Here is a 57,671-nt window from a genome sequence, read left to right as displayed (position 1 = left end):
TTTTTATGAGATTGGATAACGTACTGTAATACAAAACTCTCCTTGATTAACAGTCGTTCCTGTCGTAGTAATTCGGACAGTAGTAAAATATCGGACAGTGAAAGTACCACTACTTTGTGGTTGTACAGTAATTGTATCAACTACTGTTGCACCTACTAAAAAATCAACTGTAATCGGGTTGGCTCCTACATCATATTTCACGTAACCTGAACCATATACTTCTTGCGTGATATTATTTGTATATACAATTTGAGTACCAGCACCTGTAATAGACCAGTCTGTACATACTTGGTCTTGCACAAGTGTTTTATTAGAACAACAAGACAAACTGGAACTTCTCATTCCCATTTCGATCCTCTCCTATTCTGCTATGAAAGTAGATAACGTGTTGTAATACAAAATTCTCCCTGATACGTTCCAGCAGGTGTTGCAGGTAACACAACTTGTATACTATCAAAGCGACGATACGTAAAAGCAATACTCGTTCCTGGGTTTAATGTTTGTGTATCAATTGTACCCCCAGCAGAATCAAGCGCTTCTACAGTAATTGGGCCTGGTCCAACATCATATTTAACAAAACCAGTACCAACTACGTTTTGGTTAATATTATTTGTATAGAGAACATTATCAATTGCTGTTGCAACTACAGTAGCAGACCACGGACTACACACTTTATCTTGCACATAATTTTTATCTGGACAACAAGTTAATGCGGACCCTGAGCACTCACAAGACATAGTTGTTTCCCCTCTCTCTTTTATATTCCCTATATGTGTATGTCCCTCAGAGTCTTTTGCCTGTACTATTCATCTATTTTCAAAAAATATTCAAATGACTAGATAGATTCCGTTTTGTTTCTTTTCTTCATATATTTATAGACAAAGATACTAGCAACGATAAGAATAACGCCCCCTAATATCGGTAGCATATATTGCCCAACAACATCTGCTGCTTTTTCCCAATGCGGACCTAATTTCATTCCAAAATAAACATACAAAGTCGTTAACGGGAACATTGCTACAAATGTATATATGCTGAATTTCCATATGTTCATTTTCGCCATACCGCATGGAACAGAAATAAGCGTTCTAACTCCCGGTACAAAGCGTCCAACAAATGCTACAACCGGTCCATATTTCTCAAAGAAATCATCTGCTTTTTGAATTTGTTCTTCTTTAATGAAGAAGTATTTCCCGTATTTTATTAATAGAGGACGGCCACCGTAATAACCGAGTGCGTATAACGTTAACGGTCCTGTCGTTCCGCCAAGCGTTCCGGCTAGTACAGCAAGCCAAAAATTCATATCACCCTCGTATACCCAATACCCAACCATGGGCAAAACTACTTCTGCCGGAATAAATTCAAACGTTAATGCTAACACAACTCCAAAATAAGAAAACTGCTTTAAAAATTCGATTATATCTAAAATAATTTGCTCCATATTTTTAACTCCTATCCTACATTTACGTTATGCTTTTCTTGTAATTGAACTGGCGCCATTTTTACAATTCGGTTCAAAATAAATAACACAATTCCAATATCATCTAAAATACCGATAAACGGCAGGAAGTCTGGAATTAAATCGAGTGGCATCGCAACATAACCAACTAAAAACGCAATAGATAAAGTTTTCTTCTTTATTGAAACCTCTTTTGAAGTGAAAAAGTCAAATAGGAATGGAACAAATCGGCGAACATGAAATACAACTCTTAATCTACTAATAAGTTTTTTCATTTTTATATCTCCTCTCTTTGTATACGAAAAGGACCCTACCAAATATGGTAAGGGTCCTCAAAAAGACAGAAAGGGGCCTTTACCATTGCTGGTAAAGGTCTCACTAACAACGAAACGTTGCCAATAAAGCCGAGGGTTTCTCCCTGTAATGACGACTTTACTGTAATAAGTTACTCCCCTTTATACACAATTTTATACACTCACATTAAAATATTTCAGAGGGCTTGTCAATATATTTTATATCCCAATCCCTTCCGTAAAAAACAAAAAACGTATAGGAAATTTCTTACTATCTCATAATATACATAATCATTTTTGAACGAAAGGAGATGTTTCATTTGCATACTGTATGGAAAGGTGCACTTTCACTTGGACTATTAAATATAGGAATCAAACTATATAGTGCCGTAGAAGAAAACGACATAAAATTTTTAAGTCTTCATAAAGAATGCTTAACACCTATTAAATATAAAAAGTTCGCTCCCGATTGTACGGATGAAGAAATTGATGATAACGATATTGTAAAAGCCTATGAATACGCACCTCATAAATATATTATTATGGATGAAAAAGAATTAGCTGAATTACAACAAGCTCATGAACCACGATCCATTCGTATTATATCTTTTGTCCAAAATAACGAAATTGATTCTGTTCTCTATGATCGCTCTTATTTTATAGGACCTACCCTAGGACATGAAAAATCATATTTATTATTAAAAGAAGCTCTTGAACGTACGAATAAACTTGGTCTTATCCATATTTCCATTAGAAAAAAACAACATTTAGCTATTATCCGTAACTTTGAAGATGGGCTTATATTACAAACTATTCACTACCCTAATGAAATTCGCGATATAACAAATACACCTAACTTACCAAGTAACGAAAATTATCCGATTCAAAAACAAGAACTCACAGCAGCAATCAATTTAATCCACCATCTTACAAATCCTTTCGAACAAGAGTTATATACAGATGAATATAAAGAAGCTCTTACCGAATTAATCGAAAATAAAATTGAACAACAGGAAAAAACCGAAACCATCTCTCCTGCTCCAAACATCATCAATATTATGGAGACATTACAGGCAAGTATTGAACAAGCAAAAATAAAAAGAGACAATAAAACAGAAAAAGAGGCCAAATAAAATTGACCTCTTTTTTCTTTAAAGCGGATTACATTTTGGCATCTCAAGTCCAGAAGATTGTGCTAATTTTAATAAGTAATAACATTCTTCTCTTGCCATATGATCCGCCATTCTAGCAGATAATGCACTTAATATTTCATTCGATAACTCCATCTCTTCAACCTCATGGAGAAAATGCGAAAATAATTTTAACTCAAGTGAAACATCTTTTGTAAACTTCTTTAATGCAGGAAAATGATGAAGCTCTGTCCGTAAATAACCTGTCATCTCAACTGCCTTTAAGTAAAATTGTTCAAAGTGCTTCGTAAATTCTTCACTTTTCTCTTTCAATCTTTTTTCAACAAGATCTAATCCACCAGAAATAGAGCCTGCATGACCAGCCGCATCCGTTAACCAAACGAGATGGTAATGTAATTCATGAAAAACAGGCGGAACTTCTCCTTTCTTTAAAAATTCTAACACCGTTATATATTCTTCTACTTCATTTACCATATGATTGATGAAAGTTGGTGTAAAATGAATAGTGATTTTTCCCTCGAGTTGTTTCTGTATAATACTTAATTTAAACGTTCGTATTTCCTTTGCGGCTCGTTCTGCCTCTTTTGAAAATGCAATGAGATTCACATTATGAACTTTATTTAAAAGATTCGTAAATGTTTCAAGAAAATATGTGGCCTTCTTTATATCTTCTTTTTCCTTCGGAGCTAATGCATCAAGTAAAAATTGCGAATGATCAGTAAGCACCCTTAGCCAAAATTGATGCTCAAACAACGCACTTTCTTCATAATTCCTCTCCACTAAATCGCCTCCGTTTATTCATCCTTCTCTATCACTTGAAGTTTATATCCATCTGGGTCTTGTACTACAATACTCTTCTCACTTTTGTTTTCTGTATATGCAATTTTATAAAACACTAACCTCTTCTTTAAATTCTCTATGTTAGAAATTGAAAACATTAGAACATCAACCGCATCCGTAACACTCTTCTCACGCCCACCCAAACTACGATTCATTACAAAACTAATTCTCGTTGAATCAGTATCATACCAAACCCCTGTTACATCTAATTGGGGTCTTTCTAAACTAGGCTTGATTCCTAAAATCCCTTCATAAAAATACAGAGTTTCCTTTAAGTTCTTTACTTCTAACACGATTAAATTCTTTACATTCTCCACATTCATTCCCCCTGTACTTATTACTTTTTTATATGTGTCATAAATGCTCATTATGTCTGAATACAATACGTAGTAATGAACATGTAAGGAGGTTTATTCATGAATAAATATATGAGATCATTCGTGCCCTATCATAGTCCTCTCGATCCTTGTCCTCCTATCGGAAAAAAATATTATTCTACTCCTCCTAATTTATTTTTAGGCTTTCAACCGCCAAACTTGCCTCAATTCACACCAAAAGAAGCACTACAAAAAGGGACTTTATGGCCTGTTTTTTATGACTATTATGAAAATCCTTATAAAAAAGGGCGGTGACTACTGACGTGAATCAATCGCTACCAGAAGAATACTATCAGCTTTTACTGGAGCTTCAAGAATTAGACTTTGTACTAGTTGAACTCACTCTTTATTTAGATACACATCCAGATGACACCGCCGCGATTAATCAATTTAATGACTTTTCCTATAAGCGGAGAGTATTAAAACAAAAGATGGAAGAAAAATACGGACCACTCCAACAGTTTGGAAACAGCTATTCTAATGCCCCTTGGGAATGGAGCAAAGGTCCTTGGCCATGGCAAATATAAAGGAGAGAAACTATGTGGATTTATGAAAAGAAATTACAATACCCAGTTAAAGTGGGAACTTGTAATCCCGCACTTGCAAAATTATTAATCGAGCAATACGGTGGTGCAGATGGAGAATTAGCTGCTGCACTACGTTACTTAAATCAACGTTATACAATTCCTGATAAAGTCATTGGCCTACTTACTGATATTGGTACAGAAGAATTTGCTCACCTTGAAATGATTGCTACGATGGTTTATAAGCTGACGAAAGATGCGACCCCTGAACAAATGAAAGCTGCTGGTCTTGACCCTCATTACGCTGATCATGACAGTGCTCTTCATTACCATAACGCTGCTGGTGTTCCATTTACTGCAACCTATATACAGGCTAAAGGTGATCCAATTGCCGATCTATACGAGGATATTGCAGCTGAAGAAAAAGCACGCGCAACATATCAATGGCTCATTAACTTATCAGATGATCCAGATATAAATGACAGCCTACGCTTCTTACGTGAACGAGAAATTGTCCATTCACAACGTTTCCGAGAAGCAGTTGAAATTTTAAAAGAAGAACGCGATAAAAAAATATTTTTTTAAAACACGTATCCTAGCGATATGTGTTTTTTTATGTTAAAAGTTAAACCCTTCCTATTAAACATATAAATAGTATATTTATTCGATTTAATGCATTATTTTTTAATATTTTCAAAATTCCCTATTGCTTTCTAGTCATCAGACCTTTAAAATAATAACAGTTACTCGACAAATTATTTGAATTTTCGACAAAAACACTCATTAGGAGGATTTTCTTTATATGCATACAACTTTAAAACCAGCGCAAATACTTTCGATTAGTTTATTACTATTCGCAGTTTTCTTCGGTGCTGGTAATATGATTTTCCCGCCCCTTCTTGGTCTTTCTTCCGGAGAAAATATGTGGGTTTCCATTACAGGGTTTATTATTACAGACGTCGGTTTATCTTTACTTGCTATCGTTGCTGTTGCCCTTGCTGGTGGTAGTTTTAACACTTTAGCGAGCCGTGTTCATCCAAAATTCGCAGCAGTATTCGCTATCATTATTTATCTTTCAATCGGCCCACTATTTGTTATTCCACGAACTGGATCTGTATCTTATGAAATCGGGATTGCACCACTTTTCCCAGATCAATGGTATTCTATGTTAGTTTTTAGTGCGATTTTCTTTACAGTCGTTTACTTCTTATCATTAAATCCATCCAAGCTAGTAGATCATATCGGTAAAATATTAACGCCAATTTTACTTGTAATTATTGCAATTATGGCAACAAAAGCGATTCTTTCACCAGGGACGTTTGCAGAACCTATCGGTGACTATAAAGACATCCCGTTTTTCAAAGGATTTCTTGAAGGATTTTTAACGTTAGATGCAATTGGGGCTCTCGTACTATCAACAATTGTTGTAAATGCAATTCGTCAAAATGGTATACAAGAGAAGAAATCTATCGCAAAATATACAATCATTTGCGGAAGTATCGCTGCTCTATTCTTAACAATTGTTTACTTCTTACTCGGTTATATTGGAGCTTCAAACGGAAACTTAGGACAATTCGAAAACGGTGGGCAGCTATTAGCTACTGTTATGTATCAATTCTTTGGGACAAGCGGTAATGTTTTATTAAGTATCGCCATTATCTTCGCTTGTTTAACAACAGCAATCGGCGTTGTAAGTGCGTTCGCCAACTATTTCGCAACAGTACTAACAAACGTTTCATATAAGAAGCTCGTACTATACGTTTGTATTTTTAGCTTCGTGATTTCAAACTTAGGATTAAGCTTATTAATTAAAATCACATTACCTGTATTAATCATTTTGTATCCAATTACAATCATTTTAATTTTCGTATCATTTATTGATAAATATACGAAACGTAAACCTTCTGTCTACATCGGAGCAATGATCGCAGCATTCATTATTAGCTGTATTCATGCACTTGATAATGTGGAATTGATACCAAGTTTTATCGCTAATATCGTACACACAATTCCTTTTTATAACCTAGGAATTGGCTGGATCATTCCAGCAATAATCGGTGGTATAATCGGATACTTTATTCCGCAAACAGAAGCGGAAGGCGAAGTCTCTACAAAATAAAGAAAAGAAGCAAGCATGAAATACATGCTTGCTTCTTTTTATCTTCTATTATTAAATACAGTATTTGTGTAAGAACGAACAGTTAACATATAATAACCAAAGTAGATTATGATATACACTCCTATACTACCTAGTAAGGGAAGACTATATTCAAACATTCCTGTAAAACCCATCAAACTTAAAAATGCAAAGAACGTATGAACAATCGCAAGAAATAGTGGTACTAAGAATATTGCACCTACTTGCTTTCTTACAGATTCCCTTGCTTCCTTTTTCGTTAGTCCGATTTTCTTTAACATTCCGTACGCCGGTCGCTCTGCCATCGCTTCTGTTATTTGTTTAAAGTATAAAATACAGCCTGTTGCAAGAATAAAGACAATCCCTAAAAATATACTAGCAAATAATAACACTGCACCATCTTGCAATTCAGATTGGCTCGCCTCTTCAAATGATTGGAATTTCACTTCTTTAGGAATGATTGTCCCTAGCTCTTTCGTTAGCGCTCTATTACCGTTTCCTTCAACGATAAATCCACTAACTGTTGAAACATCCTTTCCTTGCTGCAACTTATTAAATAACGAATCTCGAACAACAAGCCCCACTGGTGCAAGTTTCGCACTCATAATTGTTTCCTCTCGATGATCAACGATTGTAATATCGTCCTTCATCCCTTCAAAGAACACATTGTTTCCTTCAAGCGAATTCTTTTCGATGTTATATGATTTATACGGATCTAATAAAACAACTTCCTTTTCAGAACCGAGAATAACTTGTGTATTGCCTAATATAGAAGCTGATTTATTATAATCTGTCACTTTTATCATTTGCACATTACCATTACCTATTAAATACCCTGTTAATATTTGTTCTCCATCTATCTTCCCTTGCATAGACAGCATAGCTACAGACGTTTCATTTTTAATTGCTAATTCATGTTTTTGAATTTCTTCTCTAACCTTCTTATCTAGTTCCTTTCCAGTTGTTACATACTCATAACTAACTGGATTCATTAAGGTCGCTGTCTTCTGCGCCCCATAATACATACTGGAACTCACCCCAATGGTGCATAATGTTACCGCACTTAATAAAGATAATAACGCAAGCATCTTTACGTTTCCTTTTATTCTGAAGAACAATGAAGAAATCGATAAAATGTTCGTTCCATTCCAATATTTCGTTTTATCTCCCTTGATTGTATGGAGTGATTTCACTGTATATTGCTCAAATAGTAAAAACGTACCTTTTACAATACAGCCAAAAATAAGTAGACCTGTAATAAAAATTGCTCCAAATCCAAAAACTTGTGTAAGTAACGCAATGATATAACCTGTAATTAATAAAACAACCGCTCGTTTTGCCTTCTTACTTGAATACGTAGGTGCCTCTTCTTTTTGATTTTCACCATATAGTAATTCAACTAAACGATGCTCATAAATTAACTTTTTACTTTTCCATGATGCAATAAAGAAAATTGCGCCTATCGTTATAAGAACTTCTACTATAGATACAAATGAAATCGTAAATGTAAAAGTAAACGCACTTCCCATTAACTTCACGAGAAGCCCCGCGCACATATTCGCTATAAATAGACCAGCAAGAATACCTAATACACTTGCCGCACCACCAACTAATAATGTTTCATAAAAAAGTAACTTCGCGATTTCTTCTTTACGGATACCTAGTAAACTATATAGCGCAATTTCTTTTTTCTTCTTTCGCAAAAAGAAGCTATTACAATAAAAAATAAATATCGTTAAAAAGATAATTAACAATATTTGTGCAAACGTAAATGTCGTTTCCACCTTATCCGATTCTTTTAAAAGAGCTACTACACTTTCATTTCGTTTAATCGATACGAATGTAAAATAAATAATAATGCTACCTACTAATGAAATAAAGTATAGAAAATAATCTTTTATATTTCGTTTTATACTACGTTTTGATACTTCTAAAAAATCCATCGTATACCTTCACCCGCTCTCGTATTTCTCTATACATAAAGTGTATACGAAATTGTATTTCTCCCCTATCGATTTTCATTACATCTCTCTTACGATATTGTAATATAATAAAATAAAAAGAACCTAGTTTCCTAGGTTCTTTACATCGTATGTTTAAACGTAAACAACTCTTCTTTTGAATGCACAACAGATTGTTCCTCTTCTACAAGATCCTTCTTTAGCTCTCCTCCTAACCTTACTTTCATCATCGCCTCTTCGATACTTTTTACAATCATATTTCCTGAAAAAATAGTAAGTCCAAAAAATGTAATCGGAACGAGAGGGATCCACGGATTCACTGTTAATGACCTAAAGTATACTCCAATTAAACCTGACCATTCATGCGTATAAGATTCCACCTCTTTTATTTGTCCACCAAACATTACAGTCCCACCAAAGAACACTTCAAGTAATCCTAAGTGCAGTAAAATAGTAAGAGTCTGCGTAAACTACTGAAGAAATACGAGTATAAACGGCATATAGAGATGCGGAAAAATATGTTTTATAACAATATGTCTTCTCGATCCACCTAATATGCGCGCGGCATCAACAAATTCTTCCGTTCGCAATTTACGAACTTCCTTCGCAACATACAGTGCAATAACTGGCATTACAAGCAGTACAAGTAATACCACTTGAAACGAAGCCCTTTCAAAAAAGGTTGTTGTCTCCTCTCCGCTTCCAAATGCATTTGCAGATTGAAGAAAAAAATACGCAATCATAACTGTCGGAATAACTGTAAAACTATCAAAGAAAGCCTCAATTTTTGAAAATCCTCTTTTTATATACGTTCCGAGTACGACACCGAAAAACACACCTATTACCATTCTAAGTGCCGCAATTAAAATAGATATACCAATCGTCCACTTCGCGCCCTCAATGACTAAATGTAACAGGTCATACCCTTTCCGATCTGTCCCGAGTAAAAATTGTAATGAAGGTGGAAACGGTGGCACTTGTGGATTTTCATCCGCATCATATTGCAATGTAACTTGTCTAATATGTCCATCATTCCATAACGTATTTCCGATGCTCAAAAGAACTAATAGGAGAAGAAACCCAATGCTTATCCAAAATCTTTTATCACGTTTTATATACGTCCACATATTATAATCTCTCCTTCATCGCAGCCGGAATAAGATAATGAAACAATTTAAATAAAATGAAAATCGGAATATATATAAGAAGCACACTAACGATGAAAACCTCAACTCTAATACCGAAATACGATTTCAAAAACATAAAAATACCACCCGTATTAAAAATCCATTCTATAATATATAAATTAGATAACATAAAAAAGATATTCGTTTTCGCAAAGAATAATGTACTAAGCAACACATTTCGTAAAATATGACGATTTAAAATATGAAAGCGCCCCAGCCCTTTCGCCTTAGCAAATAGTACATAATGTTTTTCTAGTTCATTTTCAAAACGAAGCACGACCATTTTTACAAACATAATCGTAGTCGGGATGCTCAAACACAATATTGGCAACCCCCTAATCGACTCGCCTCCAATTGAAGCAATTTGAAAAGGTAAAAAACCTGTTTGTTTAAAAAACCATACAACTAAAATTTGTGATACTAAAATAAGAAGGATATCTGGAATGGATTCTAGGAAGATAAGAAATGATTTAATTCGATGTTGTATACGCGGTGAACTACTCATAATTACATAAACAATACAAAATGCTACAAATAATGAAATAAAAAAAGCCGCTAAAAAAATAATAATCGTTTCTTTATAATGGACGAACAACTGCGGAAATAAAAATTTACCTTTCACATATTGCAAATTGGAAATATCCATTAAGTTCACAAACACTTCTTTTAAACTCTGTATGTACCTTGATGCATGCAGCTCAAATCCATAAAATAATTTCGGCAGTGCCCCTAAACAAATAATACCCAAAATCGAAATAATAAATTGAACCGTCACTTCCATCCCATTCAGAAAAACTTTTTTGACCACGTTTTCCCTTCTCTCTCTATATAATTTACCCCCTAATTTTATTCTTAATTTTCTGAATTGTAAATGTTTATATAAAAAAATCACTAGGTTATGATCCTAGTGATTCTTTATGCGCATGCCCTTCTCTTTTCACAAATGGCATATACAAAATAAAACATCCAATAAGCGCAGCTATTTCTAATGAAATAATATAGTAAGGATGCGGCCCTAACATATCAAGTAATGAAGCTGTTTCTGGCTTATGAGCTAAAAACATATAATTACCACCTGTTTTGTAATTTACAAACGAAACAATTGGAATCAATATGTTTAAAAATATCATTGTGCGTTTAATAGATTGTACTGTCGGACGATATCCTTCCACCCAAGTCATAAAGAGTGGTGCCCAAATGAGCAATATATGCGCGATAAAATATTCAATGAAACGAAAATGCGGAAAAGCATACTGCAAGTTTGGCGTTAAAATAGCTTGTGATGCACCAATAATTCCCGTGAAAAATACAATCTCATATATGCGGTAACTTTTCGTTACGATCATAATCGACGCTAATAATAAACTAATCGTACATAATTCAAACGGTAATGAAGTAGCTAGCTCAAAAATCCCCGCTTTCCACTCCCACATATGAAGCCCAATTTCACTACCTATAAATAAAAATGCAATTGCATATCGAACCGTTATATTCCATTCACTTTGACGTAATACATCTTGGTATTGATACAGAAAAAATATCCCCACCAACATAATAAATAATATAATGGCATGTTGCCTTGAGTATGGAATAAACGATTTTAATGGATGCGCACTAAAATAAGCTTCCATCTTCCTTCCTCCTCTCCTTCATACAATATTATTGTAAGAAAGAAACGACGAGTCAATTCATTTGCTTACACTTGGACAAGCTCTACCTTACATTTACATATTCATACCTTACAAAACTGTAAGGTTATTGTAAGCTAAAACGATTTGTCAGATTCTTCACCTCTTCTATACTTAATGTAGATACTAAAACGAACGAAAAGGTGATAAATAGATGAAAAAGAAAAATAAAGTGTTAATTACTAGTGTAGTAGCAATCGGAATTGCAGCTGGATCATACTTTGCATTTGCTGGGGGCGGTTCAGATGTAGCAATGGCATATAGCGGATATAAAGTAACCGAAAAACAAATCCAAAACGCGCAAAAATTTGGTGGCGAAGTTATTCCAAATGGAATTGAAACTATTTCATTCGATCCAACAAAAGGAACATATGAATTAGCTGTGAAAAAAGGCGATGAAGTGAAAAAGGGTCAGCTTCTATTTAAATACAATGATCCGACTGCGAAACAAGGTGTAACAGAAGCAGAAATGCAAAAGAAAATCGCACAAAAAGAAGTAACGTTGCTCCAAAAACAAATTGATACAGCGAAACAAAAATTACAAAAAGATAAAAATGCAGGCCTTCCTGCTGAAGCATTAAAAGCATCAGAAGCCGAAGTTGGGCAATTAGAATCACAAATTGAAATGAAAAAGTTTGAAGTTGAAAAAGCTGATGAAATGATTAAAGCTGCAAAAGAGAAAGTAAACAATCTTTCTGTAACAAGTCCTGCTGATGGCGTAATTGATGATATCGTAAAAACTGCTGACGAAAAAACAGGTATGAGCGGAATTACTCTTCGTCACGCTGGTCAATTTAAAGTAAAAGGTCAACTTTCTGAATATGAGCTTGCTAGTATGAAAGTTGGGCAAGAAGTAACTGTTTCATCAAAAACTGTCGCTGGTAAGACTTGGACAGGAAAAGTAACAGAAATCGGTTCTACACCTTTAAAGAGCATGGATGAAAATAAAACTGTTTCTAATTACCAATTCACTGTCACATTAGATAATAGTGACGAACTACAAAACGGCTTCCACGTTTACGTAACAAGTAAATCTGGCGAAGCAACTGGTACAATTATTCCGAAAAGCAGTATCGTGAAAAAAGGTGACAAAAATGTTGTCTTCGTTGTAAAAGACGGTAAAGCGAAAGAACAAGCAGTTACTGTTGAATTCGAGACTGATAGCGAAGCAAAAGTTTCTGGAGTGAAAAAAGGAGAGGAAATTATCTCTAAGCCTGAAAAAGACTTAAAAGATGGTATGGAGGTTGTCGCCCAGTGATTAACTTAAAAGGCATCACGAAATCCTTCCAAAATGGTGCAGAGTCCGTTCAAATATTACACGGAATTGATGTAACACTGAACCAAGGAGAATTCACTTCGATTATGGGACCTTCTGGTTCTGGTAAATCAACATTAATGAACATTATCGGTTGCTTAGATAAACCGACGACAGGTACGTACGAACTAGCTGGTCAAAACATTTCAAACATGTCTGAAACAGAACTTGCACACGTACGTAATAAAGAAATCGGATTCGTATTCCAAAACTTCATGTTATTACCTAGACTTACAGCACTTCAAAATGTAGAGCTACCTCTTATTTACGCTGGAGTCGATAAAAAAGAAAGACGTGAGCGCTCGTTAGCTGCTTTAACAAAAGTAGGCTTAGCTGATCGCGCTACTCACTTACCGAACGAATTGTCCGGTGGGCAAAAGCAGCGTGTCGCTGTTGCACGTGCAATCGTAAATAACCCAAAATTCATTTTAGCCGATGAACCGACGGGAGCACTTGATACGAAAACAAGCACACAAATTATGGACCTCTTTTACGAATTAAATAAACAAGGCTCAACAATTATTATGATTACCCATGATCGTGAAATCGGGGAAGCTGCAGCACGTCAAATTGTAATTCGTGACGGAAATATCGTCCAAGATTGGAGGGGTTAATTTTGAATACGAGTGAAAATATACGCATGGCCCTTTCCTCTATCTTTGCTCATAAGATGCGCTCTATCTTAACAATGTTAGGTATTATTATCGGTATTAGTGCCATTATTACTATCATCTCGATGGGTGATGGTACAAACGCAAAGTTTAAAAAAGAATTAGGCCAAGGAAAAGATAATGAAGTAACGATTTACTACAACAATCCTGATTACGGAACAGATAGTGCCAAAATCACACCTGATATGCTAAACCGTCTGCAAACTGTACCAGGCGTTAAAGATGTGTATCCAGACGTAAGTATGAAAGTAAAAGCAGCTGCTGGTTCAAAAGATGTAAATCTTGATTTAAAAGGTGGAACAGGCTCCTTTATGACAGATTCGAAAATAAAATTAGTTCACGGTCGTGAATTAAATGACAGTGAACTAAACCAAGCAATCCCTGCTGTTATATTAAATGAAGAAGCTTTCAACAAATTATTTAGTAGTGGTTGGGAATCCAATCAATACACAGATATAAAAGGAAAGCCGTATAAAATAGTTGGTGTATACGAAACGAAAAACGACTTTGGAATGCCTATGCCTGAAGGTTATACATCACTTGAAAATGCGCCTGTCATTTCAGGAGTAAATGAGTATGACTCTGTAAGATTAACAATGACCTCTCCGACAGAACGTAAAAGTGTAGAAAAACAAGCTGTTTCTGTTTTAAACGAAATGAAAGCTCCTAAATTTGAGCACAAATTCGAAGCACAAGACTTAGGTGAATTTACGAAACAACTAGACGAATCAATCGGTATGATGAAAATGGTATTCGGTGGTATTGCTGCTATCTCCTTACTTGTTGGTGGTATCGGTGTAATGAACATTATGCTTGTATCTGTAACAGAACGTACACGCGAGATTGGTATTCGTAAAGCACTTGGTGCAACACGTGGTAAAGTATTAACACAATTCTTAATCGAATCTTGTATTTTAACAGGACTTGGTGGTTTCATCGGATTCATGCTCGGTATTTTCTTCGCTTGGATCGTCTCAATCTTTGCTGGATGGCCACTCGTTGTCTCAAAAGAACTTGGACTTCTTGCAGTAGGTATTTCAATGCTAATCGGTATTGCATTCGGACTATTACCAGCTAACAAAGCTGCAAAACTTGATCCAATTGAATGTTTACGATATGAATAAACAAAAACGTAGGAGTTTACACTCCTACGTTTTTTATTTACCTATTAAATCGAGTTTCTTCTATTATATATGTTTCATGTTACAACTATCATTCTAATACTCTTCATTATTTATAGGTACTAAGGCTATTATCTAATCCTATTATTGCAAAAATACTATGTAACAGACGAAAATCAAGGCGTAATTTTTTCCATGCTTCGACTGATTTTGTAACAATTATATCGATATTTCATTAAATTTCACCTCATTTATATCTTTTCACATCTAAAAAGGTTATTATCCCATAACTATTTTTTCATTTAAACAGTAAAATAAGCTGTTTTCGTAACACTATAGATATCATCAAGAAACATTACTGTAACATTATTAATGTTACAGTAATTGAAATACTACTCATTTTGTGTTTTACATGCCCTGATACGCCAAAAAACAACAAGGAAGCGCTATCAGGATATTTATGGAATTGTTACAGAATATTAATGCCCCGTTACGAAAGCTTTGTAATTATATGTTTTTCGCAAATAAGAAAATAATGGTTGCTATAATGAGGTCAACGAAAACAAATGCAATGGAGGCTATTATGAAAAAATTTATGGGTATAGCAACAGCAGCGGTTTTTGGTCTTGGGATTTTCACAACATCTGCTAAAGCAGAAACGATCGTAACGACTGACGTACTAAACGTACGAGAAAACCCAACTACTGAATCAAAAGTTGTAGGAAAATTATTAGATGGATATAAAGTAAATGTTTTACATACAGAAAATGGTTGGTCAAAAGTTCAATTGAATAGCGGTAAAGAAGCTTTCATAAGCGCTGACTATACAAAAGACACTTACTACGTCACAGCAAACGTATTAAACGTACGTGCTGGAGCAAACACAGACTCAGAAATTCTTGGTAAGTTGAAAAAAGATGATGTAATTGAAACAACACACCAAGTACAGAATGATTGGATTCAATTTGAATATAACGGAAAAACAGCTTATGTTCATGTTCCTTACTTAACAGGTAAAGCACCAGTTAAAGTTCAACCAGTAGTTAAAGTTGAAAAAACGACTAATGTTCAAGATACAGCTAAAGTTCGTGAAGCAGTTAAAGCTCAGGAAGTAGCTGAAACTCAAGCAAAAGCTAAAGCTCAAGAAGCAACTAAAGCTCGTGAAGCGGCTGAAGCTCAAGAAGCAACTAAAGCTCGTGAAGCGGCTGAAGCTCAAGCAGAAGTTAAAGCTCAGGAAGCAGCTAAAGCTCGTGAAGCAGCTAAGGCTCAAGCAGAAGCTAAAGCTCAGGCAGACGCTGAAGCTCAAGCAGAAACTAAAGCTCAAGAAGCGGCTAAAGCTCGTGAAGCAGCTAAAGCTCAGGCAGCAGCTGAAGCTCAAGCAGCGGCTAAAGCTCAAGAAGCAGCTAAGGCTCAAGCAGAAGCTAAAGCTCAGGCAGATGCTGAAGCTCGTGAAGCAGCTAAAGCTCAAGAGGCAGCAGCTGAGGCTCGTAAAGCAGCTAAGGCTCAAGAGGCAGCTGATCGTGAAGCGGCTAATAAAGTTCAAAAACCAGCTACACAACAACCTGTTGCAAAAGAAACTGAGAAAAACACACAATCTTCTTCTCATGAATTCCAAGTTGTAGCAACAGCTTACACAGCAGATCCACTTGAAAATGGTTATAAAGCAGGCGACCAAGTAAAATCAGCTTTAGGTCATAACTTAACAGCTAATCCAAACATGAAACTTATTGCAGTTGATCCAAGTGTAATTCCATTAGGTTCAAAAGTATGGGTTGAAGGTTACGGAGTAGCAATCGCTGGTGATACTGGTGGAGCTATTAAAGGTAATAAAATCGACGTTTTAATGCCAGATAAAGGTACATCAAGTAGCTGGGGACGTAAAACAGTTACAGTTAAAGTATTAAACTAGTTAGTAAAAAAGAGTCAGTCTCATCGTTGAGGCTGGCTCTTTTTTTACTCTATTAAACTACTGAAAAATGACATAGTAAATGAAATTATATCAACGATTTTTCAAATATATCTATCGTAACCTACAATATATCAACGATTTTTCGAATATATCTATCGTAACTTATAATATATCAACGATTCGACAAGAGATATCGATTTACCGACAAATTTTGACGTTAAAAGTACTTTAATATTAAAAAGGCGGTCCAAAATTTGGAACGCCCCCTATCTTCCCTATTCCACACAAGTAAACTGCGTCCAAGCTCCTACATAATTTAGTAAGAATAGCTCCTCTTCCGCAATTGTACCGACGATATTTTTCCGTTCATCTATCGGCATTTCTTTTAAAATGATTTGCAGTTCACCTTTATACTTACCAAATGAATTATTTCCAATTACAACTTGCCCTCTTTCCTGTAGCACACTTTCACGCACTGGGAAGTCATAGTCTTTGTACTTTTTACGTACTTCTGTAGAACGTACCATATACTCTGTTATGTCGCCGCGTCTTACGTGTAATTCTTGCAGCGTAGCTCTCTTCTCTACTTCAGTCACTTCGTCTACAAAGTGCACTTTTAGCTGTAACATGTAGCGATTTAAGTTTCCTAGTTTCTCTAACTCTTCCTCACTCGCATAAGCATTTCCGATAATGACATCATCGATTAGCCCTGTTGCCCATAAATGCTTCGCTTGTACTTCAATTGGTAAATTACGATGCTCTTCTAACGTACATAATCCGTCGTTAATATCCCATGGACCAATGTTTGCGGCATGTGATGTAATAAATGCTGCACTGCGAATACCATGCTTTTTAAAGCGTTCACTACAACGAATGAAATAATCGTACGGAAGACCAGTGAATTTTTGCGGATAAAAATTATGACAACCAATTAAAGCTGATTTATTCGCTTGATGCGAAAGAATATTCTCTAAGTACGCAATATCGTTACTTACATTTAACTCAATTTTTAAACCGTACGGATTATTCGTCATTTTCGCTTCCGTTAATCCGTCAAAACCTACATCTAAACGAATACCGTCTGCGCCTAACTCTGCGAAAAATGATAGATCGCTATAACTAATACCAAGCTGATCAAACACAGCCGGAGCTACATCTAAAATAACTTCCATATTGTTATCTTTCGCATGATTAATAATTTCTTTAAATTCAGCTACAATTTCTTCTTTCGGACGATTCACAGATAACAAACAAGTAAATATTCTTGAAAAACTGTGTCGTGCCGCTGCGGAAATATAAGCCATATCTTTTTCTTTCGTTGAATGTTCTGGATAAAGTGAAATTCCTAATTTACGCTCCATGCTTTTGCATCTCCTTCACACGTTGTATTAATGCCATGCTCGTAAATCTATATTTTGCAGATAAACACGTTGCACATAAAATTGTCGGTACAATAATTACGTACGGTGAGTGTAGACCTAACATTACATATGCACCCATTGAACAACCGATAAATAAAACTGATACTAGTAGTAACACTAATAAAGATTTACTTTGTACCCATTTCGAATAATGGGCAATACACTGTCCGACCACGAATGTAATTAAGATGATAATTGCTCCGAGCATTCTGTTTTCTCCTCTCCTGCTAATTGTTGTTTCTCATACATTTTGAAGAATGGATAGTAAATAACGAATGAGATTACAAAGTTAACAAGTACAAGTACACCAGCCATAATTGTCCAGTCCGTACTAATCACCGCTGCAATTGGTGCTAACATCGTAAATGGCAATTTCGCCATCATGAGTGGAATCATACCTGAAACAACTGCGAAATATGATACTGTCGTTGTCACTAACGGTGTAATAACGAACGGAATAATTAAGATTGGGTTCATTACAATTGGTGCCCCGAAAATAATTGGCTCGTTAATATTGAATAAACCTGGTACGAATGATAATCTACCTAACTCTTTTAGGAACTTAGATTTAGAGAACATAAACATAATTACTAAAGCTAACGTTGAGCCAGATCCGCCAATCCATACGAACCATTGAATGAACTGCTCTGTAAATAAGTTTGGTAACTGATGTGCATTTCCTGTAGCCGTGAACACTTCCATATTTTCAAGAATTGCTGAATCCCACATCGGACGAATAATTGGTCCTAAAATTGCCGGTCCATGTATACCAAATGACCAGAAGAACACGATTAAGAATACTGTTAATAAACCACCGAATAAGTTATTTCCTACTAGTACTGATTTTAATGGTGCGATTAAGTATGTAATTGTTGTATTTACATCGAATTTCAAACCGTAGCGAATGCCCCAAAATAAAAGAATAACTACTAATGTTGGAATTAATGCTGCAAACGAATTTGAAACTGCTGGTGGTACACTGTCTGGTAATTTTATTGAAATATTATGCTTAATCATAAAATGATAAATTTCTACTGCAATTAATGCTGTAACAATTGCGCCGAATAAAGACGTTGCACTTAATGTTCCTACTGAAATATATCGACCTGCATCAATAACACCTGGTACAGCTTTCGTAATTTGAATTGGTTCAACTGATGCTAGTAAAAAGGCGAGTACAGATAGTAGCCCTGCACTTAATTGATTGAGCTGATAAAAGTTCGCGAGCGAAGCCCCTACTCCAAACGCTGCGTATAAGGCCATTAGTCCTACTGTAAATCGGAATGGAATATCTAAAATATGGCGAAACGGTGCAATCCATTCCATATATGCATCAATTGGTAAATTTAAAAAGATAACGAAAAATGACCCGACGATCGTTAACGGTAATGTAGAAATAACCCCATTTCGAATTGCCAATAAATGTCGTTGTCCTGCAATTTTTTGCGTTGTTGGCATAATCTTTTGTTCCATAAAACTCATAAACCCATTCATCAATAGCCCTCCTCTTTCTCTCTACTATAAAAGAATGAAATAAACTTTATAACATTATAATGTTTATATTTAAAAAGATATAATTATGCTAAAACTAATTGTTCTGCTTGCCTAAGCACTTTCAAACCATCACACATGCCATAATCTCGTTGGTCTATAATTGCAACTGGTATGTTGTATGAGTTTGCAAGAAACTCTACAGCTGGAAATAAATATTTCACTTGTGGACCGATTAAAACGACATCGGCTTCTTTTATTTCAAGTTTCACAAGTTCTGAATCAACCGCCTTAATTTTATAATTCTTCCCCTGTTTCTTTGCCTCTTCTTGCATTTTTCTTACGACCATACTCGTTGACATACCTGCTGCACAACATAATAAAATATACATCTTATACTGTCACTTTCTCTTCTACTCGTTTATGAAGAGTAATAAATTCTTCAGCTAGTTCTTTCACTGTAATTGCATTCATTAAATGGTCTTGTGCGTGCACTAACAGTAAACTGATTTCTGCATGAATTCCTCTTGCCTCTTCTTGAATTAAATCCGTTTGAATACGATGCGCTGCTGAAATTTCCTCACTAGCAAGTTTCATCTTTTCACCCGCATTCTCAAAATCTCCTTGTCTTGCAAAAGCGATTGCTTCAAGCGCTGCACTTCTCGCATTGCCACCATGTAAAATTAACGCAAATGGAGTTTGCATATCAGCCATTTTAAATTCCCCCAAGCTATATGTTTTCTATATTTTTATCTTATTATGAAAACGCATACAATTAAACATAAAAAACTTCCGTTATGTAACGGAAGTTTTTATATACTTTTTCAAAATGATAATAAAATCTCTTGAAAATCTTCAATTACCTCGGTCTGAGTAAGTTTCTCTATCGTAGTTTGACTAGACATAATATCATATAAAAAATCATAAAGCCTTTGCAAATCTTCATTATTATTGCGCTTTACACTAAATAAAATAATTACTTGTACTTTTTTATCTCCCCAATCAACAGCCTTTTCAAGTGTGCAAAACATCAAAAAAGTTTCCTCACTTAATAACTGCATCGGATGCGGGATTGCAACTGAATTCCCAACCGCTGTCGGAGACGTATTTTCTCTTTCCATAACAGAAGCATAAAAGTTTTCTTGTACATAATGTTTCTCAGCAGCTTTCTCACATAAAAACTGAATAACATCCTCTTTCGTAGAAGCACTATGATTTAAAAAGATTAAATCTTCCTTAATATAAGGCTGCACACTAGTATTCACATGCGTAAACAACCGCTGACCAATCGATTTAATCTCTTTATCATCAAATATTGAATTCACTTTTATAACTGGAACAGGCAAGCCACTCGGTATATGAATCGTACTAATAATACAATCTATTTTTTCTTTATAAAGATCTTCTACTTTCAATTGATAATAGCCTGTAATACCTACAATCTCTAATTTATCTCGGAACTGTGATAAAATTTTATATTTTAATAGTTGTGCACTTCCTTGACCAGTCGCACAAACTAATAAGCATCTTTTCTTTTGATTTTGCTCCTGCAAACGGCTCATCGCTCCGCCGAAGTGAATTGCAATATAGCCAATTTCACTTTCAGGGATCGATTCACCCGTATATTCACCAATGATATCTCCAACAAGAACCGCAATTTCAAAAGCATACGGATAATTCTTTTTCACTTCTGCCAAAAGAGGATTTCTCGTATTTAACTTATACTTCAAACGATTTAATAACGTTTTTAAATGAATACCAAATCCAAATAATAATTCTTCGTCATAATAAAAAATAAGATTCCGTTCTTCCGCTACTTTAAAAAGAATATGTTGCATAAATGCATATATATCTTTCCCTAATAGCTCTTCTACATTTTCATAGCGATCTCTCGTTGTAACAGCAGTACTTAATAAATGCATCGTCACATATAATACTTCTTCTTCTGGAAATGAAAATTTTAACTCTTTCTCTAAATCTCCTAAAATCTGCTTCGCAATTGTATATTCTTTCTTTATTATAAGTTCTGATTGCTCCGCATGCAGTCCTTTCATATAATGTTGACTTTGACAACGCTTTAATGCGATTGCAATATGAATGACCAAATTATCAATTTCTATATCAGATAAATATATTGTTCCGCCTTCAATATACTTTAATATAATTGAACGAATGAGTGATATATGAGGTAGCGATAAATACGTCTCCGTCTGCTCAAATTGCTCATGAAACGGAGTATGGTCATAACGCGGTAAACCATATTGTGATAAACAAGAACGAATATTAAATTCCTCTCCAACAATACGTATACCATAATACGGTCTCTTCTCAATTTGTAATTTATAGCGACTACATATATCTGTAACATCTTTCATAATTAAATTGACCGTTGATTTGCTCACATAAATCTCTTCTGCTAATTCTGAAAGCTTCACATATCCCTCTGTCGTTAAAACACGATGCAGAATATACGCTATTCTTTCTTCATAAGAAGTTGGGATCTTTTCCGTCTGTTTTTGAAATAGACTCACACAAAAGTCTTCAAATTTCTTCGTTTGTATAATTTCTAATTCGTACCCAGTCCCTCTTTGCGATTCGATTTTCGCTCCGTTTTCTTCCAATATATCATTTAATAATTTTATATCCTTTTGAATCGTCTTCGTCGATACATGTAAACGGCCCGCTAAAAAAGCTCGATTTAACATCGATTTCTCTTCTAAAAACTCCTCTAAAATAGAAATTAATCGCTGATGCACCTTTGTCATAGCTCTTCCTCTCGCTCTTTATATATAAATGGGGAAAAGCTGCTGAAATCAGTAGTTTTTCCCCTTTATATTCTCTCTATTTCTTTAATGTGAACCCGAATTTATCCCATGCTTGTAAATAATCTAATAAGAAAATTTCTTCTTCTATAATTCGACCAACTACATTTGTTTTTCCTGTATTCACCATATCTTTTAATGCAATTTGTAATTCGCCTTTATACTGGCCATATTGTTCATTATCAATTAATAAATCTCCACGCTTAATTTCACGCGTATTATGAGGTTTAAACTCTTCTTTTTTATATTTCACACGACTTTGTGTAGAACGAATCATATATTCAGATACATCTCCGCGATAAAAATGTGGTTCGTCTAATACGATAATTCTTTCTAATTCTGTCGTTGTATCATATAGTTCTATATCAAATGTTTGTTTCTCTTTATTTAATGCACCTAGTGCTTGTAATTCTTCTTCTGACGCATATGCGTTTGCAATAATAACATCATCAATTAATTCCGTCGCAAATAAATGCTTCGCCTGTGTTGTCATCGGTAATTCACGATGCTGCTCTAATGTACATAACCCTTCTGTTACTGGCCAAGGTCCGTATGTTGCATCAAATGATGAAATAAAAGCAGCCGTTCTCATACCGTAATCTTTAAATTGTTTCGAGCATTTAATGAAATGATCGTATGATAATCCTGAATAACGATGCGGATAAAAATTATGACAACCAATTAAATTTTCACGATTTGGTCTATGACTCATAATGTTATCTACATACTTCGTACCATTACTCATATTAATCTCAATTTTCAAACCATACGGATTATAAGTCATAATTGATTCTTCTAATCCTGAGAAACCAACATCTAAACGAATACCGTACGCACCTAATTCATGGAAGAATGATAAATCATTATACGAAATACCTAATTGTTCAAAAACAGATGGACTAATATCAACTAATACTTGGAACCCTAATGCATTCGCATGAGAGATCGTTTCTTTAAATTCTTCTATAATTTTCTCTTTTTCTCCATCCACAGATAATAAACATGTGAACACACGTGTAAATCCATATTTACTTGCTAATGTTAAATACTCCTTATCTTTCTCTACTGTTGAATGTTCTGGATAAATAGAAATACCTAATCGTCTCATATGTACACGCCTCTTTCTTCATCATATTGTAAACCTTTTCAAATATATGTAGTGAAAAAGTATATATCCCCTTCTTGTTCACTACCCTTTTGAATCCGCTTTCTTTAAAGAAAAAACAATTTCTATCATTCTTAACACCTACAAGTCTATACATCTATACTTTACATCTTTTTTTCATAGTTGTGTAGCTTTTACACAAATTTGTCAGTTTTTCATCTTAAAAATTGTTATCCGTTTTCAAGACACCTTCCTTGACTGTTTCATTGGCCAATACATATACTCGAAAGAAAAGAGAAAATTTTATATAGGGGATGAATATATGGGAGAAGCAATACTCGTAAAACGAGAACCGTTATGGACAAAAGAGTTTGTTGCTTTAATTTTTGCAAACTTATGTATGTTTTTAGGGTTTCAAATGTTAATTCCAACCTTACCTGTTTATGTGAAAGAAATTGGTGGCACAAGTTCCAATATCGGATTGGTTGTCGGCATGTTTACCGTTGCGGCACTTTTTGTTAGACCGCTAACTGGGAATGCCTTGCAAAAATTCAATAAAAAAATCATTTTAATGATCGGTACTGCTATTTGTTTACTTGCTATGGGCAGTTACCTTTTCGCCTCAACTATCTTTCTCTTGCTTGCTGTTCGTATTTTACACGGAGCTGGTTTCGGTATTACAACGACTACATATGGAACTGTCGTTTCTGATTTAATTCCCTCAGCTCGCCGCGGAGAAGGCATGGGATATTTTGGTCTTTCTGGAACAATCGCAATGGCCCTCGGTCCACTTATCGGACTATGGCTTATGCAAACATATAACTTCACAATTCTTTTTTTATGTGCATTATCGTGCACAATTGTTTCATTAATATTAACGAAACTACTTCAAATCCAAAAAACGAAACAGCCTCCACAACAATCATCTAGTACTTTTCTCGATGGATTTATTGAGCGTAAAGCTTTACTTCCTTCATTATTAATATTATGTATTACATTAATGTACGGAGGAATCGGAAGTTTTATCACACTATTTGCTACAGAAGTGGGCATAGCTGATATTAGCCTCTTCTTTTTATGTAACGCACTAGCAATCGCTGTAACTCGTCCATTCTCTGGAAAGCTATATGATGCAAAAGGCCATACATTCGTCATTATTCCGGGAGTTATTATAACGTTTACAGGTATTATTTTATTGTCGTATACGACGACAATTCCGAGCTTAATTATTGCTGCAGCATGTTACGGAAGTGGTTTTGGAGCGATCCAACCTGCACTACAAGCATGGATGATTGACCGCGTAGCACCGCATCGACGCGGCGTAGCAACGGCTACATTCTTCTCCGCATTTGACCTTGGAATCGGCGCTGGAGCTATTATATTTGGATTTATTGCTCATTTTACAAACTATGCAACTGTATATCGTTACTCCTCTCTATTACTTATTGCTTTTCTCTTCATTTACATTACAAGCATAAGAAAACAAAAGCATAGCGATAAAAACACGGAAAAAGCTGCTGGATAAATCAGTGGCTTTTTTATCGTGTTAAAAAATTATTTCCCCTCGTTTTGCTGTTATAAAACTACATGCATTTTCCTACATATTTTTTTAACTTTCATCAAAAAATATACGATGAACTCGCAGACGCTTTCCTTGATATTCAACTGGACATTATTATTCTAAAAAGTGTGATTTCTTTACAAAATTAAGATTTATACAAGATGAAAACCAATAAAATACAGCTGTTTCTTTAAGGAATTGTAAACTTTTCTTCTCTTTGTAAAATTAGTGTAAATTTTACTACCAAACCGTTTACAGTGCCTCAAGGTTCAGTTAATAATTACATCGTACATGAAATTTAAGGAGTGGAATGCGTGGAATATAATGTTCAAGATATGATCTTCCAGTTCATTGGTGGATTAGGTATTTTCTTATTCGGGATTAAATACATGGGCGATGGACTGCAACAAGCAGCTGGAGATCGTCTTCGTGATATTCTAGATCGTTTTACAACAAACCCACTTATGGGTGTACTAGCAGGTATGTTAGTTACTGTATTAATCCAATCCAGTTCAGGAACAACCGCTTTAACAGTCGGACTTGTAAGTGCCGGATTTATGACATTAAGACAAGCAATCGGTGTTATTATGGGTGCAAACATCGGTACGACAGTTACTGCATTTATTATCGGAATTAAAATCGGAGAATATGCTCTCCCAGTTATGGCAGTTGGAGCGATCTTACTATTCTTCTTTAAAAATAAAAAAGTACATTCTGTAGGTCAAGTTGTATTCGGTTTTGGTATGCTATTCTTCGGTTTAGAATTAATGAGCGCAGGTATGAAACCTCTTCGTTCTTTAGAGTCATTCCAAGATTTAATGATTAGCATGAGTGATAATCCAATTTTAGGAATTGTTGTCGGTACAGTCTTCACTTTAATTGTACAAAGTTCAAGCGCAACAATCGGTATTTTACAAGAACTATTCGGTCAAGGTGCAATCGATTTACAAGCATCTCTTCCTGTATTATTCGGTGATAACATCGGTACGACAATTACAGCAGTATTAGCAGCAATCGGTACTTCAATTGCAGCAAGACGTGCAGCATTAGTTCACGTTATCTTTAATATTATCGGTACAATTATCTTTACAATTTTATTAGTACCATTTACAAGTTTAATTCAATATTTCCAAACATCATTAAACTTGAATCCAGAAATGACTATTGCATTTGCACACGGAACATTTAACGTAACAAATACAATCATTCAGTTCCCATTCATTGCAGTATTAGCATGGATTGTAACAAAAATTATCCGCGGCGAAGATTCTGCTATTAATTTCAAACCGCAACATTTAAATCCAATCTTTATTGAACAATCTCCAGCCATCGCTTTAACTGAAGCTCAAAAAGAGATTGTGCGTATGGCTGAATTTTCATTACACGGATTAAAAGAAGCAAATCAATTTTTAAATACGCAAGACAAAAAACATGAAAACATGGCCACCCAACTAGAAGGAGCTATTAACAATTTAGATAAAAAAATTACCGAGTATTTAGTTTTACTATCAGAAAAGCCACTTTCACCTACGGATTCTGAAAAACATTCTGTTTTAGCAGGTGTTGTTGGAGATATTGAACGTGTCGGTGATCATGTAGAAAACCTTGTAGAACTTGTAGATTTCCAAATTTCAAATCGTGTTTCACTATCAAACGAAGCATTAGCTGAGTTAAACGAAATGCTTGAATTAACAATTTCAACACTGCAAGACTCAGTTGAAGCTTTAACAAACTTCGATACTGAACTAGCTCAAACTGTTATTGCAAAAGAACGCAAAATCGACCAAATGGAACGTGTTCTTCGTAAACGTCACGTATTACGTCTAAACGAACGCAGCTGTTCAGGTGATGCAAGTATCATCTTCGTCGATATGGTAAGTAACTTAGAGCGCATTGGCGATCACGCTGTAAATATCGCTGACGGTGTTTTAGGCGAACAAGGAAAAATCAATTTAAAACAATCATTATAATGAAAAAAGAGACGCTAACTTAAGCGTCTCTTTTTTCATTATATTTTAACAACTGTTCTTCCTTTTAACTTTCCTTGCAATATAAGTGTAAACTTCTTCTCTAATTCTTCTAATGTACATTCTTCTGTATAAGATAGTAATTCTTTATTTCCCCATTCTTTCGCTAAAAGCGTCCACACATCTCTTCTCACATCCACTGGACATTGCACGGAATCTACCCCTAAAAGGCTTATGCCTCGTAAAATAAATGGATATACTGTTGTTTGTAGTTCCTGGCCTGCCACATTACCGCATGTCGTTACACAACCACCATACTTTACTGTTTTTAAAGCTGTTTCTAACATATGTCCACCTACAGTATCGATAACTCCGGCGTATATCCCTTTTAACATCGGTCTTCCTGATTCATCATTCAATTCCGCGCGATGAATCACTTTTTTCGCTCCTAGACGTAGTAGCATCTGTTCCTCTTCCATTTTCCCTGTCGCTCCTACTACGTTAAACCCTAACTTACTTAATATACTAACAGCTACACTCCCTACGCCGCCTGTAGCACCCGTTACTAAAACATCTCCCATACTAGGCTTGATTCCTGCTCCAATAAGCTTATATACCGATAAAGCAGCAGTAAAACCCGCTGTCCCATACATCATACTTTCCTTTAATGACATTCCTTCTGGTAAAGGCACGACCCAAGATGATGGGACGCGAATATATTCTCCGAAACCACCCGAGGTATTCATACCTAAGTCATATCCCGTTACAATAACTTGATCTCCTACCTTAAAGGAGTTATCTTCACTACTCACAACTTCTCCTGCGGCATCAATTCCTGGCGTATGGGGATACGTTCTCGTAACACCTTTATTACCAGTAGCTGAAAGGGCATCTTTATAATTTAATGAAGAATAATGAACTTGTATGAGTACGTCTCCCTCAGGTAAACTACTTACTTCTCTCTCAATAACTTTTCTTACAAACTGATGATTTTCCGTTTCGTTCACAACGATTGCTCGGAATGATGTATGATTCATTATGCTCTCTCCTTTATCCGTCAAATTCTTCTTTATTATATAGAAGAAATAAGTAAGCTTACTCATTTCTTCTTGGCTATATTTCAACAAATCTTACTTCCCTATCTCTTTCTCATAATATATATTTTCATTTCTACTAATAGCCCTTATACTTATTCTACATCTACAAAATAATATATAGAAAATCTGACTTTTTATAAATAAATTGAATTTTTACGAAATGTAAATGATTTGTAATGTTTTTTTTCGCTAAATTTCATTATAATAAGTGGATATGAGTGTCGTATTTCAATCCAAATGAAGGAGTACAAGAAATGGAGCAAAACCCATCTTTGCAAGAAAATACACGCAGTAAACCGAAAAAAAATAAGAAAAAAATAAAAATTATTATAAGCGCTATACTATTCGTTTTATTAATAGGCGGCGGTTATACTTGGTTTTTAGTAAATAAAGCATCTTCTGCTGTTCGAAATGCCGCACACGATTTAGCACGCGGTGATAAATCTGATTTACGAGATAAAGCTGTAAAACCTATTACAAATAACGTCTCTGTTTTAATAATGGGTGTTGATGAAAGCGATGTCCGAGGAAAAGAATATGGTGAAGCTATAAGAACAGATGCGCTTTTACTTGCAACATTTAATAAAGATAGCAAAACTGTTAAACTATTGAGTATCCCACGTGACACATATACTTATATCCCAATAGAAAAGAAAAAAGATAAAATTACACACGCTCATGCATTCGGTTCTGCTAAAAACGGAAAAAATGGCGGACCACAAGCAAGCATTGATGCAGTTGAAAAATTAATGAATGTTCCTGTCGATTATTTTGTGAAATTTAACTTTAAATCATTTATAAAAATCGTCGATGACTTGGGCGGTGTTGAAGTTGATGTACCAGTTGAATTTACTGAGCAAGATAGCAATGATAATGCTGAGGCAATTCACCTAGAAAAAGGTGTTCAAAAGTTAAATGGTGAAGAAGCTCTTGCTCTTGCTAGAACAAGACACATCGATAGTGATGCAATGCGTGGACAACGTCAACAACTCGTTATCGAGGCTATTTTAAAGAAACTAACAAGTGTTGGTTCTGTAACAAAAGTTGGCAACATCATTGATGATATTAACGGACAATTCGTTACAAACTTAACATTTGATGATATGCTTTCATTCTATAAATATGGATCGGATTCGGAAATTGAGAAATTACAAATCCAAGGTGATGATTGCTATATGGCAAAAGGTGACGATACATGTAGCAAATCTGCTGGTGGTGGTCGAACTTACTACTACAATCCAGATAAAAAAGAATTAGCTAATGTTACAAATGAACTTCGTACTCATCTTGGGCTACCTGCATATACAAAGTCTGACTCAGACTCTGATTCGAAAAAGACAAAAGAATCTAAGTCTGAAAATTCAAGTGAACGCGAATCAAGTAACAATGAAGTGAAAAATAAGAACAAAAATAGCAGTGAAGATACAGAAACATCGTCTAACGACAATGAATAGTAAAGAAGCAGTACTCTATGGAGGTAGAGTACTGCTTCTTTTTATTTCTTCAGAATCAAAAATCAGAACTTTCTAACTATCTTTTTTAATATTTTTAAATTATAATAAATAGTAGCAATCTATTCCAATTATCAGGGGGCTCATACATATGAAAGCTGCAGTAAAACATAACATCTCAGATTTTAAAGACTACTTAAAATCCAACGATATATACATGGAAGAAAATATAGATGAAAATGATGGCTCTGTTCATTTTTCAGTAGGATTAGAGACAGAAGCTGGCGCAAAAATTCAACTTATCGCTGCTTTCCAAAACGAACATCCTACGGTAGATATATACTGCTTCAATGTTGCTCACGTGCCTGATGCAACATCAACAAATGATATTTTACATGTTATTAATGAATTAAACACATCTTATCGCTTTGCAAAATTCACATTAAACAAGCAAAATGCAATTGATATTTCAGCATCTCTTGCATTCTCAGAACCAAACTTTAATCCAGCACTTGTCTTTGAACATACGAGAATGCTATATAAATTAGCAAATGACGAATATAAAAACTTAATGAAAGTTATTTGGGCATAAAGTAAAACTATAATCCGTTAGGTTTACGGGCAATAAATAAAAGGATGGGCTGTAAGCAGCACCATCCTTTTATTTTGATATCATATCGATCCACATTTTAACAGCAGTGCCTACAATTAAAGTGGACAATACATATTGCAGTACTTTTTGATTTAGCCTCTTCCCGACTCGTGCTCCAAGTGGCGCAGCAAATATACTGGCAACCGCAATAATTAGAGCTGGAATGATAACTACTTGCCCAGTAATCACTTTTCCAGTCGTAATCCCTATTGAGGAAATAAACGTAATAGCGATAGATGTCGCGATCGTCATGCGCAGTGGTAATTTTAAAATAACTAGCATAATGGGAACTAAAAGGAACGAACCTCCAGCTCCTATAATGCCTGAAGCTCCCCCTACAACGAACGCTAACAAGCTTGCTAACCATTTATTATACTTCACATCTCCACTATTATTTTGTTTCGGTACAAACATCATAATAGCTGCAATTGTAGCTAATGCTGCATAAACAACATTGACTGTATGTTCCTCTAATATGTTAGCACCGAAACTCCCTATGAAGCTTCCTATTAATATACTAGCTCCCATATACATAACTAACGTTTTATTCATGTCATTACTTTTCCGGTATGCCCACGCGCCTGCAAAAGTTGCAAAGAATACTTGTACCGCTGTAATACCGCTCACTTCATGTGACGTATAGCCAGTAAATCCTAGCAATACTGGAATGTATAAGATCATTGGATAATTAATAATCGCGCCACCAATCCCAACCATTCCTGATATAAACGATCCTATAAACCCAATTATAAAAAGTAATACGACTAAGCTCATCTTACATCCCCCGCCTTCTAAAAAGAAGGTGATTTAAATGAATAAGTTTACATTCCCATCCGAAGCATCTGCTAAATATGCCCCTACGCCTGCAAACTCTACCCCTTCCATAATCTCTTCCTCTTTTAACCCTAATAAATCTACTGTCATTTGACAAGCTACAAGTTTAATTCCTTGTTCTTTCGCCAAATCAATTAAATCTGGCAAAGGCATTGCATTATGCTTTTTCATAATGCCTTTAATCATCTTTGGTCCCATACCAGCAAAATTCATTTTGGATAACCCCATCTTATCAGCACCGCGTGGCATCATTTTTCCAAATACTTTTTCTATAAATGTTTTCTTTACATTCACATATTCGTCTTTCCTTAAAGCATTTAATCCCCAGAAAGTATGAAAAATAGTTACCTCTTGATCATACGCCGCTGCGCCATTTGCAATAATATAAGCAGCCATTGCTTTATCGTAATCTCCGCTAAATAACACGATTGTCGTTTTCTTCTGTTGTTCCATATTGTTCTCCCTCCAATTACCTATAGGGGTATTTATCTGTTTATAAAAAGGCCCAAATCACTTACTTCACTATATGACTTTACCTTCCCACGCTAACATACCACCTATCATATTGATTGCTTGAAAACCGTAGCTCTCTAGAAACTGAACTGCTCTTCCACTTCTTCCGCCAGAGCGACAAACGATAATATACTCTTTCTTTTTATCCAACTCATGCATTCGAAACTCTAATAGCCTTAGCGGAATATTACATGCTTCTGGAATTCTTCCTTCTGCTACTTCTTCTACTTCACGGACATCTACGATATTTACTGCTTCTTTACGTAACAATTTTTCTTCTAATTCTTTTGCTGTCATTTCTTTCATTTTAAAGTCCCTCCTCACAAAGCATTCATACCACCTGAAACGTTTATTACTTGCTGAAACCCTAGTTTTTTCAACATCTTTGCAGCTTGCTTACTTCTCATTCCACTTTGGCAAATAACGATTACTTCCTTATTTTTATCTAACTGACTTGCTCTACTAGCTAACTCATTTAACGGGATATTCTGAAATCCTTTCATATGATTTCCTCTATATTCACCTACTGTACGAACATCGATAAGTTGTTTCTCCTTTTTTTCCACTATATTCTTTAATTCTTTTCCACTGATATTTTGCACACCTTTCACTGGTAAAAATCGTGAAATAACAAACCATGTAGCAAGTACAATGAAAAGCGTACTTACTATTGTGTTCATATAACCACCCTCTCTGCATTTATAACAATATTTTTTCCTACGCCTTCTTAATCCAAAATTTTAGCACATCAGCTTCTTCTACATGTTTTACGATGTCATGACCACCTTTATTTGCCCACGCTGGAATATCCTTAACTGATCCTTTATCCGTTACATGTACTTCTAACACTTCTCCAGTTTGCAAAGTATCCATCGCTTTCTTCGTTCTTACAATCGGCATTGGACATGCTAAACCTTTCGCATCTAATACTTGTTTTATATTCATCATCAATTCCTCCAATTTGTTATTTTTATAATGACTCATGCACTGCACAACGATTTGGGCCAATCTCCATTTCACGCTCTTCTTCCACACTCGGATGAATTTTCCCCATATTCGTTTGACGAATTTCTTCGTATGCATTTGGTTGTGGCGGTAAGTTCTCTGTCACAGTTTTACGAAACTCTATTTCATCAGCAATATTTAACCCTACATTCTCTTTAAATAGATCTTGTAAGCTCGCACTCACAATACCACTTTCATCCATTTCACTTATTTTTGAATAATGAGCTGGTAAAACAATTAAATCTTGAGACAGTTCCTTATAAAGTGTATATAACGTATTTCTTAAATCACTCACCCAATCTTCAGCCTTACCAGCAAGATCAGGACGTCCAATTGAATCTACAAATAAAATATCGCCTGATAATAAATAAGAATCATCTACAATAAATGACGTACTTCCAATCGTATGCCCTGGTGAGTATAACGCGTCAATTTCAATCTTTGTACCCCCCACCGTAATAACAGATCCTTCTACAAGTGGTTCATATGAGAAAACGACTTCCTCGGCATCTTTTGGCGGTAACCAATACGTACCACCTACCTTTTCTGCTAACTTACGCCCACCAGAAATATGGTCTGCATGTAAATGTGTATCCATTACATTCGTAATCGTAACACCATGCTCTTTCGCAAACTCCTCATATGCTTCAACCGTTCTTACTGCATCAATAACTGCTGCTTCATCGTTAGAAACAACCATATAAGATAAACAGCCTTTTCCAAGGCGATTAAATTGATATATACTTCCTCCGCCCTGTACATCCCCTACTTTTAACGGCTTCACATATTCACTCCAAGCTTTCATGCCACCAGCTAAATAATAAATATTTTGTAATCCCGCCTCTGTTAATTGCTCTGCCACAAATATAGAAGACCCTTCTTTTGCACATACTACTAAAACATCTTTATCTTTAGGTAATTCACTTACAATATGATCTACACCATCTAATAAGTCAAAGTAAGGTCTATTAATAGAAGAAACTTGTTTCCCTTCAATTTTCCAATCTTCATAATCCGTCTCATTACGAACATCTAAAATGAATAACTCTCCGAATAAAATTTTCTCTGCCACATCTTTTGCTTGTAACGGTTTAACATTCATTTCATTACCCCCATAGGTATATTTTTATTCAAAAAAATTTACTTCTCTATATTCCCTTGCCACTCTACCATACCTGGAATGACATTTTTCACATTTAAATAACCTTTCTCATTCAACATTTGGCAAGCTACATCACTACGGTTACCAGTTCGACAAATAACATAAATTTGCTTCGTCTTATCTAATACTGCGCTGTCTAATTCACCTAATGGTACCGAAATGGCGGATGGAATATGGCCAAAAGCAAATTCCGCTGCTTCGCGAACATCTAATACAATGTTCTCTTCTCCATTAGACAATATAGACTGTAATTCTGCATTCATAATTGTATGAGGATATTTCACAATTTCATTCACTTCATGCTCGTTTGCTTTCCTAACATAATGCACCAATACATCACCCTCGTGTTTCGTCCCGATATATTGATGTCCTACTTTACCCGCCCAACTTTTTATATCTACCGTAGATCCTTTATCTGTTGCCTTAACTTCAATCACCTGCCCTGGTGTTAACCCTTCTATTGCCTTCTTAGTTTTCACAATAGGCATCGGACAAGCCAAACCTTTACAATCTAAACTCATATCCACTTTTATACTCATAATCGATTCCTCCACAATTCATATACATATACCTGTAGGGGTATATTAAAACGTTTTTGAAAATCTGTCAACACTTACGTTTGACAGATTATCGGCTTTTTACAAGTAATTGAACAGCTTCTTTAATTAACTCTTCATTTGAACCATTACCACTTTCAAACTGTTCACGCAAACACTGCTCTAAATTCGTTCCAACAACGAGTCCAATTGTACGATCAAGTGCAGAACGAGATGCTGTTAACTGTGTAATAACTTCTCGGCAATCTTTTCCTTCTTCCATCATACGAAGCACACCACGAACTTGACCTTCAATACGTTTCAATCTATTTTTCATATCTTGATTATATTCCATTCTATAATCACCTCATTACCATTATGTCACCATTTATAACCTATGACAATATATTATACCCTATAGGGTATTTTGTAAACCCCTATTTTTAATTTTTGTCTTATATGTTCGCAAACCAAAAAATAAAACCTTAATCTATAGATTTTCATCTTCCACTAAATTTTTAAGTAGAAGATGAAAAATATCAATATACAACACGTTCTGGCAATACTGTCCCATACAACTTAAAACCACCATCTACATTCTTTACCTTATATCCCTTTTCCATTAACATACGCGCTGCAACATACCCTCTCATACCAAGTTGGCAAGTGATATATATTTCTTTGTCCATTGGTACTTCATCCAATCGATCACGTAATTCATCTAATGGAATATTAATAGAGCCTTTAATCATTCCCTGTTTTAGTTCATTAGGTTCTCGAACATCAATAAGGTACCCACCATTTTCAACAATGTGATCTATTTCATGCCATTGCACTATGTCCACAAAACCATCTACTATATTACTTGCAGCATACCCTACCATGTTTACTGGATCTTTTGCAGAAGAATACGGCGGGGCATATGATAATTCTAAATCTGGTAAATCGATTACAGTTAAATTTGCCTTCATTGCCGTTGCAATAACATCGATACGCTTATCTACTCCATCACGCCCTAAAGCCTGTGCTCCGTAAATTTTTCCGCTTTCTTTATTAAAGATTAATTTTATTAGCACTGGCGTAGCATTCGGATAGTATCCAGCATGCGAATTCGCCTGTACATGTACTACCTCATAGGGTATATTTAATCGTTTTAATATTTTCTCATTTACTCCAGTCGAAGCAACTGTTAAATCAAAAACTTTAGCCACAGAAGTTCCCATCGTACCTTTATATAAAGACTCCGTATGACCATGAATAATATCTGCTAACATGCGACCTTGACGATTAGCTGGCCACGCTAAAGGAATCATCGTTTCTGTTTCTGTAACAAAATCTTTCACTTCAATCGCATCACCAATTGCATATACATATGGGTCAGATGTTTGAAATTTCTCATTTACCTTTATCGTTCCTCTAACTCCTAATGCTAATCCTGCATCTTTCGCTAAACTACTCTCTGGTTGTACACCAATTGCTAAAATAATCATATCTGTTTTTATAAGTGAGCCACTTTTTAAACGTACAACAGTCCCATTCTCTTCTAACGCATCTACACCATCTTCAAAAACAAGCTCAACATTGTGCTTGTTCATATGCTCATGTACATATACTGCCATTTCATAATCGATTGGTGGCATCACTTGATTCGCCATCTCTACAAGAGTAACTTCAATCCCACGTTCTCTTAAATTCTCAACCATTTCCACTCCAATAAATCCACCACCAATAACCGTCGCATGACGTGGTTTCTTCTCATCAATATACGCTTTTATACGATCTGTATCAGGTACATTTCGTAACGTAAACAACGCCTTTGCTTCTTCAATGCCCGGAATAGGTGGAACAATTGGTTTCGCCCCTGGTGAAAGAATCAAAACATCATATTCCTCGTTATATGTTTTACCTGTAGTTACATTCTTTATAGTAATTGTTTTCTCTTCTTTATTAATCTTTACCACTTCACTCAATACACGTATATCTAAATTAAAACGCTTTGACATCCTTTCAACAGTTTGTACTAATAATTTTTGTCTTTCTGTAATGACACCGCCAATATAATATGGCAATCCACAGTTTGCAAATGAAATGTATTCACCGCGTTCAACCATAATAATTTCATCTTCCTCACTTAAACGACGAAGCCTTGCAGTTACTGATGCCCCGCCGGCAACTCCGCCTACTACAACTATTTTTCTGGACATATTTTAAACCTCCATATTATTTAATTTTCTCATGTACCACAAAAACCTATACCTGTATGGGTATATGATAGAGTATAAAAAATTTAATTTCAATCAATATGTCTTTCTTTCACAAATTTGAAACAAATAAAAAAGAACTTAGATATCTCCAAATTCTTTTACTTATAGTTCTATAACTTGCTGTACGATTAAACCAATGTATAAATACGTGTTTTTAATAACTGAAATACACCTGTATTTAAATTTTCAAAATCAATAGCTTCTTCACATAAGGCTAGATCCATTCCACGTAAAATTCTTTAATACCACAATCTGAGAAAACGAATCCCAATGGACTCTTTTTCTACAATGATATATTTATTTTTTTCGTTGCATCTCTATCATTAATCTTAACCATCTGCGTCTCGTTATTTGGCAAAAATACGATATATTTTCCCGTTCTCACATTCCTCCAAATAACTTTTCCTTCTTCGTCTGTTTTCCCTATTGAGATCCCAATTTCTTTACTGGGTTCAGGTGATTCGTCTTTCATAAGTATAATTTCAAAATCTTTTATTGGCTGTTCTTCTTTATTTTTCACGTGAAAATTTACAGAATTAACAACCTTACTAAACTTCTTTTCATTATTTGCTATAGAACTAGACATTATGATTATGACCAATACACAACATAAAATCCATATAAACTTATTATATTTATTCAGACCATTTTTAAAGATTATTAAACACATTGTCTGTTATTCGATTTCCGAAAAGGCTCCGAATCTTCCCCATCATGTTTACGCCCTTCAAATGAGGGTGAAACATGATCTTCTCCCCTTCGATAATTACTATACAAAGATTGTTCTTGAAAAAGTACACGTTCTCCCTCATTTGAAACTGATGTCCACGGTACATCTTCTGCATACACCTTTTAATTCACCAAAAATACTATACAAAAAAAGATAAAAAGAACACCAAGACTATAAAGAACCAACCTGCATCTTATAGAAATAAAGCTATACAACATAACTTACCTCCTATACAAGTGATAGCAAACAATTGAAGATCCCTTTATAGATTCTAGTTTTTCTTTTTTTAGAAGTCAACGTAATTAATAATGATAATCATTATTAATTACGTTGACTTAACAAACTCAAACAATAATTCATATTCTTTACTTTAAGTAAAAAATATAAATTAATTTTTCAAAGAAAAGAACGGACACAGTATCCTATGTCCGTTCTTCCCCTCACACATACTTCCGGTGCACCATCTTCCCATCATAAGAAAACACAACGCCCTTACTCTCCACAATGGACTCCATATGCACCGTTCTTCCCCATAGCTGATGAAGATATGGTAATACTTTTTCTAAGTATTTTAAATCGAGCTCGATTCCTTCGTAACTATGTTTAATGTATAATTCTCCGTTCTTTAAGTAGTCTCCATCTTCTACTACTAAGTACGGGAACCCACCATTTGTCCGCATATTTACGAGTTGATCACGCACATTCTCCCATTCTTTATCTATTACTTTATATTCTTTTCCTTGGCGCTGGAATAAGTACATATCTTCTCGCATAACAAGATCTTTATTTAAGTAGTTTCTTAGGAACGATACGTCCCATTCAATTTCGCGTACTTCAAACATTTTATCACGGCCAGATCCTGGTTTTACGCCTCGTCGCTTCATTTCTTCAGTTGGATTGTTGTACCGTTCTTCAATATCTTCAAACATTTTAATACCGAGGTAGTATGGATTAATGCTTGTTTTTGATGGCTGTACAACACCTGCATTTAATTTCGCAAATTCAATTGCTTCATCAGATGTTAAGTCCATTTCACGAAGTATGCGTTGATGCCAGTAGGACGCCCAGCCTTCGTTCATGATTTTCGTTTCAAGCTGCGGCCAAAAATATAACATTTCTTCGCGCATCATCGTTAATATATCACGCTGCCAATCTTCTAACTCACGGCTATATTCTTCAATAAAGAGAAGTAAATCTTTCTCTGGTTGTGGTGGGATTTTCTTCTTTTTACGCACATTAGAACGTTCCTGCTTTTTATTGCGATTATCTAAATTCCATAAATCATCGTATTGCGAAACCTTTTTCTTTTCTACTTCGTCCTCTTCTAAATCATCAATACTCCATGCGAGCTTCGGACGCATAAGCGACGGATCAATATGCTCTTGAATGGCAAGTACGGCATCTAAAAATGTTTCTACCTCTGCTTTTCCGTACTTATGCTCATACGCTTTCACACGGTCCGCTGTTGCCGCCATACTCTCTACCATATCTCGCTTCGTATTTGAAAAACGAATATTATTTTTGAAGAAATCACAGTGTGCTAAAACGTGCGCTACAATTAATTTGTTTTGAATTAAAGAGTTCGTATCTAATAAAAAGGCGTAACATGGATCAGAGTTAATAACGAGTTCGTATATTTTACTAAGTCCCAAATCGTATTGTAATTTCATTCTGAAAAATTGTTTTCCAAAACTCCAATGTGAAAACCTTGTCGGCATCCCATATGCACCAAATGTATAAATAATTTCCGCTGGACATATTTCATAACGCATTGGATAAAAATCAAGCCCAAATCCAGTCGCAATTTCCGTAATTTCCGCAATCGCATATTGCAGTGCTTTATCGTCACTTGCTCTCATTATTTTCCCTCCTTACACTTTCCCTTAAGAAAGTGTATGATGAAAAACAAGCTTTCATGAGGATTGATTGCATAATAAAAAGACACCCCCGCAAAAACGAGAATGTCTCATCTATTAACCTTCAATAATCTCCATCTTCTCCGTAATCGGAGTACGAGCTTTTCCTTCTGGCGCTTTATCGAAATAGCCGATATGAAGAATTCCAACGATACGTTGGCCTCTTGTTAAACCGATTCCTTCTATAAATAATGGATTGTAGTTTAATCCGCCTGATTTCCAAACGCAACCTAATCCACGTTCCCAAGCAAGAAGTTGGAAGTTTTGCATAAATGCACATGTTGCAGCGTAATCTTCATCACGTTGAATTTGACGCGGATCTTCATTTATATATACAACGATTTGTGCAGGCGTGCTTAAGAAACGATCTGATAAAATTTTACCGCGTTTCGCTCTTTCTTCTTCTGTGAAAGAATTTAATACTGCATCTACTAATTTCTTGCGGCCTTCTCCGATGTATAGTTTACAATTCCATGGTTCACGGTGCTTATGATTAGGTGCCCATGTTGCATCATTTAATAGTTCAATTAATAAATCTTTTTCTACTGCTTTGTCTGTAAATGTACGAACAGAGCGTCTTTCTTTAATCACATTAGCGATGGAAGTATATGTAGTCATATTTATCTCTCCCTTATTTTTATCTATATGTATAAGTTTATCGTTAGTATTGATATTGATTTTCAATTTCGATTATACCTTAGTTTTTTACTATTAATCAATGTTTTATGTTGGAAAACTTCTAAAAACGTCATTCTATGCTGTGAATAAAAAAACTTAACTTGTTCACAAGTATTTCACATTTTATGGAAATGATATGTGTACAGTTTTCTACATTATCCATCTAGGAGGAGTTTACATGTACAAAAAAATCGCTGTTTGTATGACTATGGCAGCATTATTATGCGGGATATCCACCTTCCCTACATCCGCTGCCACGCCAAAAGAAGTAACAATGCATCACCATAAACCAATTTCAGAAGAAGAAATGCAATCGCTAGAAAAAATCGGCTATAACAAACATGAAATTTGGAAAGCTGCTCATATTGCAAGAATTAGTAATAAAGGAATAAAAGATGTTTTAGCTTACTATAAGCAAAATAAATCTTGGGAGAAAACAGCCGAGCATTTCGGTGTAGATCCAAGTAAGCTGAAAAAGCATCATATGAATAAAGAAACAAAGCAAGCACTGCTACAACAGTTAGCAACTATGCAAAAATCCACACCGGATCAGCTAAAGCAAAAAATGAAAGAATATAACATCAAATTGCGTCATCTTACTGTGTTAACAATCATCTCTCAAAAAAGCAATACCCCTCTTGACGATGTATTAAAAATGAAAAAAGATGGAATGGACATTAAACAAATTGCCGAAAAATTAAATGTAAAAAAAGAAGATATACGAGCGGAAATGATGAAATTAGTGAAGTCTATTAAAGAACAAAAAACAAATTAAAATGCTAAAAAGGAAGAGCCATTCACCACTCTTCCTTTTCTTTATGAACTTTCAATTTTTAAGTATAAATTCCCGTCTTTCCCAAAAACTAACACAAGTAAATGATGTAAGTTAGGGGTGAGAAAATGTTCGGTTTATCATCTAAGAAATCAAAAAAGACTAATACAAAAACACTTTGTTCTATTCCAGAATTTATACAAACCATGAAAGAATCAAGCGATTTTGTCTCTTATAACATACTTAAAGATGAAACGTTGTGCTTGTTTTATTATAAATCTGTCGTGGAAGCACTTATTATTAAACAATTCATTTTAACTCCTATAAAAAAGGAATCGGAACAAATCCAAAACATCTCTGATTTATGTAATATCATCTCTATTGAAGACATTATTACCTCCCCTTCTATTGATGATATTCGTGAAAAATTATTAGGTGGATATATTTTAATACGATTAAAAAACAATTCGAATCCTGATCAATATGCTTTAATTCGTGCCGAAAGTACTGTTTTAGGAAAACGATTATATAACGATACAGAAAATGAGTATAGCGTAATCGGGCCTAAAATCGGTTTCGTTGAAAACCTTGATACAAATATCCACTTATTACGCCGAAATATCGTAACGGAGCAACTCATTTTTAAAGAAGTTACCGTCGGATCTATATCAAAAACGAAAGTAGCAGTTGCTTATATAGAAGGAATTACAAATGAACAATTCATCAACACCGCAATACAACGGCTAGAAGACATTGACTTTGATGTCCCATTTGATTCAACTATGATTGAGCAATTTATTAGTGATAATAGCAATTCACCTTTTCCTGTTCTATTACCTACAGAACGATTAGATCGAGCTGTATTTGCGTTAATTAACGGGGAAGTTTTAATTTTAACAGATGGCTCTCCATATGCTTTATCAGGACCAACAACGTTACTGGATTTTTTCATTTCACCAGAAGATTATTATTTACCGTGGATGATTGGATCGTTCTTTCGTATTATTCGTTTTTTCGGAGCTATATTTTCTCTGTTTTCCTCCGCTATTTATACAGCGGCTTTAACATATCATTATCAAATGATTCCTGCCGATTTACTAGGTCCTATTATTTTCTCGAGAGCTAACGTACCTTTCCCTCCTATTCTAGAAGCACTCTTTTTAGAAATTACAATTGAATTGCTTCGTGAAGCAGGAGCACGTTTACCGACAAAAGTCGGACAAACGATTGGGATTGTTGGGGGGATTGTAATTGGACAAGCATCTGTTGAAGCAGCTTTAACAAGTACAATTTTATTAATTGCAGTTGCTTTATCCGCCCTTGCATCTTTCACAACACCGACTGTAAAGATGTCTTCTACTATCCGGTTGTTACGCTTTCCGCTTATTCTTTTAGCCGGTGCATTCGGAGGATTAGGCCTTATTGTCGGATTTGTATTTATTTTAGCTCATTTAATTAAATTAAAATCACTTGGATCACCTTATTTATTACCTTTATATCCATTTCGTGGTTTAGGTACAGCAGAAGGTTTTCTTCGATTACCATTTAGTCAAACGGCACAAAGACCTTCTTTTCTTAGACCAAAATCAAAATGGCGCTACAATCCAAACAAATCGAAGCAAAAACGTGATGGTGAGAATGAATGAAAAAAATTTTATTGCACCTTATCATTATCTTCTTCGTTTTACAAACTGGCTGTACACAAACGTATATAGTGGATGCACAACGTATTATTCATATTGCTGGATTTGACATCACAAAAAACAAAAAATTCCAAGGAACTATTCTATTCCCAGAGTACACACATGGTGTAAAGTCTAAACCAGAGACGCAAACAACATCTGCCCGTTCACTTGAAACAATTGCTTCACGATTAAATGCGAAATCTCCTCACAATGTTGTTGTAGGTCAAATGCGTGTCGTCCTATTTGGAAAGGCTCTAGGGGAACGCGGAATGGGAGAGATTATTACTAACTTACAACGTGACCCAAATATCGGGCGTGATGTACAACTAGCAATTGTAGATGGATCGGCTGAAGAGCTTTTAAATTACGGAAAAAAAAATGGGTCTTTATATATTGCTGATTTACTCGAGCAAAATATAAGAAATGAGAACATTCCACAAACTGAATTAAACATTTTTTTATATAATTATTACTCTTCTGTATGTGATGCCTATGTTCCTTATATTAAAATGGACGATAATCATTCTGTCGCTGTCAAAGGACTTGCCTTTTTAAAAGGCGATAAAGTCGTCATGTATACGGATAAAAGACATTCTGTTTTAGCAAAATTACTTATTAATCCTACGAAAAATGGACGTTACGAAGCAGCAATAAAAAAGGATAAACATAAAGGTATGGTTGTTATACAAAACTTAGCTGGGGAAAATAAGTATGATATAGATCAAACTGGCGACATACCAAAAGTAAAAATCCATTTAAAACTAAATGGATTAATTAAAAACTCTCCTAATTGGATTGATCTAAGAAAAAAAACAAATATCAACTATATAAAAAAACAAATTGAACGAAATGTCGAAAAAGACTGTGAAGATTTAATAAAACAATTTCAAGAAAAGGAAATTGATCCTTTAGGAATACGAGATGAAATTAGAAGCCATACAAGAAAATGGAATATAAAACAAATTCGAAATATGTATAAAAATATAGCGGTGGATATAAATTTAGATCTTAATATTGTACAATCTGGAATCGGAGAATAGTGAGGTGAAATAAGCAATGAATACAATAAATAAAACAAAGACAGTCTCTCCCTATTTTGCATTTATTTTATTGCATTCTCTCCAGATTGGTATAGGAATTCTCGGATATCAACGTGTAATTTTAAAAAACGCTGGTTATGATGCCTGGATTTCTCTTATTATTGCGGGAATTGCAACTCATATTGTGCTGTTTTGTATGTTAAAAATGCTTGAAAAAGACGGAGATTTAATTAGTATTCATACAACAACCTTTGGAAAGTGGTTTGGCTCTATATTTTCTGTAATTTTCACTCTTTATTGCTTATTATTTTGCCTTACTGTTCTTCGTACATATATGGAAGTGATACAAGTTTGGATTTTCCCTACCATTAAGTTATGGAAACTTACGCTTATGTTTTTGTTAGTCACTTACTACATTATAAAAGGTGGCTTCCGTTCTGTGACAGGGATATGTTTTTGGGGTATTGTTCTTCCTATTTTCGTTGTATTCTTTTTAATCTATCCAATGAAATATGCTCATTTCCGTAATATTTTACCTATTTTTACACATTCACCTTTTGACATGCTTATATCTGCAAAACACTCTGCATTGGAATTTCTAGGGTTTGAAACAATTCTTATCTTTTATCCCTTTATTGAAAAAGGAAAATCTTTAAAGCGATGGGCCCATGCTGGAATTGCTTTTAGCACCTTAATTTATGTAGTTTTAGCTATCGTATCTTTTATGTATTACAGCGAGGGACAATTAAACCGTACTATTTGGCCTACTTTAACGATGTTAAAAATAATTAAAGTTCCTTTTATTCAGCGCTTTGAATATATTATTATTTTCGTTTGGTTTTTAATTATTTTACCAAACCTTTGCTTAACCATTTGGTCATCATGTCAAACGATGAAGCGTTCCTTTCATATTTCATTTAAATTTACATTACCGTTTTTTATTTTCATCATATTTTCAGCTTCTCTACTTTTCACAAACCGTGAAAGTATCAACACATTAAATACCGTACTATCTCAAGCAGGTTTATATATTGTATACGCTTATATCCCACTTTTATTTCTATTCCATTCGCTAAGATGGCGCTTCAAAAATCAGTCGAAAAAATCTTCAACCGATACACCGTAATCTCTGATACAATTTGATTAATACATTTGTAAAGGGGACAAGCGAATGAAAAAGTATGTATTTTCTTTACTTGCAGTACTAAGCTTAATTCTTGCTGGATGCGGAAGTACTGGTACAAATGACCAAAAATCTTCTGAATCAAAAAAAGAAGAACATGACCACGCATCGCACACTCAGCAAGCTGACATTCAAGAGAAAACAAAAGGAGTCGACACACTTCCGACCTTCCTAGATAAGCTTGATCCACAAATGAAAGATATCTACACCGTCGCTGGACAAAATGCAGAGCTATTAGATTGGATTCCATGCTATTGTGGTTGCGGTGAAAGTGTAGGACATAAAAATAATAAAAACTGCTTTATTCGTGAAATTAAAAAGAATGGTGAAGTTGTTTGGGACTCCCATGCAACGACTTGCGTCAATTGCCTAGAAATCGCAGTTGAATCTGCTTCCATGAAACAAAAAGGAAAATCAACGCTTGAAATTCGTAACTATATCGATAATAAATACAAAGAAGGCTATGGCAAACCAACACCTACGCCAATGCCAAAAGCTTAAAGAACGAGGAAACTCCTCGTTTTTTCTTTTCATTCACTTTTTTTCTTAACAAATTCTTTCAAGTGTATTTCTCCTTACTTATCACACACTATATATAACTCTCGGTAAGGAGGGTACACAGTGCAAACATATAACGACTATGATAAAGCTCTCTATTACACGTATTGCTGTAACTGGGATAAATTACTCGTTCTCATGGTTCAAACGAACGATCAATTATTTTCTAAGCGTATTGAGCATTTTTTACACGCTTATCAATACAGTAAAGAACTACCAGAAGTTGATAAACAATTACAGCTCCTATTTCAATATATTGACCACGCATCCCAAAAGTCGCATGTAGAAGAAGTAGAACAAATTCAAATGTAAACTATAGCGCTATTCTCTTCCGGAGAATGGCGCTTTTTTAAAATATTTATATCAATAAAAGTTTCTCCTTATAAAACTTTTATTGATAAACATATTTTTTCTTTCTTTTCCATACCACTTCATACTATAATTTAGTATGTAACTATTATAAGAGAGGTATAAAATATGGGACGAGAAAAAAAGCAAGAATATGCTTTACTTACCGCATGGGGAGCTTCTTTTATCGCTACACTAGGAAGTCTGTACTTTTCCGAAATCATGAAATTTGAGCCTTGTGTTCTTTGTTGGTATCAACGTATTTTTATGTATCCATTCGTTTTATGGCTCGGTATCGCTGTGGCAAAGAAAGACTATCGCATCGCAAATTATTCTTTACCAATCGCAACTATTGGTGCTTGTATTTCTTTATATCACTATGCAATTCAAAAAGTCGCAGCATTTTCAGCTGCTGGGGCAGCTTGTGGACGTGTACCATGTACGGGAGAATACATAAACTGGTTCGGCTTTGTGACAATCCCGTTTTTAGCACTTATCGGCTTTATTACAATCGCTGTTTGTAGCTTTATTGTCATCAAAAACAAATAAGGAGATGAAAGAATGAAAAAAATGCTCATATTTGGTGGTATTATTATCGCCTTGTTTGCGGCAATTTTCGCTGTAACACAAATGGAAGAAAAAACTACTACCAGCCAAAAAATGGAAGGAGGAAGTGCTACTGGTAGTCAAACAGATGGTCCTGACTACTACACAAATAAAATCTCTCTTTCAGATCTTCAAAAGAATTTAAAAGAGAAAAAAGAAGAAACAGTATACTTTTATCAAACATCTTGCGTTCATTGCCAAAAATTATCTCCTGTCGTAGTGCCAATGGCTAAAGACTTGAACGTTGATATGAAAGTTATGGATATTGAAAAATTAGATGCTCCTTGGGATGAATATAAAATTCAAGGTACACCAACAATCATTCATTTTAAAGATGGCAAAGAAGTGAGCCGTATTAGTGGTGAACAGCCGAAAGACAAATTAAAAGAATGGCTTGAGCAAACGAAAAAGTAACGAGAAAAGGAAACTCCTTCTACACATGAAATGGGCGTAAAATCCCACACTAATGTATAAGGAGGGGGTTTTATGCCAGAAGTAAGATGTTCTGTTTCCAACTGTTCTTTTTGGGGACAAGGTAACTTTTGTCAAGCAAGTGCGATCATCGTTCAGCCTGATGCAGATGAAACTGGTCAAACTGAAAATGATTCATATACAGCTGCTGTTTTAACAAACGAGACGCTAGAAAGTTCTGTAGCAACGAGTGTAGAGACTTGTTGTCATACATTTAAGCCTAAATATTAAACATAAAAAGCATACGATTCATCGTATGCTTTTTTACATCCCTCTCCAAAAATCATGCATAATAAAAAAGTACAAAATAACGAGAACGGCCGTCCCGCATAGGGTAATGCGCCGATATATACTCTTCTCTCCTTCCCTCGCTTTCACAAACGCCCAAATAAATCCGAAGAACAATATTAAATCAACATATGGAACATAAAAAGAAAAGACGAGAAACGCATATAAATACACGATAAATAAACAGGTCGTTACTAAGAAAACTTTAAACGCAAATTCACTTTTCATAATATAACCGCCCCCTATCTGTACTGTATTATATTCAGCAAAATACAATAGTTGCAGTTAAACTCCAAGTATAAATAAGCTACCGTCTATAATACGGTAGCCATTACGGAACATTGTATTTCCGTTTATATATATTACTTAAAATTGAAGAAGGAATTTGCTCGTAACGAACTTTCTCTCCTGTTTCATCTATAATATACGAATTGTTTCCTATATAATATATTCCATCTTTTCGTTCTGAGTACACCGGATATCTTTCATTTGGCAATACAGTTTTTACTTTCGTTAACTGTCCATTTGGTTCTTGCCAATATATATCCGCGCGGTCTACTAACGTAAGTACTCCAATTTGTTCTTTTTCTATTTTTCGACCATTCCAGCTCACAACGCGATAACCAAGCTTATTCGCTTCATATTCGGGGCTCGTATGAAAACGAGAAATGATTACTTTTGTTTGTAATTGTACTCGGTCATATAACCATTGTATATCCCTGTCATGCATGCGAATACAGCCATTTGATTCCCTACTTCCAATCGTCCATTCCCGGTTCGTCCCGTGAATCGCATATTCATTCTTATCTAGTCCAAGCCACCTCGTACCGAGAGGGTTATTCGGTGCACCCCCAGGTATTTTTTTTCGATGGTATTCTTTATTTTTAAATTTAGTTATAATACAAAAATTACCTTCAGGCGTAGGTGTACGATCTCTTCCAGTCGTTACTAGAAATGTTTTTGTATAATTTCCATTCTCAAAAAAAGACAACTGATTTGTCGTAAGATTCACTAATATTAAATGATCTGTATTAGCAAAAGCACTAACTGGTAGGATGAAAAATAATAGTATGACGAAACATAACTTTTTCAGCTATATCACCCCTAGCGCTCACTATAATAAGTGGAATTAACATTACTTTGCTCTTATAAATGAAAACTATCCATTTACAATAACGCCCCCATTTACATGTATCATTTGTCCAGTAACATAAGATGAATCGCCAGACGCTAAGTATACGTATGCCGGCGCTAATTCATATGGTTGACCAGGTCTTTGCATAGGGACATTGCTCCCAAACTGAGAGACTTTCTTCTCATCAAAGCTCGATGGAATAAGTGGTGTCCAAATCGGTCCTGGTGCAACACCATTTACACGAATCCCTTTTTGCACTAACGATTGTGAAAGTGATCTTGTAAAAGCTACGATTGCTCCTTTCGTTGCGGAATAATCAATTAAAGTTTCATTTCCTTCGTATGCAACGATAGACGCGGTATTTATAATGACATCCCCTTGCTTTAAATGAGAAAGTGCGGCTTTCGCAACGTGAAAATAAGAAAAAATATTAATACGAAAAGTCTTTTCTAGCTGTTCTGCTGTAATATACTCTAGTCCTTGCTGCGGATATTGCTGCGCGACATTATTTACTAAAACCTGTAAACTACCTAGCTGCTGGACGGTCTCTTGAACAACATCTTTACAATGCTGTTCATCACTTAAATCACCCGGCAACAATACACACTTTACACCTTCTTTCTCAACATATTGCTTCGTCTCATTAGCATCTTCTTCCTCATCTAAATAAGCAATCGCAACATTTGCCCCCTCTTTTGCAAAAGCGATGGAAACTGCGCGTCCAATTCCGCTATCTCCTCCCGTAATTAACACATTCTTTCCTTTTAACTTTTCACTTCCTTTATAATTTGGATCTTCAAACTGCGGAAGTGGATTCATTAATGATTCAATCCCCGGCTGTTTATTTTGATGTTGCGCTGGCATTATTACAAAGTTTTTTTGCTGTGGCATAGCTACTTTCAACTCCTTTTTCTTAGCATGTGCACAATAAAAAGCTGAAATTCACACATTGGTTTACGATTAATATTCGAATTTAAGACACAAAATATGAATTGTTATAAACTTTTTATGCAAAACTATTGCAAAATAGTTAAAAAACGAATATTATATATAACTGTTGTGAAAATTATTCGTAAACAGAAAGGATGTTTATATGTTTAACCTTTCAAAACATAAAACTTCTATTAAAACTGAAATTATGGCAGGTATTATTACCTTCTTAACAATGGCATATATCATTGTCGTAAACCCTGTTATCCTTGGAGATGCAGGTGTTCCATTTGAACAAGCATTTACAGCAACAATTATTGCTGCTGTTGTCGGAACATTATTTATGGCAATCTTTACAAACTTACCAATCGCAATCGCGCCAGGTATGGGATTAAATGCTTACTTCTCTTACTCTGTTGTAAAAGCACATGAAGGCATGACTTTCGCAATTGCATTCTCTGCTGTATTCGTAGCAGGTATGATTTTAATTTTGCTATCATTTACATCTTTCCGTACAAAATTAATGGAAGCAATTCCTGAAAACTTAAAACATGCAATTACTGCTGGTATCGGTCTTTTCATCGCCTTTATCGGTTTACGTTTAACAGGTATCGTTACAAAAAATGATGCAAACTTAGTTGGACTTGGTGATCTTCACTCTGCTCCAGTTCTACTAGCACTAGCTGGACTTGGAATTACTATTGTTCTTATGTCTTTAAATGTAAATGGCGCACTATTTATCGGTATGCTATTAACTGGTATTATCGCTTTCTTCACAGGACAGTTAACATTCTCAAACGGTGTTACATCAATGCCTGGATTACCAGAAGGAATTATCGTTTCAAATCCAATTACTGCTGTATCTGACGTAATTAACTACGGATTATATGGCGTTGTATTCTCATTCTTCCTTGTTACACTATTCGATACAACAGGTACATTACTTGGCGTTGCACAACAAGGTGGATTTATGAAAGACGGAAAGCTTCCAAAAGCAGGACGAGCTCTTCTATCTGACTCATTCTCAGCAACTATTGGTTCTATGTTCGGAACAACACCATCAACAGCTTACATTGAATCATCTGCTGGTGTTGCAGCTGGTGGTCGTACTGGTTTAACAACTGTTACAGTAGCTGTTCTATTCGCACTAACAGCATTCTTCGGCCCATTAGTAAGTGCTGTTTCTGGTGTATCAGCTATTACTGCACCATCATTAATTATCGTTGGTAGTCTTATGATGGGTTCAGTTCGCCACATCGATTGGGACGCATTTGATGAAGCATTCCCAGCATTTTTAGTAATCTTAAGCATGCCACTTACATCAAGTATCGCAACAGGTATCGCACTTGGATTTATTTCATACCCACTTATGAAAGTAGCAAAAGGTAAATTCCGTGCTGTTCACCCACTTGTATATGTATTTGGAATTTTGTTTGCTTATCAATTGATATTCTTACCACATTAAAAAAGTAGAGCATCGAAATCCGATGCTCTACTTTTCTTTTATAACAATCATTCAAACTATAAAGGCACCTCCAAAATATGAAGGAGCTTATAACCTTTTAATACTTCTCTTCTACCTGTAATTCTTTACTATACTTTTGAATGAACACTGATGAAATAACCATTACTATGCCCACACTAAAACCAATAAGTTGATCTAATAATATTTCATCATGAATAAACCAGCGAAGTAAAAATACACCACCAAAAATAAGCATCATGATAAATCCAGTATGTCCAAATCCTTTATATACATTTTCCATATGTATCACCTCTCTACATACTTTCATCCATATTATACCATAACCTAAAAGCGTGTATAACCAACATTCGGTATTGAAACCAATAATAAAAAAGACTGCAGAGAACTCCATCTCCACAGCCTAATTATTATTTTTGTAAGAACGCCTGCAAATCTGCAAACTGTCTCTTTGCATCTTCATAGCCTTGCTCGTATAAATTTTGTAGTTTTGCTGTATCTTTTTCCATACGATCTACTTGAAGCGGCACTTCTGGGCGAATAACAAATAAATTACCAGCTTGCTCTTCTTTTTCAATATAGTGAAGTGTTTCATTATACACTTCATAACGATTCAACATCGTGTTAACAAGATTCGGATATTTTTTATAAGCTTTTCCTGCAATCCATCCGAATTTTGATTTTTTCTTCGCGTAACCATGATTTCTCGTTAAAATAACGACTGATTTTTTAAATCCATCTTCCTGTGCTTTACGAACTGGAATGGGATCTGAAATCCCACCATCTAATAATTGCTTACCACGGTAATTTACTACTGGTGCAATGAAAGGCAATGAACTAGACGCTTGTAATAAATTTAGCGCATCATCATTCGTTCCTTCTTTTTCAAAATAAACAGATTGCCCAGTTTCACAATCCGTCGTTCCTACAAGGAAACGTTCTGGGCTATTAAAGTATGTTTCAAAATCAAACGGAACATGCTTTTCTGGGATTTCATGAAAAATGAAATCCATATCAAATAGTTGACGTTTTCTCCATAAGTTTTTATACGATAAATATTTCGGATGTGATGCATAATCAATATTGACCGTTTTATTTCTATTTCTTTGTCTGGAAAGATACGACGCTGCATGACAAGCACCAGCTGATACACCGATTACATATGGAAAATATAAATCTTGTTCCATAAAGTATTCTAATATCCCACCCGTATATACACCACGCATACCGCCGCCTTCTAATACTAACCCCGTATTTTCAAGCATGTTACTCTCTCCTCTATATATATTGACTCTTTAATTATTCACCATGTTAAGTATCTTTTTCTATTATATATGAGTTCTTTCAGAAATTATATTTAAAAGACTTGAGAAAAAGGAGTTTTTTCTTCCAATTATATTTCCAAATGATCGGAGACATCCTTTATAAACCTTTGAATAAAGTCTTGCTCTTCTTTCGTATATCCATCTAAAAGTAACAACCACTTTTCTTCAGCTTGCTTATGCAATTTTTCATGAGCTTTATATATTTCATTGCCGCTTTCCGTTAAGCGAAAGAAGATTTCTTTTTGATTATCTAACATTTGCATCTTCTCAACGAATTGCTTTTGAAACAACTTCGTACAAATTTTAGAGATTGCTCCCTTCGTCATGCCCATTTCTGTCGTAATTGCCGTTACATTCATCAAACCATTTTTTCCGATACATTCGATTACATGTAACTCAGATAAAGACATACTACTTACACCTGTCTCATAAAGAAACTTCTCGTTTTGTCGTTTTAAATGTTCTTCTTTTTTATGCAAAAGTGTACGAATGTCCGACAGTATTTCCATTTGCTTCGTTGTATGCTTCAATCCGTTCGCCTCCTAAGTTTCCGAAGAAACAATTTAACTATATACCATTTTAAAATTATTTTTTCATCTTTACAAGGGAGAAAATCATGTTAAAATAAATTTAGTTTCCTAGGAAACTAAAACACAAGGAGGTTAACAAGATGAAAAAATCTAAACTAACTTTCATTTTATATGTTGTCTGTATTAGTGCCTTACTCGGTTCCTTCGCTCAAAATATTTACACACCTATCTTACCGATGATTCAAAATTCTTTTCACACTTCTCTTTATCTTGTAAATGTAACAGTTTCACTTTTCACATTCATTCTTGCAATTATGCAGCTCGTATATGGACCTTTAATTGATACAAAAGGGAGAAAATCTGTCCTTATCCCTAGTTTAGTCATTAGTACAATTGGTTCAATCGGATGTGCTTTTTCGGCAAACATTTATTTATTTCTCTTTTTTAGAGCTGTTCAAGCTATAGGAATAGCGGCTATACCTGTAGTTTCAGCAACGATTATCGGCGATTTATTTGAAGGAAAAGAACGCGGAGAAGCGATGAGCCTATACCAAATGTTACTTGCCCTCGCACCTACAATGGCTCCTCTCATAGGTGGATTTCTTGGCAGTATAAATGGTCACTTATCTGTATTTCTCTTTTTATCTACACTTGGCATTATCTTATTAATTATAAACATTTCACTACTTCCAGAAACAAAGCCGAATGTAATTAAGCAGTCTAAAGCACAAAAGAATTACTCTCTTATCTTAAAAAATAAAACTGGATTTTCTATTACTCTTATTGGCTTCATTCAATTTTGTATTTACTTTTGCTTTCTCGTTTTTTTACCGAGCATTTTAGCAAATTCATTTCATCAAGCTGCAAATGAAATTGGTCTTATGTTTGTACCAATGTCTCTTTCTATCATGCTAGGAAGTTTTTGCTACAAGTTTTTGCAAAAACGCCTCACAACAAAGCAAACTTTATTTATTACGAGTTTCTTCAATATTATATGTGTCGTTTTATTCTCTTTCACATATAACATCAATATCCCATTCATCATTATCGTTACATCTTTGTACGGTTTTAGTATGGGACTTTCTATGCCAACTCACACTACTTTATTAACAGAAGAATTCGTGCAAGAACGTGCAACAGCTATCGGTATGTACAACTTCATCCGCTATCTTGGTATGGGCACAGGGCCACTTATAGGTGGATTTCTTTTATTTAACCAAAATTACTTTTGGATTTTCTTCCTAGGCGCAATTATGTTTTTACTTGTAATCTTATATGCAATGAAAATGCTAAGTTTTCATTCTGTACAAAAAGCAAAATAGAGCCCCCAAAAAGGTCGGCTCTATTTATCCTCTTTGATCCGCAACAATATGAATATCAATATACCTCGTTTGCCTCATAATCTCATTTACAATCGAACCTTTTCGTATTTCTTCCCAACGAGTTCTTGCCGATTGCCCAAGTAAAATTTGCGTTACTTGTAATCTTTTCGCAACCTCAATAATAACATCCGCTGGCTTTCTCCCTCTTGCTTCTTCTAATACAAAACTTGCATCAAATTGATTCGTGAGCGTCTTCCACTCTTCAATTGTTTGTTTTTTACCAGCTGAAAGAGAGTCTATATTTTCTCTTTCAACATTTAATACATACAATTCAGCATTTAACCGATCAGCCATGCGCCATCCCCGTCTTATTAATTTCTCCGCTGTTGAACTGTATTGTACACAAACGAGAATTTTTTCTTTCACTCCGATTGGTTCTATCACTGTTTGACTAATCTTTTCGTCCATATCGTCAGCGACTTCACGAAGCGATAATTCCCTGAGTGCTCCTAAATTATTAAGCGTAAAGAAATTTTGTAAGCTTTGCTGAATTTTTTCTTCTTTATATATCTTTCCGTCTATTAACCTCTTCCGAAGTACTTCCGGTGTTGCATCAACGAGCTGAATTTCATTTGCTTTTTGTAAAATAAAATCTGGAATTCGTTCTCTTACTTTTACATTCGTAATTTGAGCTACAATATCATGAACACTTTCTAAATGTTGAATATTAAAAGCTGATAATACCGATATACCAGCCTCTAACAATTCCTGCACATCCATATAACGTTTCTTATATTTAGAACCAGGAACATTACTATGCGCAAGTTCATCCACTACGACTACTTGCGGCGCGCGTTTTTTTATTCCTTCCACATCAAGCTCATAAAATACCTTTCCTTTATACTGTATTTCTTTCAAAGGAACTTTTTCTAAATCAGCAATTGCTTCTTCCGTCTCTTTTCTTCCATGCGTTTCAATTAAACCAATTACAATATCAATTCCATCTTTTTTCATTTCCCTTGCATCAAAGAGCATTTTATAACTTTTTCCTACGCCTGGAGCTGCTCCTACATATAACTTTAACTTTCCCCGATTTTGTTGCCGAATATATTCTAAATATTCCTCTGGCGTTCGCCTTTGAAACTTCGGTTCATAATCATCCGCATACAAAATAAACACTACCTTTCATTCGAAACAACGCTACCTCAATCCGTTAGATTGAGGTAGCACTGTTACTATTTCATTAATTTTTGTAATGCTAAATTTAGCTTTAAGACATTCACTCGATTTTCTCCAAATAAGCCAAGTGCCGCACCTTCCGTTTGATCTTTAATCAATTGATCTAGCGTTTCTTTCGGAATATTTGTTAATTTCGAGATGCGATCTACCTGCACAGAAGCTGCCTTCGGACTAATGTCAGGATCAAGCCCTGAACCTGAATTTGTCACTAAATCAATCGGTACTTCTGTAACTGGAACGCTCGGATTTTGTTTCTTCCACTCTTCAATACTTTTCTCTACTCGTTTCTCTAAATCTGGATTAGATGGTGCATAGTTATTTGAACCAGATGCTTCTGCCTTATATTCAATACTAGAAACACGCCCTTGAAAATAACGTGGATCCGTGAAGTTTTGCCCGATTAATTTAGAACCAATCACTTCATTTTTATCATTATATATTAGACTTCCATCCGCATTATCCTTCATCACTGCTTGTGCAATACCAGTAACAATAAGTGGGTATACAAGTCCACACAACACTAGAAATGTAAAAGTAATACGGATAATTGGTGATAGTATACTTTGTTTCTTTTCCATCTTTTTCCCCTCTTCCTTATATGAACAAGCCGACAATTATATCAATTACTTTAATTCCAATGAACGGAACGATAACTCCGCCAAGCCCATAAATAAGTAAGTTTCGGCTAAGCAATGCATTAGAACTCATCGGTTTATATGCAATACCTTTCATCGCTAACGGAATGAGTAATGGAATAATAACAGCGTTAAATATTAATGCTGATAAAATCGCTGACAGTGGTGATGTTAATTTCATAATGTTCAATGCTTCCATTTGCGGAATCGCAAGTGTAAACATCGCTGGAATAATCGCAAAATATTTCGCTATATCATTCGCAATACTAAACGTCGTTAACGCACCTCGGGTCATTAACAATTGCTTACCAATTCCTACAACCTCAATAATTTTCGTCGGATTCGAGTCTAAATCAATCATGTTCGCCGCTTCTTTCGCTGCTGTCGTACCACTATTCATCGCTAATCCAACGTCAGCCTGTGCTAATGCCGGAGCATCATTTGTACCATCACCTGTCATCGCTACAAGTTTCCCTTTATCTTGCTCTGCTTTAATAACCGCAATTTTATCTTCCGGTTTACACTCGGCAACGAATTCATCTACTCCAGCTTCTTTTGCAATGGTTGCTGCTGTTAACGGATTATCACCTGTACACATAACCGTTTTAATCCCCATTTGGCGCAACTGTTCAAAACGCTCACGCATACCCGGTTTTACTGTATCCTTTAAATAAATTAAACCGTAAATACGATTATCTACTGCAACTACAAGTGGTGTTCCGCCCTCTTTTGAAATTAAGTCTGCTTTTTGATTTACATCTTTCGGAATTGTTCCGCCTTGTGACTCAACCCATTCAATAACGGCACCTACAGCACCTTTTCTCACTTTCGTTCCGTCTTGTAAATCAACACCACTCATTCTCGTTTCTGCTTTAAACGGAACAAACTCACCTTGTTCTGCAAGTTCTCTATTATATGATATAGATTTTCCCTGCACATACTCGATAACAGATCGACCTTCTGGTGTTTCATCTAAAACAGAACTAATAGCGGCCCACTTTCCAACTTGCTCAATCGTTTCATTTCCTACAGGCAATAATGTATGAGCCATCCGGTTTCCAAAAGTAATTGTACCCGTTTTATCTAAAATAATTGTATTAATATCGCCCGCAGCTTCTACTGCTTTCCCTGACATCGCTAACACGTTAAATTTTGTCACCCGGTCCATCCCAGCAATACCAATCGCTGATAGCAAACCACCAATTGTCGTTGGAATTAAACATACTAACAATGCTACGAGTACAGCTGTATCAATTTGAAAACCTAAATAATTTGTAAAAATCGGCAACGTCACAACGACGATCAAGAAGATAAGAGTTAAGCTCGTTAATACTGTATTTAAAGCAATCTCATTCGGCGTTTTTTGACGAGCAGCTCCTTCTACTAAAGAAATCATTTTGTCGATAAATGATTCACCAGGATTACTCGTAATAACAATTGTAATTTCATCACTTACCACCATCGTTCCACCTGTTACGGAACAAAAATCACCACCCGCTTCTTTTATTACAGGAGCTGATTCTCCTGTAATTGCAGATTCATCTACAGACGCTAATCCTTTGATTACTTCACCATCATTCGGAATCATTTCTCCTTGTTTTACGATAACAACATCACCTTTTCTAAGATCAGTTGCTGAAACTTGGACAATGTCTCCATTTTCTTTTACAACATTTGCAAACACATCTTTCTTCGACTGCTTTAAAGAATCGGCTTGCGCTTTACCACGACCCTCTGCTAATGCTTCTGCAAAATTCGCAAATAAAACTGTAAATAATAGAATAAGAGAAACTGTTATATTAAACCATCCTGGTATACTACTAGAACTGCTTGGAAGAAAAGATAAAATGAACGTAATGATAAACCCAATTTCCACAACGAACATAATCGGATTCTTTATCATGACTTTCGGATTCAATTTCGCAACGGATTGTTTCATCGCATGTGTTACGATATCACGATCCATCGTTTTCGCTTGTCTAACTTCATCTTCTACAGCATGTATTTGTGACTTATTTAATTGTTTTTCTTTTACTACTACCGGTCTCATCATTTACCCTCCATTACTTCAATGTAAGAAATTCTGCAATTGGTCCGAGTACTAACATCGGGAAGAATGTTAATGCACCGACAATTACAATTGTTCCGATGAAGATACCACCAAATAAACTATTATCTGTGCGGAACGTTCCGACTGTTTCTGGCACTACCGTTTTTTCTTTCAGCGAAGCTGCCACAGCTAGCATCGTAATTAAACTAAAGTAGCGTCCTAAAAACATAACT

Annotated in this window: 63 protein-coding genes and 2 pseudogenes (1 of these 65 running past the window's edge); 24 read left to right on the top strand and 41 right to left on the bottom strand. The window is 35.1% G+C overall.

Annotated elements, in window-relative coordinates; translation table 11 throughout:
* Positions 1–3: 3 nt before the first annotated feature.
* The 4 genes from MHH27_RS04580 to MHH27_RS04565 form a co-directional block, all read right to left on the bottom strand.
* Positions 4–348, bottom strand: a complete 345-nt coding sequence (locus tag MHH27_RS04580) for a DUF3992 domain-containing protein (RefSeq protein WP_000525819.1) — start codon at positions 346–348, stop codon at positions 4–6.
* Positions 349–368: 20 nt separating this feature from the next.
* Entirely contained in the window at positions 369–737 is a 369-nt protein-coding gene (locus tag MHH27_RS04575) for a DUF3992 domain-containing protein (RefSeq protein ID WP_340941740.1), read from the bottom strand.
* 98 nt (positions 738–835) lie between these two features.
* Entirely contained in the window at positions 836–1,441 is a 606-nt protein-coding gene (locus MHH27_RS04570) for a DedA family protein (protein ID WP_000435017.1), read from the bottom strand.
* A gap of 11 nt (positions 1,442–1,452) precedes the next feature.
* Positions 1,453–1,734: a YkvA family protein gene (locus MHH27_RS04565; protein WP_000733855.1), complete on the bottom strand. Its 282-nt coding sequence runs from the start codon at positions 1,732–1,734 to the stop codon at positions 1,453–1,455.
* 338 nt (positions 1,735–2,072) lie between these two features.
* Here MHH27_RS04565 and ku point away from each other — a divergent pair, with 338 nt between their 5' ends.
* Positions 2,073–2,885 carry a non-homologous end joining protein Ku gene (ku, locus tag MHH27_RS04560; protein ID WP_098251167.1) on the top strand — a complete coding sequence of 271 codons (813 nt, stop codon included), beginning with the start codon at positions 2,073–2,075 and terminating at the stop codon, positions 2,883–2,885.
* Between the two features lie 18 nt (positions 2,886–2,903).
* On the opposite strand, the gene MHH27_RS04555 is transcribed toward ku, so the two are convergent.
* Both MHH27_RS04555 and MHH27_RS04550 read right to left on the bottom strand, forming a co-directional pair.
* Entirely contained in the window at positions 2,904–3,683 is a 780-nt protein-coding gene (locus MHH27_RS04555; protein WP_000440991.1) for a DUF2935 domain-containing protein, read from the bottom strand.
* A gap of 14 nt (positions 3,684–3,697) precedes the next feature.
* Positions 3,698–4,111: a VOC family protein gene (locus tag MHH27_RS04550; protein WP_072939912.1), complete on the bottom strand. Its 414-nt coding sequence runs from the start codon at positions 4,109–4,111 to the stop codon at positions 3,698–3,700.
* A gap of 48 nt (positions 4,112–4,159) precedes the next feature.
* Here MHH27_RS04550 and MHH27_RS04545 point away from each other — a divergent pair, with 48 nt between their 5' ends.
* The 4 genes from MHH27_RS04545 (at position 4,160) to brnQ2 (ending at position 6,763) form a co-directional block, all read left to right on the top strand.
* Positions 4,160–4,375, top strand: coding sequence for a spore coat associated protein CotJA (locus MHH27_RS04545; protein WP_001046257.1), 216 nt, complete (start codon positions 4,160–4,162; stop codon positions 4,373–4,375).
* Between the two features lie 8 nt (positions 4,376–4,383).
* Positions 4,384–4,647: a spore coat protein CotJB gene (locus MHH27_RS04540; protein ID WP_001076510.1), complete on the top strand. Its 264-nt coding sequence runs from the start codon at positions 4,384–4,386 to the stop codon at positions 4,645–4,647.
* A 12-nt stretch (positions 4,648–4,659) separates the two neighbouring features.
* A complete protein-coding gene (cotJC, locus tag MHH27_RS04535; protein ID WP_000265273.1) occupies positions 4,660–5,229 on the top strand; it encodes a spore coat protein CotJC in 570 nt (189 codons plus the stop codon).
* 217 nt (positions 5,230–5,446) lie between these two features.
* Positions 5,447–6,763, top strand: coding sequence for a branched-chain amino acid transport system II carrier protein BrnQ2 (gene brnQ2 / locus MHH27_RS04530; protein WP_098251168.1), 1,317 nt, complete (start codon positions 5,447–5,449; stop codon positions 6,761–6,763).
* 38 nt (positions 6,764–6,801) lie between these two features.
* Here brnQ2 and MHH27_RS04525 read toward each other — a convergent pair whose 3' ends face one another.
* The 4 genes and pseudogenes from MHH27_RS04525 to MHH27_RS04510 form a co-directional block, all read right to left on the bottom strand.
* Entirely contained in the window at positions 6,802–8,724 is a 1,923-nt protein-coding gene (locus MHH27_RS04525) for an ABC transporter permease (protein ID WP_098251169.1), read from the bottom strand.
* A gap of 140 nt (positions 8,725–8,864) precedes the next feature.
* Positions 8,865–9,869 (bottom strand): annotated as a pseudogene (locus MHH27_RS04520) (ABC transporter permease).
* Position 9,870: 1 nt separating this feature from the next.
* Positions 9,871–10,737, bottom strand: a complete 867-nt coding sequence (locus tag MHH27_RS04515) for an ABC transporter permease subunit (RefSeq protein ID WP_340941736.1) — start codon at positions 10,735–10,737, stop codon at positions 9,871–9,873.
* Between the two features lie 88 nt (positions 10,738–10,825).
* Complete coding sequence (locus tag MHH27_RS04510) at positions 10,826–11,560, bottom strand: YwaF family protein (RefSeq protein ID WP_098251171.1); 735 nt, start codon at positions 11,558–11,560, stop codon at positions 10,826–10,828.
* A gap of 211 nt (positions 11,561–11,771) precedes the next feature.
* Here MHH27_RS04510 and MHH27_RS04505 point away from each other — a divergent pair, with 211 nt between their 5' ends.
* From MHH27_RS04505 to entC, 4 genes are all read left to right on the top strand, one after another.
* Positions 11,772–12,875, top strand: a complete 1,104-nt coding sequence (locus tag MHH27_RS04505; protein ID WP_053565182.1) for an efflux RND transporter periplasmic adaptor subunit — start codon at positions 11,772–11,774, stop codon at positions 12,873–12,875.
* The gene (locus tag MHH27_RS04500) at positions 12,872–13,546 is read left to right on the top strand and encodes an ABC transporter ATP-binding protein (RefSeq protein ID WP_000609100.1); all 675 of its coding nucleotides are present in this window, start codon (positions 12,872–12,874) and stop codon (positions 13,544–13,546) included. The genes MHH27_RS04505 and MHH27_RS04500 overlap by 4 nt, the downstream gene beginning before the upstream one ends.
* 26 nt (positions 13,547–13,572) lie before the next feature.
* Positions 13,573–14,727: an ABC transporter permease gene (locus tag MHH27_RS04495; protein WP_416135369.1), complete on the top strand. Its 1,155-nt coding sequence runs from the start codon at positions 13,573–13,575 to the stop codon at positions 14,725–14,727.
* Between the two features lie 457 nt (positions 14,728–15,184).
* The gene (gene entC, locus MHH27_RS04490) at positions 15,185–16,633 is read left to right on the top strand and encodes a cell wall-binding protein EntC (RefSeq protein WP_340941733.1); all 1,449 of its coding nucleotides are present in this window, start codon (positions 15,185–15,187) and stop codon (positions 16,631–16,633) included.
* A gap of 275 nt (positions 16,634–16,908) precedes the next feature.
* Here the strand turns inward: entC and MHH27_RS04485 are convergent, their stop codons facing one another.
* The 7 genes from MHH27_RS04485 to MHH27_RS04455 form a co-directional block, all read right to left on the bottom strand.
* Complete coding sequence (locus MHH27_RS04485) at positions 16,909–17,994, bottom strand: DUF871 domain-containing protein (RefSeq protein ID WP_340941731.1); 1,086 nt, start codon at positions 17,992–17,994, stop codon at positions 16,909–16,911.
* Positions 17,984–18,262, bottom strand: coding sequence for a hypothetical protein (locus tag MHH27_RS04480; protein WP_000900046.1), 279 nt, complete (start codon positions 18,260–18,262; stop codon positions 17,984–17,986). Before MHH27_RS04480 ends, MHH27_RS04485 begins: the two co-directional genes overlap by 11 nt.
* Positions 18,238–19,548: a PTS sugar transporter subunit IIC gene (locus MHH27_RS04475; protein WP_001013060.1), complete on the bottom strand. Its 1,311-nt coding sequence runs from the start codon at positions 19,546–19,548 to the stop codon at positions 18,238–18,240. Before MHH27_RS04475 ends, MHH27_RS04480 begins: the two co-directional genes overlap by 25 nt.
* 83 nt (positions 19,549–19,631) lie before the next feature.
* Positions 19,632–19,937: a PTS sugar transporter subunit IIB gene (locus tag MHH27_RS04470; protein WP_000275645.1), complete on the bottom strand. Its 306-nt coding sequence runs from the start codon at positions 19,935–19,937 to the stop codon at positions 19,632–19,634.
* Between the two features lies 1 nt (position 19,938).
* A complete protein-coding gene (locus MHH27_RS04465) occupies positions 19,939–20,259 on the bottom strand; it encodes a PTS lactose/cellobiose transporter subunit IIA (protein ID WP_090978468.1) in 321 nt (106 codons plus the stop codon).
* Between the two features lie 110 nt (positions 20,260–20,369).
* The gene (locus tag MHH27_RS04460; RefSeq protein ID WP_090978466.1) at positions 20,370–22,310 is read right to left on the bottom strand and encodes a BglG family transcription antiterminator; all 1,941 of its coding nucleotides are present in this window, start codon (positions 22,308–22,310) and stop codon (positions 20,370–20,372) included.
* Between the two features lie 76 nt (positions 22,311–22,386).
* Positions 22,387–23,475 (bottom strand): DUF871 domain-containing protein, encoded by a 1,089-nt coding sequence (locus MHH27_RS04455; protein WP_001253350.1) that lies wholly within the window; start codon positions 23,473–23,475, stop codon positions 22,387–22,389.
* Between the two features lie 319 nt (positions 23,476–23,794).
* On the opposite strand from MHH27_RS04455, the gene MHH27_RS04450 reads away from it, so the two are divergent.
* Together MHH27_RS04450 and MHH27_RS04445 are read left to right on the top strand one after the other, a co-directional pair.
* The gene (locus MHH27_RS04450; RefSeq protein ID WP_000503255.1) at positions 23,795–24,997 is read left to right on the top strand and encodes an MFS transporter; all 1,203 of its coding nucleotides are present in this window, start codon (positions 23,795–23,797) and stop codon (positions 24,995–24,997) included.
* Positions 24,998–25,347: 350 nt separating this feature from the next.
* Entirely contained in the window at positions 25,348–27,003 is a 1,656-nt protein-coding gene (locus MHH27_RS04445) for a Na/Pi cotransporter family protein (RefSeq protein ID WP_090978464.1), read from the top strand.
* A 38-nt stretch (positions 27,004–27,041) separates the two neighbouring features.
* Here MHH27_RS04445 and MHH27_RS04440 read toward each other — a convergent pair whose 3' ends face one another.
* Positions 27,042–28,037 carry a YhdH/YhfP family quinone oxidoreductase gene (locus MHH27_RS04440; protein ID WP_340941726.1) on the bottom strand — a complete coding sequence of 332 codons (996 nt, stop codon included), beginning with the start codon at positions 28,035–28,037 and terminating at the stop codon, positions 27,042–27,044.
* Between the two features lie 314 nt (positions 28,038–28,351).
* On the opposite strand from MHH27_RS04440, the gene MHH27_RS04435 reads away from it, so the two are divergent.
* Positions 28,352–29,551 (top strand): LCP family protein, encoded by a 1,200-nt coding sequence (locus MHH27_RS04435; protein WP_000437406.1) that lies wholly within the window; start codon positions 28,352–28,354, stop codon positions 29,549–29,551.
* Between the two features lie 148 nt (positions 29,552–29,699).
* Entirely contained in the window at positions 29,700–30,140 is a 441-nt protein-coding gene (locus MHH27_RS04430; protein ID WP_000642361.1) for a hypothetical protein, read from the top strand.
* 69 nt (positions 30,141–30,209) lie between these two features.
* On the opposite strand, the gene MHH27_RS04425 is transcribed toward MHH27_RS04430, so the two are convergent.
* The 13 genes and pseudogenes from MHH27_RS04425 to MHH27_RS04365 all read right to left on the bottom strand — a co-directional run bounded on the left by MHH27_RS04425 (position 30,210) and on the right by MHH27_RS04365 (position 39,778).
* On the bottom strand, positions 30,210–30,974 hold the full coding sequence (locus MHH27_RS04425; protein ID WP_000060742.1) for a sulfite exporter TauE/SafE family protein: 765 nt from the start codon (positions 30,972–30,974) through the stop codon (positions 30,210–30,212).
* Positions 30,975–31,007: 33 nt separating this feature from the next.
* Positions 31,008–31,487 (bottom strand): DsrE/DsrF/DrsH-like family protein, encoded by a 480-nt coding sequence (locus MHH27_RS04420; protein WP_167319878.1) that lies wholly within the window; start codon positions 31,485–31,487, stop codon positions 31,008–31,010.
* A gap of 69 nt (positions 31,488–31,556) precedes the next feature.
* The gene (locus MHH27_RS04415) at positions 31,557–31,853 is read right to left on the bottom strand and encodes a rhodanese-like domain-containing protein (RefSeq protein ID WP_044783308.1); all 297 of its coding nucleotides are present in this window, start codon (positions 31,851–31,853) and stop codon (positions 31,557–31,559) included.
* A gap of 14 nt (positions 31,854–31,867) precedes the next feature.
* On the bottom strand, positions 31,868–32,227 hold the full coding sequence (locus MHH27_RS04410; protein ID WP_340941720.1) for a rhodanese-like domain-containing protein: 360 nt from the start codon (positions 32,225–32,227) through the stop codon (positions 31,868–31,870).
* Between the two features lie 37 nt (positions 32,228–32,264).
* Positions 32,265–32,495, bottom strand: coding sequence for a sulfurtransferase TusA family protein (locus MHH27_RS04405; RefSeq protein ID WP_016513699.1), 231 nt, complete (start codon positions 32,493–32,495; stop codon positions 32,265–32,267).
* Between the two features lie 22 nt (positions 32,496–32,517).
* Positions 32,518–33,654 (bottom strand): MBL fold metallo-hydrolase, encoded by a 1,137-nt coding sequence (locus MHH27_RS04400; protein WP_016513700.1) that lies wholly within the window; start codon positions 33,652–33,654, stop codon positions 32,518–32,520.
* 38 nt (positions 33,655–33,692) lie between these two features.
* Complete coding sequence (locus MHH27_RS04395; protein ID WP_016513701.1) at positions 33,693–34,253, bottom strand: sulfurtransferase TusA family protein; 561 nt, start codon at positions 34,251–34,253, stop codon at positions 33,693–33,695.
* A gap of 88 nt (positions 34,254–34,341) precedes the next feature.
* Positions 34,342–34,605: a metal-sensitive transcriptional regulator gene (locus MHH27_RS04390; protein WP_000456206.1), complete on the bottom strand. Its 264-nt coding sequence runs from the start codon at positions 34,603–34,605 to the stop codon at positions 34,342–34,344.
* 184 nt (positions 34,606–34,789) lie between these two features.
* Complete coding sequence (gene cdr / locus MHH27_RS04385; protein WP_340941717.1) at positions 34,790–36,454, bottom strand: CoA-disulfide reductase; 1,665 nt, start codon at positions 36,452–36,454, stop codon at positions 34,790–34,792.
* Positions 36,455–36,797: 343 nt separating this feature from the next.
* Positions 36,798–37,184, bottom strand: coding sequence for a DUF2606 family protein (locus MHH27_RS04380; RefSeq protein WP_098236152.1), 387 nt, complete (start codon positions 37,182–37,184; stop codon positions 36,798–36,800).
* 32 nt (positions 37,185–37,216) lie between these two features.
* Positions 37,217–37,462, bottom strand: a pseudogene (locus MHH27_RS04375) (trypsin-like serine peptidase); the annotation flags it as partial.
* Positions 37,463–37,684: 222 nt separating this feature from the next.
* Positions 37,685–39,103: a stage V sporulation protein SpoVR gene (spoVR, locus tag MHH27_RS04370; protein WP_048564410.1), complete on the bottom strand. Its 1,419-nt coding sequence runs from the start codon at positions 39,101–39,103 to the stop codon at positions 37,685–37,687.
* Between the two features lie 114 nt (positions 39,104–39,217).
* Positions 39,218–39,778 carry a nitroreductase family protein gene (locus tag MHH27_RS04365; protein ID WP_000214819.1) on the bottom strand — a complete coding sequence of 187 codons (561 nt, stop codon included), beginning with the start codon at positions 39,776–39,778 and terminating at the stop codon, positions 39,218–39,220.
* A 238-nt stretch (positions 39,779–40,016) separates the two neighbouring features.
* On the opposite strand from MHH27_RS04365, the gene MHH27_RS04360 reads away from it, so the two are divergent.
* The 9 genes from MHH27_RS04360 to MHH27_RS04320 all read left to right on the top strand — a co-directional run bounded on the left by MHH27_RS04360 (position 40,017) and on the right by MHH27_RS04320 (position 46,732).
* Positions 40,017–40,613, top strand: a complete 597-nt coding sequence (locus tag MHH27_RS04360; RefSeq protein WP_141541712.1) for a hypothetical protein — start codon at positions 40,017–40,019, stop codon at positions 40,611–40,613.
* Positions 40,614–40,738: 125 nt separating this feature from the next.
* Positions 40,739–42,256, top strand: a complete 1,518-nt coding sequence (locus MHH27_RS04355) for a spore germination protein (protein ID WP_072939951.1) — start codon at positions 40,739–40,741, stop codon at positions 42,254–42,256.
* The gene (locus MHH27_RS04350; protein ID WP_000722245.1) at positions 42,253–43,335 is read left to right on the top strand and encodes a Ger(x)C family spore germination protein; all 1,083 of its coding nucleotides are present in this window, start codon (positions 42,253–42,255) and stop codon (positions 43,333–43,335) included. The genes MHH27_RS04355 and MHH27_RS04350 overlap by 4 nt, the downstream gene beginning before the upstream one ends.
* A 16-nt stretch (positions 43,336–43,351) precedes the next feature.
* Complete coding sequence (locus tag MHH27_RS04345; RefSeq protein WP_090978457.1) at positions 43,352–44,461, top strand: GerAB/ArcD/ProY family transporter; 1,110 nt, start codon at positions 43,352–43,354, stop codon at positions 44,459–44,461.
* Positions 44,462–44,506: 45 nt separating this feature from the next.
* Entirely contained in the window at positions 44,507–45,019 is a 513-nt protein-coding gene (locus tag MHH27_RS04340; RefSeq protein WP_000761026.1) for a PCYCGC domain-containing protein, read from the top strand.
* A gap of 120 nt (positions 45,020–45,139) precedes the next feature.
* Positions 45,140–45,388 carry a YhdB family protein gene (locus MHH27_RS04335; RefSeq protein ID WP_001195459.1) on the top strand — a complete coding sequence of 83 codons (249 nt, stop codon included), beginning with the start codon at positions 45,140–45,142 and terminating at the stop codon, positions 45,386–45,388.
* A 165-nt stretch (positions 45,389–45,553) separates the two neighbouring features.
* Complete coding sequence (locus MHH27_RS04330) at positions 45,554–45,973, top strand: disulfide formation protein C (RefSeq protein WP_000532261.1); 420 nt, start codon at positions 45,554–45,556, stop codon at positions 45,971–45,973.
* A 12-nt stretch (positions 45,974–45,985) separates the two neighbouring features.
* Positions 45,986–46,444 (top strand): thioredoxin family protein, encoded by a 459-nt coding sequence (locus MHH27_RS04325; RefSeq protein ID WP_090978455.1) that lies wholly within the window; start codon positions 45,986–45,988, stop codon positions 46,442–46,444.
* Positions 46,445–46,516: 72 nt separating this feature from the next.
* Complete coding sequence (locus MHH27_RS04320) at positions 46,517–46,732, top strand: DUF1540 domain-containing protein (protein WP_001115481.1); 216 nt, start codon at positions 46,517–46,519, stop codon at positions 46,730–46,732.
* 33 nt (positions 46,733–46,765) lie between these two features.
* On the opposite strand, the gene MHH27_RS04315 is transcribed toward MHH27_RS04320, so the two are convergent.
* From MHH27_RS04315 to MHH27_RS04305, 3 genes are all read right to left on the bottom strand, one after another.
* Entirely contained in the window at positions 46,766–47,017 is a 252-nt protein-coding gene (locus tag MHH27_RS04315) for a hypothetical protein (RefSeq protein WP_000834195.1), read from the bottom strand.
* 103 nt (positions 47,018–47,120) lie between these two features.
* Positions 47,121–47,882 (bottom strand): L,D-transpeptidase, encoded by a 762-nt coding sequence (locus MHH27_RS04310; RefSeq protein WP_090978452.1) that lies wholly within the window; start codon positions 47,880–47,882, stop codon positions 47,121–47,123.
* A 66-nt stretch (positions 47,883–47,948) separates the two neighbouring features.
* Positions 47,949–48,815, bottom strand: a complete 867-nt coding sequence (locus MHH27_RS04305) for an SDR family oxidoreductase (protein ID WP_098251178.1) — start codon at positions 48,813–48,815, stop codon at positions 47,949–47,951.
* Between the two features lie 202 nt (positions 48,816–49,017).
* On the opposite strand from MHH27_RS04305, the gene MHH27_RS04300 reads away from it, so the two are divergent.
* The gene (locus MHH27_RS04300; protein WP_000482717.1) at positions 49,018–50,319 is read left to right on the top strand and encodes an NCS2 family permease; all 1,302 of its coding nucleotides are present in this window, start codon (positions 49,018–49,020) and stop codon (positions 50,317–50,319) included.
* A 97-nt stretch (positions 50,320–50,416) separates the two neighbouring features.
* On the opposite strand, the gene MHH27_RS04295 is transcribed toward MHH27_RS04300, so the two are convergent.
* From MHH27_RS04295 to MHH27_RS04285, 3 genes are all read right to left on the bottom strand, one after another.
* Positions 50,417–50,620 carry a hypothetical protein gene (locus tag MHH27_RS04295; protein WP_098236147.1) on the bottom strand — a complete coding sequence of 68 codons (204 nt, stop codon included), beginning with the start codon at positions 50,618–50,620 and terminating at the stop codon, positions 50,417–50,419.
* A gap of 127 nt (positions 50,621–50,747) precedes the next feature.
* Positions 50,748–51,602, bottom strand: coding sequence for a patatin-like phospholipase family protein (locus MHH27_RS04290; protein WP_000892676.1), 855 nt, complete (start codon positions 51,600–51,602; stop codon positions 50,748–50,750).
* 128 nt (positions 51,603–51,730) lie between these two features.
* Entirely contained in the window at positions 51,731–52,192 is a 462-nt protein-coding gene (locus tag MHH27_RS04285) for a MarR family transcriptional regulator (RefSeq protein ID WP_000683328.1), read from the bottom strand.
* A 140-nt stretch (positions 52,193–52,332) separates the two neighbouring features.
* Here MHH27_RS04285 and MHH27_RS04280 point away from each other — a divergent pair, with 140 nt between their 5' ends.
* Entirely contained in the window at positions 52,333–53,514 is a 1,182-nt protein-coding gene (locus MHH27_RS04280; RefSeq protein WP_098251179.1) for an MFS transporter, read from the top strand.
* Between the two features lie 24 nt (positions 53,515–53,538).
* Here the strand turns inward: MHH27_RS04280 and kdpDN are convergent, their stop codons facing one another.
* The 4 genes in view from kdpDN to kdpA are tightly spaced (at most 56 nt apart) and all read right to left on the bottom strand, a layout consistent with a single transcriptional unit that may run on beyond the window.
* On the bottom strand, positions 53,539–54,693 hold the full coding sequence (gene kdpDN / locus MHH27_RS04275; RefSeq protein ID WP_072939968.1) for a KdpD-like non-kinase potassium sensor: 1,155 nt from the start codon (positions 54,691–54,693) through the stop codon (positions 53,539–53,541).
* A gap of 56 nt (positions 54,694–54,749) precedes the next feature.
* Positions 54,750–55,331, bottom strand: a complete 582-nt coding sequence (gene kdpC / locus MHH27_RS04270) for a K(+)-transporting ATPase subunit C (protein ID WP_079245080.1) — start codon at positions 55,329–55,331, stop codon at positions 54,750–54,752.
* 16 nt (positions 55,332–55,347) lie between these two features.
* Complete coding sequence (kdpB, locus tag MHH27_RS04265; protein WP_001248006.1) at positions 55,348–57,438, bottom strand: potassium-transporting ATPase subunit KdpB; 2,091 nt, start codon at positions 57,436–57,438, stop codon at positions 55,348–55,350.
* A gap of 13 nt (positions 57,439–57,451) precedes the next feature.
* Positions 57,452–57,671: the 3' portion of a potassium-transporting ATPase subunit KdpA gene (gene kdpA / locus MHH27_RS04260; protein WP_340941709.1), read on the bottom strand. 1,448 nt of this gene lie beyond the right edge of the window; only the last 220 of its 1,668 coding nucleotides appear in the window; its start codon lies off the right edge, out of view — the gene reads right to left on this strand; it ends in the stop codon at positions 57,452–57,454.

The sequence above is a fragment of the Bacillus sp. FSL L8-0152 genome (assembly GCF_038006365.1).
Lineage (GTDB): Bacteria > Bacillota > Bacilli > Bacillales > Bacillaceae_G > Bacillus_A > Bacillus_A cereus.
The sequence above is the reverse complement of the archived record's forward strand: the minus strand, read 5'-3'. Positions and strand labels throughout refer to the sequence as shown.

What these genes read in the sequence shown, in the direction of transcription:
- MHH27_RS04580 (WP_000525819.1), bottom strand. Translation starts at nt 348, where the DNA reads ATGGGAATGAGAAGTTCCAGTTTGTCTTGTTGTTCTAATAAAACACTT.
- MHH27_RS04575 (WP_340941740.1), bottom strand. Translation starts at nt 737, where the DNA reads ATGTCTTGTGAGTGCTCAGGGTCCGCATTAACTTGTTGTCCAGATAAA.
- MHH27_RS04570 (WP_000435017.1), bottom strand. Translation starts at nt 1,441, where the DNA reads ATGGAGCAAATTATTTTAGATATAATCGAATTTTTAAAGCAGTTTTCT.
- MHH27_RS04565 (WP_000733855.1), bottom strand. Translation starts at nt 1,734, where the DNA reads ATGAAAAAACTTATTAGTAGATTAAGAGTTGTATTTCATGTTCGCCGA.
- MHH27_RS04550 (WP_072939912.1), bottom strand. Translation starts at nt 4,111, where the DNA reads ATGAGCATTTATGACACATATAAAAAAGTAATAAGTACAGGGGGAATG.
- MHH27_RS04545 (WP_001046257.1), top strand. Translation starts at nt 4,160, where the DNA reads ATGAATAAATATATGAGATCATTCGTGCCCTATCATAGTCCTCTCGAT.
- cotJC (WP_000265273.1), top strand. Translation starts at nt 4,660, where the DNA reads ATGTGGATTTATGAAAAGAAATTACAATACCCAGTTAAAGTGGGAACT.
- brnQ2 (WP_098251168.1), top strand. Translation starts at nt 5,447, where the DNA reads ATGCATACAACTTTAAAACCAGCGCAAATACTTTCGATTAGTTTATTA.
- MHH27_RS04525 (WP_098251169.1), bottom strand. Translation starts at nt 8,724, where the DNA reads ATGGATTTTTTAGAAGTATCAAAACGTAGTATAAAACGAAATATAAAA.
- MHH27_RS04510 (WP_098251171.1), bottom strand. Translation starts at nt 11,560, where the DNA reads ATGGAAGCTTATTTTAGTGCGCATCCATTAAAATCGTTTATTCCATAC.
- MHH27_RS04505 (WP_053565182.1), top strand. Translation starts at nt 11,772, where the DNA reads ATGAAAAAGAAAAATAAAGTGTTAATTACTAGTGTAGTAGCAATCGGA.
- MHH27_RS04495 (WP_416135369.1), top strand. Translation starts at nt 13,573, where the DNA reads ATGGCCCTTTCCTCTATCTTTGCTCATAAGATGCGCTCTATCTTAACA.
- entC (WP_340941733.1), top strand. Translation starts at nt 15,185, where the DNA reads ATGGAATTGTTACAGAATATTAATGCCCCGTTACGAAAGCTTTGTAAT.
- MHH27_RS04485 (WP_340941731.1), bottom strand. Translation starts at nt 17,994, where the DNA reads ATGGAGCGTAAATTAGGAATTTCACTTTATCCAGAACATTCAACGAAA.
- MHH27_RS04480 (WP_000900046.1), bottom strand. Translation starts at nt 18,262, where the DNA reads ATGCTCGGAGCAATTATCATCTTAATTACATTCGTGGTCGGACAGTGT.
- MHH27_RS04475 (WP_001013060.1), bottom strand. Translation starts at nt 19,548, where the DNA reads ATGAATGGGTTTATGAGTTTTATGGAACAAAAGATTATGCCAACAACG.
- MHH27_RS04470 (WP_000275645.1), bottom strand. Translation starts at nt 19,937, where the DNA reads ATGTATATTTTATTATGTTGTGCAGCAGGTATGTCAACGAGTATGGTC.
- MHH27_RS04465 (WP_090978468.1), bottom strand. Translation starts at nt 20,259, where the DNA reads ATGGCTGATATGCAAACTCCATTTGCGTTAATTTTACATGGTGGCAAT.
- MHH27_RS04460 (WP_090978466.1), bottom strand. Translation starts at nt 22,310, where the DNA reads ATGACAAAGGTGCATCAGCGATTAATTTCTATTTTAGAGGAGTTTTTA.
- MHH27_RS04455 (WP_001253350.1), bottom strand. Translation starts at nt 23,475, where the DNA reads ATGAGACGATTAGGTATTTCTATTTATCCAGAACATTCAACAGTAGAG.
- MHH27_RS04450 (WP_000503255.1), top strand. Translation starts at nt 23,795, where the DNA reads ATGGGAGAAGCAATACTCGTAAAACGAGAACCGTTATGGACAAAAGAG.
- MHH27_RS04440 (WP_340941726.1), bottom strand. Translation starts at nt 28,037, where the DNA reads ATGAATCATACATCATTCCGAGCAATCGTTGTGAACGAAACGGAAAAT.
- MHH27_RS04435 (WP_000437406.1), top strand. Translation starts at nt 28,352, where the DNA reads ATGGAGCAAAACCCATCTTTGCAAGAAAATACACGCAGTAAACCGAAA.
- MHH27_RS04430 (WP_000642361.1), top strand. Translation starts at nt 29,700, where the DNA reads ATGAAAGCTGCAGTAAAACATAACATCTCAGATTTTAAAGACTACTTA.
- MHH27_RS04425 (WP_000060742.1), bottom strand. Translation starts at nt 30,974, where the DNA reads ATGAGCTTAGTCGTATTACTTTTTATAATTGGGTTTATAGGATCGTTT.
- MHH27_RS04420 (WP_167319878.1), bottom strand. Translation starts at nt 31,487, where the DNA reads ATGGAACAACAGAAGAAAACGACAATCGTGTTATTTAGCGGAGATTAC.
- MHH27_RS04415 (WP_044783308.1), bottom strand. Translation starts at nt 31,853, where the DNA reads ATGAAAGAAATGACAGCAAAAGAATTAGAAGAAAAATTGTTACGTAAA.
- MHH27_RS04410 (WP_340941720.1), bottom strand. Translation starts at nt 32,227, where the DNA reads ATGAACACAATAGTAAGTACGCTTTTCATTGTACTTGCTACATGGTTT.
- MHH27_RS04405 (WP_016513699.1), bottom strand. Translation starts at nt 32,495, where the DNA reads ATGATGAATATAAAACAAGTATTAGATGCGAAAGGTTTAGCATGTCCA.
- MHH27_RS04400 (WP_016513700.1), bottom strand. Translation starts at nt 33,654, where the DNA reads ATGAATGTTAAACCGTTACAAGCAAAAGATGTGGCAGAGAAAATTTTA.
- MHH27_RS04395 (WP_016513701.1), bottom strand. Translation starts at nt 34,253, where the DNA reads ATGAGTATAAAAGTGGATATGAGTTTAGATTGTAAAGGTTTGGCTTGT.
- MHH27_RS04390 (WP_000456206.1), bottom strand. Translation starts at nt 34,605, where the DNA reads ATGGAATATAATCAAGATATGAAAAATAGATTGAAACGTATTGAAGGT.
- cdr (WP_340941717.1), bottom strand. Translation starts at nt 36,454, where the DNA reads ATGTCCAGAAAAATAGTTGTAGTAGGCGGAGTTGCCGGCGGGGCATCA.
- MHH27_RS04380 (WP_098236152.1), bottom strand. Translation starts at nt 37,184, where the DNA reads ATGTGTTTAATAATCTTTAAAAATGGTCTGAATAAATATAATAAGTTT.
- spoVR (WP_048564410.1), bottom strand. Translation starts at nt 39,103, where the DNA reads ATGAGAGCAAGTGACGATAAAGCACTGCAATATGCGATTGCGGAAATT.
- MHH27_RS04365 (WP_000214819.1), bottom strand. Translation starts at nt 39,778, where the DNA reads ATGACTACATATACTTCCATCGCTAATGTGATTAAAGAAAGACGCTCT.
- MHH27_RS04360 (WP_141541712.1), top strand. Translation starts at nt 40,017, where the DNA reads ATGTACAAAAAAATCGCTGTTTGTATGACTATGGCAGCATTATTATGC.
- MHH27_RS04355 (WP_072939951.1), top strand. Translation starts at nt 40,739, where the DNA reads ATGTTCGGTTTATCATCTAAGAAATCAAAAAAGACTAATACAAAAACA.
- MHH27_RS04350 (WP_000722245.1), top strand. Translation starts at nt 42,253, where the DNA reads ATGAAAAAAATTTTATTGCACCTTATCATTATCTTCTTCGTTTTACAA.
- MHH27_RS04345 (WP_090978457.1), top strand. Translation starts at nt 43,352, where the DNA reads ATGAATACAATAAATAAAACAAAGACAGTCTCTCCCTATTTTGCATTT.
- MHH27_RS04340 (WP_000761026.1), top strand. Translation starts at nt 44,507, where the DNA reads ATGAAAAAGTATGTATTTTCTTTACTTGCAGTACTAAGCTTAATTCTT.
- MHH27_RS04330 (WP_000532261.1), top strand. Translation starts at nt 45,554, where the DNA reads ATGGGACGAGAAAAAAAGCAAGAATATGCTTTACTTACCGCATGGGGA.
- MHH27_RS04325 (WP_090978455.1), top strand. Translation starts at nt 45,986, where the DNA reads ATGAAAAAAATGCTCATATTTGGTGGTATTATTATCGCCTTGTTTGCG.
- MHH27_RS04320 (WP_001115481.1), top strand. Translation starts at nt 46,517, where the DNA reads ATGCCAGAAGTAAGATGTTCTGTTTCCAACTGTTCTTTTTGGGGACAA.
- MHH27_RS04315 (WP_000834195.1), bottom strand. Translation starts at nt 47,017, where the DNA reads ATGAAAAGTGAATTTGCGTTTAAAGTTTTCTTAGTAACGACCTGTTTA.
- MHH27_RS04305 (WP_098251178.1), bottom strand. Translation starts at nt 48,815, where the DNA reads ATGCCACAGCAAAAAAACTTTGTAATAATGCCAGCGCAACATCAAAAT.
- MHH27_RS04300 (WP_000482717.1), top strand. Translation starts at nt 49,018, where the DNA reads ATGTTTAACCTTTCAAAACATAAAACTTCTATTAAAACTGAAATTATG.
- MHH27_RS04295 (WP_098236147.1), bottom strand. Translation starts at nt 50,620, where the DNA reads ATGGAAAATGTATATAAAGGATTTGGACATACTGGATTTATCATGATG.
- MHH27_RS04290 (WP_000892676.1), bottom strand. Translation starts at nt 51,602, where the DNA reads ATGCTTGAAAATACGGGGTTAGTATTAGAAGGCGGCGGTATGCGTGGT.
- MHH27_RS04280 (WP_098251179.1), top strand. Translation starts at nt 52,333, where the DNA reads ATGAAAAAATCTAAACTAACTTTCATTTTATATGTTGTCTGTATTAGT.
- kdpC (WP_079245080.1), bottom strand. Translation starts at nt 55,331, where the DNA reads ATGGAAAAGAAACAAAGTATACTATCACCAATTATCCGTATTACTTTT.
- kdpB (WP_001248006.1), bottom strand. Translation starts at nt 57,438, where the DNA reads ATGAGACCGGTAGTAGTAAAAGAAAAACAATTAAATAAGTCACAAATA.